Genomic DNA, 56302 nt, shown 5'->3' on the forward strand with positions numbered 1-56302 from the left:
TGAAGAAGCTCGGCCCGAACATGGCAAGCACATGCCACTGGATGCCGAGGGTTGCGAGTTCCGTCGGGAAACCGCAGCCGACGACCATGGCAAGCGGCGCGCCCGTCATCACGAAGGACATCAGCGCATAGGTGCCAATGCCGCAGATCATGCCGGTGGCGAAACGCTGCGTGGTGATGATCTCCCGCAGCGGCCTGGCCGGCTGGCCGGTCGCCGAGGCGGCCGCCGGCTGTGGCAGTCTGAGGAAAACCAGGATGCCGATCGCGGCAAGGCAGAGCGGCACCAGCGCGAGGAAGGTTCCGGCGAAGGTGACCGGCTCGAACACATCCTTCGCCCAGATGGCGAGCTGCGGGCCGATGACCGCAGAAACGATGCCGGCGCCGAGAATCCAGGAGATCGCCTTGGGCTTGTAATGCGAGGGCGAGGCATCGGCGGCGGCAAAGCGGATCTTCTGGGTGAAACCGCCGCTGATGCCGATCAGCATCAGCGACAGCGCGAACAGCCAGAAATCGCCGCGAAACAGCGCGATGGTGGCAAGCGAACCGCCTGTGGCACCGATCAGCGCTCCGGTGATAAAGGCCGCCTGCCGGCCAAGGAAGCGGGAGACAACGGCAATGCCCATGGCGCCGAGCGCGGTGCCGACATTGAAGCCGGTGACCGGGGCGGTGGCCAGCGACTTGTCGGCGGCCAGCAACTGGTAGCCCGCCAGAGAGCCGACCGAAATGGCCATGGGGGCGGCCGAACCGAGGATCGCCTGGGCGGCGGCCAGGAAGGCGACATTGCGTTTGGCGGCCTTCAGCTGCCGTTCAAGTCCGTTGCCGCCCGTGCTGTCCATTGCAAACCGCCTATTTCTTCGCGTCGCCGCGCACCTGCTTGGCAATGCGGTCGAGAACCGCGTTGACGATCTTCGGCTCCTCGCCCTCGAAGAAGGCCTGGGCAATCTCGACATACTCCGTGACGATCACCGGCACGGGCACGTCCTTGCGTTCCAGGATTTCGAAGGTGCCGGCGCGCAGGATGGCGCGCAGCGTCGAATCGAGGCGGGACAGCGGCCAACCTTCCTGCAGGGTGGCGCGCACAAGCGGATCGATCTTCGTCTGGTCGCGCACGACGCCGGAGACGATCGAGCGGAACCAGGACGGATCGGCCTTCAGATAGGTATCGCCGTCAAGCTCCTGGCCGAGGCGATGTTCCTCGTATTCGGCCACCACTTCCAGCACGCCGGTGCCGCCGATATCCATCTGGTAGAGCGCCTGCACGGCGGCGAGACGGGCGGCACCCCGCTGGTTGGCCGGTTTCACCGGCTGCTGCAGATCCTTGGACATGGCTCAGGCACCCAGCTTTTCACGCAGCTCGATCATGGTGAGAGCCGCACGGGCTGCAAAACCGCCCTTGTCCTTGTCGCTCTTCTTCGCACGCGCCCAGGCCTGCTCGTCGTTCTCGACGGTCATGATGCCGTTGCCGATGGCCAGCGATTCCGACACGGCGAGATCCATCAGCGCGCGCGAGGATTCGTTGGCGACGATATCGAAATGGTAGGTTTCGCCACGGATGACCATGCCGAGGGCAACGAAACCGTCGTAATTGACACCGCCCTGTTCGGCCGCGTCGAGCGCCATGGCGATCGCCGGCGGGATTTCAAGCGCGCCCGGCACGGTGATCACGTCATAGGTGGCGCCTGCCTCTTCCAGCGCCGAGGTTGCGCCCTGCAGCAGCGCGTCGGCCATATCGTCGTAAAAACGGGCCTCGACGATGAGGAGATGAGGCTTCAGAGAATCGGTCATGGGTCGTCCTGGTCGCAATTCTGCGATTTGAGATGTTGGGAATTGGGGCGGTCAAACCACGGCGCGCGCGGAATGGCAAGCGATTTTCGCAAAGCTTCGGCTGGGCAAGCCCGCCGGAAGAGGTCAGATTGCCCGCTCGATTGCTGAAAGGGAGTCTCTCCACACATGACGAGCATGCCTGTTCTTGAAACGCAGCGCCTCATTCTGAGGCCGCATGTCACTGCCGATTACGACGATTTCCATGCACTCTGGGCCAATGAAGAGGTCGTGCGCTACATCGGCGGCAAGCCCTCGACCGCCGAGGCCAGCTGGATCCGCCTCCTGAACCGCGTCGGCATGTGGCACCACATGGGCTTCGGCTTCCTCGCCATCGAGGAGCGTGACAGCGGACGTTTCGTCGGCGAGGCGGGCTTTCACGAGGTGCGCCGGGAGATGACCCCTTCCCTCATCGGCACGCTGGAAACCGGCTGGGTTCTTCTGCCGGAATTTCAGGGCCAAGGCTATGCCCGCGAAGCCATGACCGCGATGATGGCCTGGGCGGACGAACGGTTTGCCGACCGGATGATGACGGCGCTCATCGCTCCGGAGAACACCCCGTCGCTCACGCTGGCGGACCGGCTTGGCTTTCGTGAATTCGCCCGCACCGACTATCATGGGGCGGTGGTCGTCCTGCGCCGGGAAGCCGCCTCCGGCGGGGCGGCGAACATGGCCAAGATTTAATCCGCATGACGCGCTGGTGAATTGGCTTTGAGGCTCATCGGCGCGACCATCCTCCCGGTCGGCAGCGGCGTGGCCGTATCCCGACCTCATGAGGAGGAATATTGCAATGAAACGCCTGATTACAGTGTGCATGACCGGCCTTCTGACCGCAGCCGCCCTTGCCGGCACCAGCCAGGCAGCGATGTCGGCGGCGGACCGAGCGCTGGCGGCGGATCACAATCCGCGCTTCCTGCTGATGCGGACCGACGAGATCGAGGACCACGTTACCCTGCAGGACTATCTCAACGGCCTGTCGCCGCAGAGCCCGGAGGTGAAAGCCCTGCAGGTGGCGATCCGCGAGAACCCGGTGCTGACGAAGGAGCTGCGGGCACAGGATGTCGAGATCGGCAACCTCATCTATGCGGATGAAGCCGCCGACGGCAGCTTCGTTCTCTACATGCGCTGATCCGTTGCCGGACCGATCCCGAATTGGCAGTGCGTCCGGCAGCCGGCCGGGCGCTACCGGTCAACCAGCCCTGGCGGCAGCCGGAAACTCCGCCAGGCGCGCCGCATAGCGGGCCATGGTATCCACTTCGAAATTGACGAAATCGCCCGCCTTGCGCTCGCCCCAGGTGGTGACTTCCAGCGTGTGGCGGATGAGCAGGATGTCGAAATCCGTGCCGTCTACTGCATTGACGGTAAGCGAGGTGCCATCCAGCGCCACCGACCCCTTCGGCGCGACGAAGCGCGCGAATTCCGCAGGTGCGCGGAGGCGGATGCGCACCGCCTCGCCTTCCGGCGTCACCGACAGGATTTCCGCCTTGCCATCGACATGGCCGGATACGATGTGACCGCCGAGTTCGTCGCCGATCTTCAGCGCCCGTTCGAGATTGACACGGGTGCCGACGCTCCAGGAGGCGATCGTCGTCAGCCGCAGCGCCTCTTCCCAGGCTTCCACCTCGTACCAGCGCATGTTGCTGTCGGCTTCCGACAGCTTCGTTACCGTGAGGCAGACGCCGGCATGTGAAATCGAGGCGCCGATATCGATCGTGGCCGGGTCGTAATTCGTGGCAATGCGCAGCCGGATGCCTTCATCGAGCGGCACCCGTTCCGACACGGTGCCGACATCCGTCACGATACCCGTAAACATTCGAATTCCCTTTCGTAATCGCAGCAGCTGTCCGCCCCGAAGCGCATGCGCCGGACGGGTTTGTAATCCTTCGGGATATCGTGCGCCGTGAGCGGCGATTCAATGCCGCCCTCGCCGATCATCGTTTCACCCTCGAAGAGCAGGATACGATCGACCAGACCGGCATCCAGGAAGGCGCGGGCGACGGAAGCGCCGCCCTCGACCAGAAGCGAGGAGAGACCGCGAGTGGCAAGCTGCGTCAGGAGATCCGGCAGGTCGGCGGCGTCGAGGATCTCGACACCGGTTGCGGTGAGGGCCTGGCGACGGAGGGCGAGATCTTCATCCGATATGGAAACGCCGGGAGCAAACACCTCGCTTGCATGCGCAGCAGAGAGTGGAGCAACCACCACGACCGGCACATCCCCCGCCGTCCGCACCAGTTTCGAGCTCAGCGGCAGGCGCAGATGGCGGTCGAGGACGATGCGGACCGGCGAGCGGTCTTCGAGACCCGGCAGCCTGACCGTCAGCTCCGGATCATCGGCGATCGCCGTGCCGATGCCGACAAGGATTGCGTCCATTTCGGCGCGCAGTGCATGCACCTGCGCGCGCGAGACCGGGCCGGTGATCGCCACCTGACCGGCATCGACGCGGCCGATCATGCCATCGGCCGAAACGGCAAGCTTCAGCGTGACATGCGGGCGGCCCTTCATCTGGCGCATGAGATAGGCTTCGAGCGCCTGGCGCCCCTCCTCCTCCAGCACGCCGCTGACCACCTCGATGCCGGCATCGCGCAGAATCGTCAGGCCGCGGCCGGAAACGCGCGGATCCGGATCGGTGAGGCAGACGACGACGCGGGCAATGCCGGCCGCGACCAGCGCATTGGCGCAGGGCGGCGTCCTGCCGTAATGCGAGCAGGGTTCAAGCGTGACATAGGCGGTTGCGCCACGGGCGCGCTGGCCGGCAAGTTCCAGCGCCTGTGTCTCGGCATGCGGACGCCCGCCACGCGCCGTCACGGCGGAACCGAGGATCACGCCGTCCCGGACGATGAGGCAACCGACGGAAGGATTGGTGGCTGTGAGCCCGGTGTGACGGCGCGACAGCCGGATGGCGGCCGCCATGAAGCGCCGGTCCTCGGGCGTCACGGCCATGGGCTCAGGACTCCGCCGTCGAATCGCGACCGATCTTCGCGTTGATTTCGGCAATCACCTTCTCGAAATCCTCGGCATGCGAGAAATCGCGGTAGACCGAGGCATAACGGACAAAGGCCACGTCATCGAGGCTCTTCAGCGCTTCCAGCACCTGCAGGCCGATCTGTTCGGAGGAGATCTCGCTCTCGCCGGAGCTTTCGAGCCGTCGCACGATGCCGGATACCGCCCGCTCGATGCGATCGGCATCGACCGGGCGCTTGCGCAGCGCAATCTGGAACGACCGCACCAGTTTGTTGCGGTCGAAGGGCACCTTGCGGCCGGTCTTCTTGGTCACCGTCAGCTCGCGCAGCTGCACGCGCTCGAAGGTGGTGAAGCGCCCGCCGCAATCCGGGCAGATGCGCCGCCGGCGGATGGAGGTGAAATCCTCCGCCGGACGCGAATCCTTGACCTGGGTGTCTTCGGAACCGCAATAGGGGCAGCGCATCAGCCGGAATGCCTCTTACATGTAGGGGTACATCGGGAAACGGTCGGTGAGAGCCACGACCTTTTCGCGCACGGCGGCTTCCACGGCGGCATTGCCCTCATCCGAATTGGCGACCTTCAGGCCGTCGAGAACCTCGACGATCAGGTTGCCGATCTCGGCGAATTCGGCTTCCTTGAAGCCGCGCGTCGTGCCGGCCGGCGTGCCGAGGCGGACACCGGAGGTGACGAAGGGCTTTTCCGGATCGAACGGGATGCCGTTCTTGTTGCAGGTGATGAAGGCGCGGCCGAGGGCTGCTTCCGCCCGCTTGCCGGTTGCATTCTTCTTGCGCAGGTCGACCAGCATCAGGTGGTTGTCGGTACCGCCGGAAACGATGTCGAGATTGTGCTTGATCAGCGTCTCGGCCAGCGTCTTTGCGTTCTTCACCACCTGGGCGGCATAGTCCTTGAATTCCGGCTGCAGCGCCTCGCCGAAGGCAACGGCCTTGGCGGCGATCACATGCATCAGCGGACCACCCTGCAGGCCCGGGAAGACGGCCGAGTTGAACTTCTTCGCCAGATCCTCGTCATTGGTGAGGATCATGCCGCCGCGCGGACCGCGCAGCGACTTGTGCGTGGTGGAGGTCGCCACGTGGCAGTGCGGGAACGGCGACGGGTGCACGCCACCGGCCACCAGACCGGCGATGTGGGCCATGTCGACCATCAGATAGGCGCCGACCGAATCGGCGATCTCGCGGAAGCGCTTCCAGTCCCAGATGCGGGAATAGGCGGTGCCGCCGGCAATGATCAGCTTCGGCTTGTGCTCTTCGGCCTTGCGGGCCACCTCGTCCATGTCGAGCTGGTGATCTTCCTCGCGCACGCCGTAGGAGACGACGTTGAACCACTTGCCGGACATGTTGACCGGCGAACCATGCGTCAGGTGACCGCCCGAGTTCAGGTCGAGACCCATGAAGGTATCGCCCGGCTGCAGCAGCGCCAGGAACACGGCCTGGTTCATCTGGGAACCGGAATTCGGCTGGACGTTGGCGAAATTGACGCCGAACAGCTTCTTGGCGCGCTCGATCGCGAGTTCTTCCGCGATATCGACGAACTGGCAGCCGCCATAATAGCGCTTGCCCGGATAGCCTTCGGCATACTTGTTGGTCATGATCGAGCCCTGCGCTTCCAGCACGGCGCGGGACACGATGTTTTCCGAAGCGATCAGCTCGATCTCGTGACGTTGACGACCGAGTTCCTTCTCGATCGCGCCAAAGATTTCCGGATCGGACTCGGAGAGCGGACGGGAGAAGAATGCATCTCGATGCGACATGTCAGGGCTCCTGCAAGAAACTGATGCGATGGCGTCATATCCCCCCGCCCCGGCAAGGGCAATACGTGCAGCGACATTTGCCGGGGAGGCAGCGACCAAATTGATACGCGGAGCGCTTTCCAGTGGATCTGCGCTGCGGCAGAGGGTCGCGCGCAAGCGGCAAGATGCCGTCAGGCGCGCAGGTAGCCGCAGGCCATCAGCGCCAGGCTGAGGGCGGCCACATGCATCGACTGGCGGATCTCGCCCGTGCGCAGGGCAGCGATGACATCCGCGACCGGCATCAGGTGTACGCTCATCCCCTCCTCGCCCGCCTCCAGCTCGGGCACCCGTTCGAAGGTGACGCCACGCGCCAGGAAGGTGTGGACACGGTTGGTGTTGGTGGCCGGATTGGCATAGAGCGAACAGACCGCCGTGGGCAGTTCTGCCACGCGGTACCCGGTTTCCTCCAGAAGTTCGCGCGCAGCGGCCTGTGCCAGCGACGGATCCTCGGCATCGGCGACGCCACCCGGCAGTTCGGTGACCCACGTGGCGACGGCATGGCGATACTGGCGCACCAGCACCACCTCCTCGGACGCGGTGATCGCCACGATGTTCACCCAGTCGGCATAGCTGAGGACGTAGTAGGGGCTGATCTCGCGGCCGGAGGGCGTTTCACAGGCATCTGCCCGCAGGTCGATCCAGCGGTCCTTCAGCAGGCACTCGGAACGGAGCACTTTCCAGTTCTTTTCCATGGACTTTCCCCTGCCTTGCCCGCCGCTCATGAAAATGGCCGCCCGTCCGGGGCGGCCATTGCAAATGCGAGATCCTTTACCGCGTCACTGCTGCGGCAGCATGTCGTCGTCAATCGGGCCGGCGCTCTGCTCGACGCCGGTCTTGGTCTGCAGCGCAAGCTCGGTTGCGCCGTCACGCTGATAGATGTCATCGCGGAACTGCACGACGCCGTCCTTGGCGGACCAGGCGGTGATGTAGACGAAATAGACCGGCACCTCGACCGCAAGCTTGATCGGGTTGTTCTGGCGCGAGGCAATGACGCGCTCGATTTCCTGGCGCGACCAGCCGGGCGTGTCGCGCAGCAACCAGGTGATCAGGTCGCGCACGTTCTGCACGCGCACGCAGCCAGACGACTCGAAGCGCATCAGCTTGTTGAACAGGCCCTGCTGGGGCGTGTCGTGCATGTATTCGTTGTTCGGGTTGTGGAAGTTGATCTTGGTGGACGCCATGGCATTGTTCTTGCCGGGGTCCTGCCGGAACATCAGGTTCGGTGCCTTGGGGGCGAACCAGTCCACGGTTTCCGGCGCCACTTCCTGGCCGCGGCCGTCGAACAGGCGGATGTTGTTGCGCGACAGATAGGTCGGATCCTTGCGCATCAGCGGCACGATGTCCTTCTCGATGATCGAGCGGGGCGCCGTCCAGTAGGGATTGAGGATGACCTCGTAGATCTTGGAATTGATGATGTGCGTCGGACGATCGATGCGTCCGACGACGGCCGTGTTGCGCAGCACCACGCGACCATTCTCCACCGCCTCGATATAGGCGGCCGGAATGTTCACCATCACGTAGCGTTCGCCCAAATCGCCGGACATGGCCTGGACGCGCACAAGATTGGTTTCCAGCTGGCCAAGGCGGGTCTGGGCCGGAATGTTCATCGCCTTCAGCGTGTAATCGCCGAGCACGCCATCGATCGGCAGGCCATGACGGGCCTGGAAGCGCTTGACGGCGCCATCGACGTAGGAATCGAAGGAATTGGACATGCCCGCCGAGCGCGGCAGATCGCCGGCGATCATCAGGCGCTGGCGAAGCTGCTGCACCACCGGATCGACGGTGCCGATGCGCATGCCGGCCTGGGCAGGCATCACTTCCGGCCAGCCGCCATTGGCGACGATGGTCTGGTAGGTGGAGATCGCCTGCTGGATGTACATAGGCGAGGCCGGGCCGAGCACCGGATTGTTGGACACGACATCCACGGCAGTGCGCGAGGCGGCATTGGCATCGAACTGGTCATCCCAGGTGCCGCGCTGCGGGGCGGAAATGATTTCCTGCAGCGCATCCTGCGCCAGCGCAGGGGCCGCGAGAGCCACCGCCCCCAGGGAAGCAGCCGACCGCAGCACGGTCCGGCGGGACAGAAGTTCGGATTCGCTCTTTTTCGACATCATTCGATCCACGTTATCCGCAAGCACATCACGGGTGCCTACAACGATATGGTTAACAAAGCTTCCTGTGGCGATGTTCCGCGCCGCAATTCGCGGGGCGGCCCGGCCATTTTAGAAAGCCGGAAGATTCCACAACCGGATATGGCGGGTCCCATAGCAATATGGCCATATCTTGTCAGCAGAAAGCCGCTCACGCCTGCGTGTTGCGATGTGAGTTTTGCCGGCTGTTGCACGGGGTCATCGCCCGCGGCGCTGCCAACGCGAAAACCGGATGCGCAGGGGACGCATCCGGTTCCGATCGCGACTGGAGGCTCTGGGTTCAGTCAGCGGCGATGGGGGTCGCAAGGAATGGGTTGAGGAGCCGGAGCGCTGCGGCACGCCCGGATCACAGGCGGTACATGATCGAGTCGTTCCAGAAGCGGTCGAGGCGCTGCAGCAGCTTGTTCATCTGGGCGAACTCGCCCTCGCCGATGCCGCCGACCTTCTCGATGGAGCCGATGTGACGCTCGTAGAGCCTTGCCACGACCTCGGCGATCTCCTGACCCGACTTGGTCAGGCTGATGCGGACCGAGCGGCGGTCGATGCGCGAGCGCTGGTGATTGATGAAGCCAAGATCGACAAGCTTCTTGACGTTATACGAAACGTTAGAGCCGAGGTAGTATCCACGCGAGCGCAGTTCGCCCGCCGTCAGTTCGGAGCTTCCGATATTGAAGAGCAGAAGGGCCTGCACGGCATTGACGTCGTCGCGACCCTGCCGGTCGAACTCGTCCTTGATGACATCGAGCAGTCGCCGATGCAGTCGCTCGACCAGATGCAGCGACTCCATGTAGAGGCTGCGGATGGTTTCATCCTGGGCGTCGGCCACAGACTGCGCCTGCGGCTTGATCTTGGTGTTCAACATGTCTGCCTCACTGTTTCGTTTGGCGGTGTCTGTTTTCCCGCCTTGTGAGAGACACTATCGAATGCGCATAAAATTCGACTTAAAACACAGGGCTAACAAGGGTTTAACCGGTGGAACACCGATGCCCGCCCCTGCTGCGGCCCGCCGGCAGACCCGGCTCGCCCCCTTGTTTTTCAAGCACTTGCCGGAGTTTTTCGCCGCAAGAGAAACCGGAAATCCGTCGAAATCAGGGTAAATCGACCCTTACCCGCTCCTCCTGCTTGCGCCGTTCGTCCAGCCATATGGCCAGCCGGAAGACGGCGTAAAGCAGCGCGACGAGCCCGTGCATCAGCGGAATGATGAGATTGCGGCCGAAGATGTCCGGCCATACCTGATACATCGCGATCTGGATGCCGGCGGCGATTGCCCACAATACCGGGCCCCAGGAGACGGCAAGCCAGAGGCCGAGCGCTGCCACCGGATAAACCACGGCAAGCGACGCAGCGGCTGCGCGCCAGGGAAGATTGAGCAGGTCGAAGCGGGCACGGCCCTCGAAGGAATAGCCGACGAGCATGCCCCAGTACTGCAGGCCGAACCACAGGCAGACCACCGCGATCAACCGGAGGAAGACCACGAACAGGATCTCGGTGAGACTGAGCCTCGGTGTCGCGGGTGAATCAGCGTCCATGGCGCGGAAGATAGACCGGTTCTTTGCCGCCCGCCAGCCAGCAGGGCAGTTTTGGCCGGGAGAGCGCCATGTCCGGCGTCTGGTCCGCCGGCCCTGGCTTGCACCGCCCTCTGCCGCCCCTTACCTGCGGCAGCCTGCCCCTTCGCAAACCGGCCGGCTGCATGTTAAGCCAGCCGCATTGCCTGGAACCGACGAAAGCGAGACCGCCATGAACGACAAGACCCACCTCGTGGACGAGATCACCGGCCACCGTCGCATGCGGCGCAACCGCAAGGCCGACTGGACGCGCCGTCTCGTGCAGGAAAACCGCCTGACGGTGGATGACCTGATCTGGCCGATCTTCATCGTTCCGGGCGAAAACATCGTCGATCCGATTCGCGCCATGCCGGGCGTCAACCGCATGAGCGTCGACAAGGCGGTGGAGGCGATCCGCGAGGCGGCCGATCTTGGCATTCCGGCGGTTGCTCCCTTCCCCGACGTGGAGATGGAGAAGCGCGATCCCACGGGCTCAGAGATCCTCGCGCGCGACAACCTGATCAACCTGTTCACCCGCGCGGTGAAGCAGGCCGTGCCGAACATCGGACTGATCACCGACGTGGCGCTCGATCCGTTCACCAGCCACGGCCATGACGGCATCCTGCGCGACGGGGTCATCGTCAATGACGAGACGGTGGACCAGGTGGCGCGCGCCGCCGTGATGCAGGCCGATGCCGGTGCCGATATCATCGCACCGTCGGAAATGATGGATGGACGCATCGGCGCGATCCGCCGCGCGCTCGACGCGGCCGGCCACCAGGATGTCGGCATCATGTCCTATGCCACCAAGTTCGCCTCCGGCTTCTACGGTCCCTATCGCGAGGCGATCAACACCGGCGGGCTGCTGAAGGGCGACAAGAACAGCTATTACATCAGCCCGGCAAACGGCACCGAGGCGCTGCGCGACGCGGCGATGGATGTGGAGGAAAGCGCCGACATGCTGATGGTCAAGCCGGGCATTGCCTATCTCGACATCTGCTGGCGCATGAAGGAAGCCTTCGGCCTGCCGACCTTCGCCTATCAGGTCTCCGGCGAATACACGCAGATCAAGGCAGCCGCGATGAACGGCTGGATCGACGGCGAGCGGATCATGATGGAGACGCTGCTCTGCTTCAAGCGCGCCGGCTGCGACGGCATCCTCACCTACTTTGCCGTGGATGCGGCGCGCAAACTGAAGGGCGCCTGACGTTTCGGCAACGGGCGAGGATCCCGACGCGATCGGCGCCCGCTCCCTTGTGGAGCGCGCCGCAACACCCCATATCCGGCGGGAACAACGGAGCCCGAAGACCATGTCGCTGGACAATTCCCCCATCATTGCCGCACCGGACGACTGGCGCGCCTATAGCGGTGTGCTGTCCCGACGCGTGCTGGCCTTCATCGTTGATTACGTGATGGTGCTGCTGCTGTGCATTCCGGCCTCGGTGGTGGTGTTCTTCCTCGGCGTCATCACGCTCGGCCTCGGGTGGTTCCTGTATTCGGCACTGTTTGTCATCGTCGCCCTGCTCTATTTCGGCATGACGCTCGGCGGCCGCACGCAGGCCTCTCCCGGCATGCGGATGATGGGGCTCGTGATGCTGCGTCTCGACGGCCGGCGGATCGACTTCCTGACGGCCGTCGTCCACATGGTGCTGTTCTGGATCCTGAACTCGGTGCTGACGCCGCTCATCCTGCTGGCCGGCCTGTTCACCAACCGCTCGCGCCTGGTTCATGACCTGCTGCTCGGCACGGTGATTGCCCGCGCCGACTGAGCCGCCGGCCATCGCCTCCGCGACGCCTGTGCGCGGAGGCCCTTCCGGGAAGGTTGACGTTTTCCCAACTTGCGCCATGCTATTGCCGTGGCGCTCGCAAATCATGTTGCGGAACCCACGGATTTCAGCGGTATTTCTTGCAACGAAGGTCCATTTGCGCGGATGAACACACAGGCGACGCCCTCTCCGCAGTTTTATCTGACAGCCCCGGCAGCATGTCCCTACCTTCCCGGTGAGATGGAACGCAAGGTCTTCACCCATCTGGTCGGCCAGCGGGCGACAGAGATGAACGATCTCCTGACGCAGGGCGGTTTCCGCCGATCGCAGAACATTGCCTATCGTCCCGCCTGCGAGGGCTGCCGCGCCTGTGTTTCCGTGCGCATCCTCGCCAATGAATTCGTGCCCAACCGCACCATGCGCAAGCTGATCGCCGCCAATGCCGATCTCGTCGGCACCATGCTGCCGGCCCAGCCCTCCACCGAGCAGTTCGCCCTGTTCCGCCGTTATCTGGACGACCGCCATCCGCGCGGCGGCATGTCCGACATGTCGGCGCTCGACTACGCGATCATGGTGGAGGACACACATGTGAACACGCGCCTCATCGAATATCGCAAGCGGGTGCCCGGCGCCGGGCTCGGCGACCAGCCGAAGGGCGAACTGGTGGCCGTGGCGCTGACCGACCTGATGAGCGACGGCCTCTCCATGGTCTATTCCTTCTTCAACCCGAAGCTCGACCGCCGCTCGCTCGGCACCTTCATGATCCTCGACCACATTGCCCGCACCCACCAGATGGGCCTGCCGCATGTCTATCTCGGCTACTGGGTGCGCGGCTCGGCCAAGATGCACTACAAGACCCGCTACCAGCCGCAGGAACACCTGACACCGCGCGGCTGGGAACGCTATAGCGAGGCGGACGACAGCGAGGGTTGAGCGATTGAAGAGTACGGCAATCCATGTTATAACACAGTTGCAACATGGAGCAATCTCATGAACGTGACCGTTCGCAAGATAGGCAATTCCGAAGGCATCATCATCCCGAAGGAGGTCCTTGATCGCCTGGGCGTGCGCGCTGGCGACACGCTTGAACTGAAGGAAGAAGCAGGTGCTTTGACCATGCGACCAAGCGACGAGGATTTCCAGCGCCAGTTGGCGGCAGCTGAACTGCTGATGGAAAAGTATAAGGTCGCGTTGAAGAAGCTCGCCGAATGAGCGACGTCCGCTTTCTGTCCAAAGCTCTGATCATCGAACTTCATAAACGACAGATCGCTCGCTTCGGCGGGGCGGACGGACTACGCGACGTCGGCCTTCTGGAATCGGCCTTGGCGCGTCCGGTCGACCGCAATCTTTACGGAAGCGACAATCTGACCGAACTGGCCGCAGCCTATCTGTTCGGCCTTGCGAGGAACCATGCTTTCGTCGATGGCAACAAACGTATCGCCATTGTCGCAGCCGGTGTGTTCCTAATGGAGAACGGTTTGATGATCGAAGTCACGGATGCGGCGATGTTTTCCTTCGTCATGGCAGTCGCGGCAGGCGAAATTGATGAAGAAGGTTGCATGCAGTTCCTGCGTGACCACACGGTACCTTATCCTGCGGCAACGCCATAATGACATGACCAACTGCCCCTCTGCACTCAGCCGCTGAACTTGCCGCTGCGCGGAAAACCCTTCGGCACGGTGCGGCCGGCGGTGGCGCGGTCGGCCAGCCATTCGGCCAGTTCGTCCTTGTTGCGGGTGAAGATGCGGCCGGCGCTGTCTTCCCAGGTCAGGCCGTCGGCCAGCGCGAAACACTTGATGTCGGAAATGCCGCCATCCTTGTAACGCTGCAGGCGCACGCCCTTGCCGCGGGTCATTTCCGGCACCTGCGCCAGGGGGAAGACCAGCAGCTTGCGGTTTTCACCAACCACCGCCACATGGTCGCCGCTGACGGGCACGAGCAGCTTCGTCTCGTCGGGCATCGACACGTTCATGATCTGCTTGCCCTTGCGGGTATTGGCGATCATTTCGCTTTCCGCCACCACGAAGCCGTTGCCGGCGGTGGAGGCGATGATCAGCTTGCGAGCCGGATCATGCACGAAGGCGGTCAGCACATCCTGGTCGTTTTCCATGTCGACCATGATGCGGATCGGCTCTCCATGACCGCGTCCGCCCGGCAGCTTGTCGGCGCCGAGCGTGTAGGCCTTGCCGCCGGTGGTGACGAGCAGCAGCTTGTCGGTGGTCTGGGCCGGGAAGGCGAGCTTCGGTCCGTCGCCTTCCTTGAAGGTGAGGCCGGAGGTATCGGCGATGTGTCCCTTCAGCGCGCGGATCCAGCCCTTCTGCGAGATGACGACGGTGATCGGTTCCTTCTCGATCATCGCCTGCTGGATGGCCTCGACATCGGCATCCGGCGCCTCGGCGAACTGCGTCAGGCGGGCAAACGGCTTGCCACGCCCCTTGGCGAAGGTCTTGCGGACCTCCTTGATCTCGTGCTCGATGACCTTCCACTGCTTGTCGTCGGAGGCGAGCAGCGATTCGATCTCGGCCTTTTCCTTGCTGAGATTGTCGAACTCGGTGCGGATCTCGAATTCTTCCAGCTTGCGCAGATTGCGCAGGCGCATGTTGAGGATCGCGTCCGCCTGCACCTCGGTGAGGTTCCAGCGCGCCATCATCACGCCCTTCGGCTCATCCTCCTCGCGGATGATGCGGATCACCTCGTCGAGGTTGAGATAGGCGACCAGAAGGCCGCCCAGCACTTCAAGGCGCCGGTCGATGGCGGCGAGCCGGAAGCGCGAACGCCGGATCAGCACCTCCTTGCGGTGCTGCAGCCATTCGAGCAGGACCTCGTTCAGCGCCATCACCTTGGGTACGCGCCCCATGGAGAGCACGTTCATGTTGAGCGGGAAGCGGCTTTCCAGCTCGGTGAGGCGGAACAGCGATTCCATCAGCAGCGTCGCATCGACCGTGCGGCTCTTCGGCACCAGAACGATGCGGATATCTTCGGCCGATTCGTCGCGGATGTCTTCCAGCAGCGGCAGCTTGCGGGCCACCAGAAGCTCGGCGATCTTCTCGATCAGCCGCGATTTTTGCACCTGGTAGGGAATTTCGGTGATGACGATCTGGTAGCCGCCGCGACCCAGATCCTCGGTCTCCCACTTGGCGCGCACGCGAAAACCGCCGCGGCCGGTCCGGTAGGCCTCGATAATCTGCTCGCGGCTGTCGATGATGATGCCGCCTGTCGGCATATCGGGGCCGGGAATGAATTCGACCAGTTTCTCGATGGAGGCATCGGGATGGCGGATGAGATGCAGCGCCGCATCGCAGAGTTCATGCGCATTGTGCGGCGGAATGGACGTCGCCATGCCGACGGCGATGCCGGAGGCACCATTTGCCAGCAGGTTCGGGAAGGCGCCCGGCAGAACCGTCGGTTCCTCGTCCTCCTCGTTGTAGGTGGGGCGGAAATCCACCGCATCCTGGTCGACGCCTTCGAGCAGAAGGGCCGCGACCTCGGTCATGCGCGCTTCGGTGTAACGATAGGCTGCGGCGCTGTCGCCGTCGATATTGCCGAAATTGCCCTGCCCGTCGACGACCGGATAACGCTGCGAGAAATCCTGGGCGAGACGCACCAGCGCGTCATAGACCGACTGGTCGCCATGCGGGTGGAACTTACCGATGACATCGCCGACGATACGGGCACACTTCTTGAAGGCCGAGTTGGGGCGAATACCCATCTCGCTCATGGCGTGGATGATGCGGCGATGCACCGGCTTCAAGCCGTCGCGCACGTCGGGCAGCGCCCGGTGCATGATGGTCGACAGCGCATAGGCGAGGTAACGCTCTTCCAGCGCCGCCTTCAGGTCGATCGGCAGGATATGGTCGTCGCCGCCGTCGCCGGGCGGTGGTGTCAGGTTCTGTCCCATGCCGCATTGCTACCGGAAAGGCGAATTGCGGGCAAGAAAAGCCGCCAAACCGCCTGTGGATGAAGGCCTGCGGCGGGCACGCAGGCCGATTTTTTGTGATCCGCAGGCCGTGGACCTTTAACGGAGAGCGCCTATAAGTGTTGAGAAATACAACCAAGGCCAAGCTGAGCCGCCTGGAGGACACCGATGACCCTTTTTCGTTCAACCCGCACCCTGCTAGCCGGCTGCATGCTGGCGCTGGCCGCAGCACCGGCCTGGGCACTGGACGGCACCGACCTTCTGAACAAGATCACCGCAGCCGCCAATCTCGAGCCCGCCAATCTGGCCGTCACCGGCATCGACGTCTCGGGCGAGCGAGTCACGCTGAAGGGCCTGTCGGTCGGCGAAGGCAGTGGCGATCGGCTGACCGTGGGCGATGTGGTGCTGGACGGGGTGACGGAAGAGGCCGACGGCAGCTATGCTATCGAAAAGGTCTCCTTCCCGGACGTGAACATCACCGAGGACACGACGCAGATCACCGCCTCCGACATGTATCTCGCCGACGTGGTCGTTCCGGCCGATGCCAGCGCCGGAACCATCGATTCGATGCTGTTCTACGGCGAGGCCCATATGGGGCCGATGCAGATGACCGCCGCCGGACAGCAGGTGCTGGCGGTCCGCGAGGTCTCGGTGACCATGGACCGGCATCAGGACAAGCCGGGCATCCGCTTTGACGGAACCATCGACGGCGTTGCCGCCAATCTTTCCACCATCGATGACGTGCAGACGCGCGACGCACTGGAAAGTCTCGGCCTGACGAAGATCGACGGCAAGATCACCATGCAGGGCGACTGGGAAGCCGAAAGCGGAACCGTCGAGGTGAGCGAATATGCCTTCGACTTCGCCAATATCGGCCGGCTCGACATCACCGGCAGCCTGTCCGGCTACACGCCCGCCTTCATCAAGGCCGTGCAGGAAACCACCCGCACGCTGCAGGAAAACCCGAACAAGGAAGCCGCCCAGCAGGCGCAGATGTTCGCCATCTTCGGCCTGCTGCAGCAGTTGAGCTTCAACCAGGCACAGATCCGCTTCGACGATTCCGGCATCACGAACCGGGCGCTTGCCTTCAGCGGCAAGAAGCAGGGCGTGTCTGCCGACCAGATGGCGCTGATGGTCAAGGGAGCGGCGCCGCTCGTCGTGGCGCAGTGGAACATTCCGTCCCTGCAGAACAGCCTGTCGAAGGCCATCACCGCCTTCATCGACAATCCGCGCAACTTCACCATTACTGCCGAGCCGAAGGAACCGGTGCCCTTCCCGCTGATCCTCGGCGCAGCCCAGTCGGCACCGAACACGCTGCCGGACATTCTCGGCGTCAGCGTTTCGGCCAACGAATAGCCGCAAGGCGGCCGGGGCCCGCTTCGCCGGGGCGGGCCTCAGGCAACCCCGAGCGCCAGCGTGCGCAGCGCGCCGGCCACCTCGCTCTGGCGCCGCAGCATGGCATCCAGTTCACCGACCGGCATCGGCCGGCCATAGAGAAATCCCTGCAGTTCGTGGCAGCCATGGGCAAAGGCCCAGTCGGCCGCGACCTGTGTCTCGATGCCTTCCGCCACGATCCGCACCTGCATGAAATTGCACATGTCGATGACGAGCCTGAGGATCTGCTCGTTGCGTGGCAGGCCGCCGATCAGGCTGCGATCGATCTTGATGCAGTCGACGGCCATCTCGTTGAGGCGGGCGAGATTGGAATAGCCGGTGCCGAAATCATCGATGGCGATCCGCACGCCGAGCGCACGCACCTGCTCCAGGTTCTCGTGCACCACCGGATTGCTCTCCAGCAGCAGCGTTTCGGTCAGCTCCAGTTCGAGCCGGTCCGGATCGACGCAGTAGCAGGCCAGCAGCCTTCGAACGAGCGCGGCAAATTCCACCTCGCACAGCTGGCGTAGCGAAACATTCACCGATATCGCGAGATCGAATCCCTGCTGTGCCCAGATGCGCTGCTGGCGCAGGGCCTGCTCAAGGATCGATGCGCCGATCTGGGAGATAAGGCCGGCCTTTTCCGCCAGAGGAATGAATTCACAGGGCGAGACAAGCCCGCGCTCCGGATGGTTCCAGCGCGCCAGCGCCTCGACGGCGACGATCCGCCCCGCGCCCGCCGCGCAGCGCGGCTGGTAGTACGGCTCGATCTGTCCGCGCCGCAGCGCCTCGCGCAGGTCCGCCAGAAGCTCCATGCCGTCATCGTTGCGGCTGCGCATGCGCTCGTCATAGATCCGGTACTGGTTGCGCCCGGCGGCCTTCGCCTCGTACATCGCCAGATCCGCCTTCTGCATCAGAAGCTGCGGATCGCTGCCCTGCTCGGGAAAACGGGCAATGCCGATGCTCGGCGTGACCATCAGCCGGCGCCGCTCCGCCTGCACCGGCAATGCCAGCTGCGCCAGGATGCGACCGGCGAGATCCTCGATGCGGCCCGCCTCGTGCGGCTCCTCCGCCGCCAGAAACAGGAATTCGTCGCCGCCGAGCCGCACCACGGCATCATGCCGGCCGCGCAGTTCAAAGAGCCGGCGGGCCACCTCCATCAGCACCGCATCGCCCTGCAGATGGCCGAGCGTGTCGTTGATGGCCTTGAACTGGTCGAGATCGATGAACAGCACGCCGATGCCGGCCCCGGTCTCCTCGGCCCGCTTCACCAGCCCTTCGAACAGCAAGGGCATGGCCAGCCGGTTCGGCAGGCCGGTCAGCGGGTCGTGATGGGCGCGCGAATGGGCCAGCGCCTCGGCCTCCTTCAGCTCGCTGACATCGGTTTCGCTGATGAGAATCGACGGCTGGCCGGACGCCGGATCGTGGCAGGCGCGCGCCGTCAGCTCGTGCCAGCGCACGCCGCGCGAGGTATAGACTTCGGCAATCAGGCTCACCTCGCCGGTTGCGCCGACGCCGGAAAGCAGCGCCTGGCAATCCTCCTCCCGGACGAACCTGCGGGCGAGCTGGTCGTGATTGGCATCGAAACTGGCACGGGCAGCCGGATTGCAGTACAGCGTGCGGCCGCTACGGTCATGCAGGGAGATCATCAGCTGGGTGTGCAGCAGCGCGTCGGCGCTGCGCAGCGCCTCCGGCTGCTGGCCAGCCTCCTCCCGCCCCTCGCAGAGCATGGCCATGCGCCCGTCATCCAGCGCGATCCCGCTGAAGCGCACGCGCAGGGGACGCGGCACGCCGCGTGGATAAAGCGTCCACATTTCGGTGAAGGTCGCATCGCGCTCGACAAAATCGGCCTGGTACTGCTTCAGGCGGCGCTCAACGGCAGGCGACATGCCCTGCTTCAGATCGCGGGCATAAAGCTCTTCCGGCGTTTCGGCCACCCACAGGTCCAGCGCCGCCGCATTGGCCCAGACGACCCGGCCGTGATCGATGTCGAACACCCAGACTGCCGTGCTCAACCGCTCCAGCACCCAGCGGCTCCTGGCGGCAAGACCCGCCGCGAAGCCGGGTGGCGGAGGCGCCGCGCGGGCGATGCCCTCGCTCATGCAGCACATCCGCTCGAAAAGGGCGTGGCGCTGGCGCAGAGCGCGGAGAGCGGCACATGGCCCGGCTGCTGGCGCACACGCTCCATCCAGGTACAGACGGAGGGAAAGGCCTGCAGGTCGATCCCCGCCTCGTCGCCCACATGCACATAACCGTAAAGCGCGATGTCGGTGATGCCGTAGCGATCGCCCAGCATGTAGTCATGACCCGCCAGGTGCGCATCGAGCGTGGCAAGACCGGCGCGGGCCTTGTCCTGCCACGCGGCGATCTCCGCCTCGCGCCCCCGGCCAAGATGCGGCGCGATATGGCCGAGGAAGCGGGCCGGCGAAATGTTCGGCTCAAGCTTCGACTGTTCGAAAAACATCCACTGCAGGCTCCTGGCACGATCGAGCGCGCTGCCCGGCATCAGATGCGAGCCCTCGGCGATCAGCCAGAGCATGGCATTGGACTCCCCGATGCCCACGCCCTCCTCCGTCACGAGATAGGGAACGGCACCGGCCGGATTGATGCGGCGGAACGCTTCGCCGCGGGTCTCCCCCTTCAGCACATCAACCTCAAGTACAGAAAACGCGATATCAAGCTGACACAAAGTCAGGAACGGCTTGAAGCAGTTTCCCGACCCTCTCGTGGCGTAAAGCATGTACATCCGAAAACCCTCTCCTCCGAGAACGTCTTACGTTACGCCGGGCAGGATTGAAAAACCGTTGCGGAAAACCTTCGGGTACGACCGAGCCTTGCCGGCATATCCTCACACCGGCAAAAGATTTTGGCAACTTTTTTCAGAATCCGGCAAAATGCCCTTCCGCGGGCCCCTGCGGGGCGCGGAAGGGCCTCAGGGCTCAGTGAACCGCCGCACCCAGCGCGGCATGCTCCTTGTCGTGCAGCGCATAGCGATCGATCATGCGGCTGCTCGCCTCGTTCAGCCCCCGCACCTCCACCTCGACACCGTGACGACGGAACTTCAGCACCACCTGATCCAGCGCGCCGACGGCGGAAATGTCCCACAGATGCGCCTCGGAAACGTCGATGGTGACCGTTTGAAGGGTTTCGGCGAAATCGAAAGCGGCAATGAAGCCTTCCGTCGAGGCAAAAAAGATCTCGCCATCCACGCGATAGGTCCGGTGGCCGCCATCAAGCGTCGAACGGACGTGGAAGAGGTTCGCCACCTTGCCGGCAAAAAAGATGCCGGAGAGCAGCACGCCGGCCAGAACACCGAGCGAGAGATCGTGGGTCGCGACCACCGTGACGACGGTTGCCAGCATGACGATCGAGGAGGAGAGCGGGTTGCTCTTCAGCTCCGGGATCGAACGCCAGGAAAAGGTGCCGATCGACACCATGATCATGATCGCGACAAGGGCTGCCATCGGGATGATTTTTACGACGTCGTCCAGCACAAGGATCAGAAAGAGCAGGAAGGCGCCCGCCACGAAGGTGGACAGGCGGCCCCTGCCGCCGGACGAGACGTTGATGACCGACTGGCCGATCATCGCACAGCCGCCCATGCCGCCGATCAGGCCGGAGGCAATGTTGCTGGCGCCCTGGCCAATGCATTCCTGGCTCTTGCTGCTCGTCGTGTCCGTCATGTCATCGACGATGCGGGCCGTCAGCAGCGATTCCAGCAGGCCGACGGCGGCCAGTGCCGCGGAATAGGGAAAGATGATCTGCAGCGTTTCCCAGGTCAGCGGCACCTGCGGCAGGGCAAATATCGGCAGGCTGGACGGCAGCTCACCGAGATCGCCGACGGTGCGCAGATCGAGCCCACCATAGAGCGAGACGAGCGTCAGCACGACAATGGCGACGAGCGGCGACGGGATGACCTTCGTGACATAGGGAAACAGGTAGATGATCGCGAGACCGGCGGCGATCATCACATAGGTGGCGACCGGCACACCGATCAGTTCCGGCAGCTGCGCCATGAAGATCAGGATCGCCAGTGCATTGACGAAACCCGTCATCACCGATTTCGACACGAAGCGCATGACGCGGCCGAGCTTGGCAAGGCCGGCCAGAATCTGCAGGAGCCCCATCAGCAGCGTGGCGGCAAACAGATATTGCAGGCCATGCTCCTTGACGAGCGTGACCATCAGGACGGCGGTGGCAGCGGTTGCCGCCGAGATCATGCCGGGACGCCCGCCGGTGAAGGCGGAGACGCAGGCAATCGCAAAGGAAGCGAACAGGCCGACCTTCGGATCGACGCCGGCAATCACGGAAAAACCGATGGCTTCCGGAATGAGCGCCAGCGCGACGACGATACCGGAGAGAATGTCGCCCCGAATGTTGGAAAACCATTCGCGGCGATAGGTGGAAAGAGACATCATTGGGGGTTCAATTCGCAAAAGGTGCGCATCGGCCGGGAGAACATATCCAGGTCAAACGGGCAGATGCTTTGCGTTGTCCGGCGGATCGGCGGCCGGAAGAGCCACCCGGGGATCGCACCCGGGTCCTTGTGATGTCTTGCTCTTAGCCAATAAAATGCTGCGACGCAATGAAAAGGCCGGCAGACGCGGGTGCAACCTCGCCGCCAGCCTCATCCAGTCCGATTAATCCAGAACCTGGATCACCTCGCGCGTCGCGGGGTCCACCACCACCCGACGCTCGTTGACGATGGTATAGGCATAGTCGCCGTTACCGTCGATCACATGCGTCTCCACCTCCTGCGGCAGCACGCGGCCGACCAGAACGTCGCCATTGTAGTTCACCGAGGGAACCTCCTGGCGCATCACGTAGGTGCGCACGTCCGGCGGCAGTTCACGCACGACCACCGTGCCGGATGGCGGCGCCGGCTCGGTGACGATGACGGTCGACTGCGCAAAGGCGGCACTCGACATGAAAACGGCCGCGAACGCGGCCATGAGGGACTTCTGCATGTTTCTCTCCTCGGGCTTTGATGCTGGCGTGACAATGCCCGGCCCCGAAGATGGTTCCGCAAGGCGTGCCGCAGAGACGGCACGCCTTGCGGCGGTCTGATGAGCAGACGTCCGCCCTAGAAGCTGCGCAGCATAAGCGCGGCCGGCACCGTTGCCGCATCATTCTGCGCGCTTGCCTGAATGATGTTACCATTGCGCCCGTTGCCCGGAGCCGTCTCGGACGGTGCGGCCGGAGTTGCCGGGGCAAGGCGCACGGTGCGTGGCGCAGCCGAAGGCCCGTTCGCATCACAGGCGCCCGACGCGGTCTTTTCCACCTTCGGCGCTCCATGGCCGTCGCTCATGTAGCGGATCGCCTGGCTGCAGGTCTTGCCGCCGCTCGTCACCGCGTAGAAGGAGTAGCCCTGCACGCCCGGCGGCAGGTGGCCCATGTCGACATCGAGAAGGCCCGGGCCGGCAGCCGCCAGAGGCGCGGCATGATCGAAGACCTGCATCATGCGGGCCGCCTGCAGATCCATCGCGGCGGAGATCTGCTCGATTTCGGCGAAGGGATCGGCGGCGAAGGCGTCATCGAAAACGGGCACCAGGAGGCGGTCGCCGCGTGTGTCATAGGTCACTTTCGGCGGCTGGTCGCCGACATAGCGGATGTGTTCGATGCTGCCATCCGGCAGGCGAACGGCCATGTCATGCATGGCATCACGGGCAAAGGCTGTGCCGGCCATGACAGCCGCGAGACCGGCGCCGGCGAGAATGAGGGAACGAAATTTACGCATGGCTATCTCCATTGACTTTGCATGAAGAACGTCGCTCTTCCGCGTCCCCCTCAGTTGCGGAAGCGGCGCCCTGCAGCCCCGATGATGGCCTGTTCCCGGGCCATTTTGTGGCAATGCAACAGGGGTGGCTGTCCTGCACGCGAATGTGAAAACGCCGCCGGCGATGCATTCGCCGACGGCGTTTCAGATGATTGCCGGATGAATATCCGTCTCGCGCAGCGGGCGTCGGGCGTCAGTCCTTCTTCTGCGGCGGGATCACGCGCAGCGAAAGCTCCATCAGCTGCTTCGGCATGGCCGGTGCCGGGGCGTTCATCAGAAGATCCTGCGCCTGCTGGTTCATCGGGAACAGCGTGATTTCGCGCAGGTTCTTCGCACCGACGAGCAGCATGACGATACGGTCGATGCCGAAGGCGCAGCCGCCATGCGGAGGCGCACCGTACTGGAAGGCGCGGTACATGCCGCCGAAGCGCTCTTCGACATCCGCCTTGGAGAGGCCCACGAGTTCGAAGGCTTTCACCATCAGTTCCGGCGACTGGTTACGGATCGAACCGGACGCGATCTCGAAGCCGTTGCAGACGGCGTCATACTGGTAGGCCTTGATGGTGAGCGGGTCCTGGCTCTCCAGCGCTTCCAGACCACCCTGCGGCATCGAGAAGGGGTTGTGGGCGAAGTCAACCTTCTTGTCTTCCTCGTTCCATTCGAAGAACGGGAAATCGACGATCCAGCAGAACTCGAAACGGTCGCGGTCGACGAGGTTCAGGTCCTCGCCGACGCGGGTGCGGGCTTCACCGGCAAACTTGTAGAACTTGGCCGGCTCGCCAGCGACGAAGAAGCAGGCATCGCCCGCTTCGAGACCAAGCTGCGTGCGGACGGCTTCGGTACGTTCCTCGCCGATGTTCTTGGCGAGCGGGCCGGAACCGCCGATCTTGCCATCCTCTTCCTTCCAGAAGATGTAGCCGAGGCCGGGCTGACCCTGGCTCTGCGCCCAGGCGTTCATGCGGTCGCAGAAGGCGCGGGAACCGCCGGTCTTGGCCGGGATCGCCCAGACCTGAACCTTCGGGTTCGAGGCGATCATGTTGGCGAAGACCTTGAAGCCGGAACCGTCGAAATGTTCGGTGACGTTCTGCATCTCGATCGGGTTGCGCAGGTCCGGCTTGTCGGAGCCGTATTTGCGGATCGCCTCATCGTAGGGGATGCGCGGCCACTGCTTGGTCACCGGCTTGCCTTCGGCAAACTGCTCGAAGACCTTCGTCATCATCGGCTCCATCGTGCCCCAGACATCTTCCTGGGTGACGAAGCTCATTTCGACGTCGAGCTGGTAGAATTCGCCCGGCAGACGGTCGGCGCGCGGGTCTTCGTCACGGAAGCATGGCGCGATCTGGAAATAGCGGTCGAAGCCGGCGACCATCAGGAGCTGCTTGTACTGCTGCGGTGCCTGCGGCAGCGCGAAGAACTGGCCGGGATGGATGCGGCTCGGCACGAGGAAGTCGCGCGCGCCTTCCGGCGAGGAGGCCGTCAGGATCGGCGTCGAATATTCGGCGAACCCGGCACCGGTCATGCCGGCGCGCATCGAGGCGATGATCTGCGTGCGGCGCACGATGTTCCTGTGCAGGGTCTCGCGGCGCAGGTCGAGGAAGCGGTATTTCAGGCGGACGTCTTCCGGATAGTCCGGCTCGCCGAACACCGGCAGCGGCAGTTCCTTGGCAGCCGACAGAACCTCGATCTCCTTGGCGTAGAGTTCGATCTCACCGGTCGCCATCTGCTTGTTGATGGTGTCGTCGGAGCGGGCCTTCACGACGCCGTCAATGCGGATTACCCATTCGCCGCGCACCGTTTCGGCCATCTTGAAGGCCGGGCTGTCCGGATCGGCCACGACCTGCGTCATGCCGTAATGGTCACGAAGGTCGATGAAGAGCACGCCGCCATGGTCGCGGACGCGGTGAACCCAGCCGGACAGGCGAACGGTTTCGCCCACGTCGGACTTGCGAAGGGCTGCACAGGTGTGGCTGCGGTAACGGTGCATTTTCGAGATCCTGGAATCACTTGTGCCGGCGCACTGCGACGAGGCCGGGCCGGCAGGGGAAAATCGGGCGGAAAAGCGCATGGCACGCCCGCTTTGTCAAGGCGCAACCGGCCGGACGGCGGAAATGCGGACCGCCACCGGCACCGGAACCGCTCAGGCCTTGCCCGCAAACAGGGCCCGCATCGCCTCCTCTTCCTGCCGGATCCGGTTGGCGAGGATGACGAGATAGACGGGCAGGCCGAGCGCCAGCGTCCACAGGGCATGGAAGATCAGCGCGAAGCCGACAAGTTCCGGCAGGATGTTCAGAAAATAGTTCGGATGGCGCACCGTGCGGAACAGCCAGTGCCGGTTGACCGGATGCCCTGGCGCAATCATGACCTTCACCGTCCAGATCGGACCGAGCAGCCGCACGATCCACACCAGCATGGCAATCGCCGCCAGATAGACGACGAGACCGGCCAGCGACAGGCCGTCGAATCGCGCGCCCCGCAGCCACCCCTCGCCGAGGCAGGCGAGATAGAAGAGGACATGCGCCAGCGCCAGAAGCCGGCTGTTCAGCGCGCCGTGCTCCACCGCCCCCGCCCGCCGGAGTGCCGCCTCATGCCGTTTCGAGACAGCAAGACTGGCGAGACGAATGGCCGTGCCAAGCCCGAAAAACATAAGCAGAAGCGGTTGCATGCAGTTCTCCCCGGTGCGGCGCCGGCACAGGCCGGTCCTTCGGCATACTGCCGACACAGCGGAAAGAAGCCGATGGCCCGCGAATGGCGCCAGAAATGCAAAGACAAAGATTCAAGGCACCGTTATGACAGACGCCATGCCTTTCCAGCGCTCGGACCTGTCGATCGATGCGACCGGTGCCGTGCACCATCCAGAGCCGCATCACGATGAGCCAGATACGCCCGCTTGTTCCCCTTCTCGTCACGGCAGGCATCCTCATCGGCGGCAACGGCTTGCAGGGCACCTATATTGCGCTGCGCGGCTCGGCGGAGGGCTTTGCGCCCTCAACCATCGGCCTGATCGGCGCCGGCTACAGCATCGGCTTTGCCGTCGGCTGTCTTTACATCACCCGCATCCTTCGCTCCATCGGCCATATCCGCACCTTCGCGGCAATGGCCGCGATTGCCGCTTCCTGCTCCATTCTGATGCCGCTCGTCATCGCGCCGCTGTTCTGGACACTGATGCGCTTCATCATCGGCATCTGCGTGGCCGGCCTGTTTGCCGTGGTGGAAAGCTGGATCAATGCAAAGGTGACGAACCAGAACCGCGCCCGCACGCTCTCCATCTACCGTCTGGTGGATCTCAGTTCGGTGACGGTGGCGCAATATCTGATCCCCGCCTTCGGCGTGGAGGGACCGATCGTCTTCTCGCTGATCGCGATCGCCATGGCCATGTCGCTGGTGCCGATCTCGGTGGCCGACCGCTCCAGCCCGGTGCCGCCGGAGGCGATCAGCTACGATATCCGCGCCGTCTGGCGCATCTCGCCGCTCTCGGTGGTCGGCGTCATCGCGGTTGGCCTCAGCATGGCAGCCTTCCGCAATATAGGGCCGATCTATGCGCAGGATATCGGCATGGACGTCACCGAGATCGCCACCTTCATGAGCGCCGGCATCATCGGCGGCGTGGTGCTGCAATATCCGCTCGGCCTGTTCTCCGACCGTCTCGACCGCCGCAAGGTGATCATCTGGGCGACCATCGGCACGATCCTGACCGGCGGCTACCTTTCCTTCTTCGCCGGCACCGACGAGACGGCCAACATCATCGGCATCTTCATCTATGGCGCCTTCGCCATGCCGCTCTATTCGCTCTGTTCCGCGCATGGCAATGATTTCGCAAAGCCCGGCGAACATGCGCTGGTCTCGGCCGGCCTCCTGTTCTTCTGGTCGATCGGCGCAACGGTCGGGCCGCTGCTGGCCTCGCTGCTGCTGCAGTTCATCGGCCCGCAGGTGTTCTTCATCTACACCTCGTTCATCTTCATGGGTTTCCTCTGGTATACGGTGGTGCGCACGCGCGCCCGCCCGGCCGTGCCGCCGGAAAGCCGGTCGGGACGCTTTCGCGCGCTGCTGCGCACATCGGCCTATTTCAACCGGCTGGCCGGCGCACCGGACGACGCGCGCCGGGACGACCCGCCGCAGTCGTGACCTGCGGCAAATTCGCGTCTGCGTCTCTATTGATGAACCGCTGGCTCAGCTTTAAGCAGGGTGGACGCGCATTCCAGCCGGAGGCTCCGCCATGGTTCAACTCTCCCGCCGCACCCTTCTGACGGGCACCGCTGCGCTCGGCGCCTATGGAATCGGATTCGGCGGCGCCACTCTCTACCGCAAGGCCGAGGCCGCCGCCCCGGTGACACTGGAAGCGAAAACCGCCGATGCGCTGCTGGACGGGCAGCACCTGACAAAGGGCGTGATGACCTATGGCATCGAGGGCGCCGCCGCCGATCCCATGCAGCAACTCATGCCGCCGACGCTTCGCCTGCACAAGGGCGAACCCTTCGCTGCGAAGCTGATCAACCGGCTGGACGAGCCCACCACCATCCACTGGCACGGGCTGCGCATCGACAACCGCATGGATGGCGTGCCTTTCCTCACCCAGCCCTATGTCTATACCGGCGACAGCTTCGACTACGCCTTCGCGCCGCCGGATGCCGGCACCTTCTGGTATCATCCCCACTGCAACACGCTGACCCAGATGGGGCGCGGCATGACGGGGCTGCTGATCGTCGAAAACCCGGAGGATCCAACCTTCGACGCGGAGATCGCCATCAACCTGCGCGACTGGCGTCTGGGAAGCGACGGCCAGTTCATCGAACAGTTCAAGCCGCGTGACGCCGCCCGCAACGGCACCTTCGGCACCGTGCGCGGCGCCAACTGGCAGGTGGAGCCCGCGTTCGACGCGCCCACCGGCGGGCTGGTGCGCGTGCGGCTTGCGGCAACCGACGTGACCCGCATCTACATCCTGAAGCTTGCCGGCGCAGAAGCCATGATCGTGGCGCTGGACGGCCAGCCGCTGCCTGCGCCACTGCCGCTCGACCAGGTGACCGTCGGCCCCGGCCAGCGTGTCGACCTGGTGCTGCGCATGCCCGATGGCGAAGGGCAGACGGCGTCACTCATCGATGCCCGCCCCTCCTCGGCGAAGACCGTCGCCACCTTCCGCGCCATCGGCAGCTCGCTGAAGCGGCAGATTGGCGCCGTGACCGCCCTGCCCGCCAACCCCTTCACGCCGCCGGACCTGAAGAATGCCGAGGCGGTGCCGCTGGTGCTGAGCGCCACGGCGGAAAATGCCGCGCGCGAATCCTTCTGCGGTTCGCTCGGCTATTCCTTCTGGGCGATCAACAAGGTGCCGTGGCCGGGTGACACCGACGACCCGACCGCGCCGCTGGCCGAGCTGAAGCGCGGGCGCACCTATCTTCTCAACCTGGAGAACCTGACGCCGCACCTGCACCCCATTCATCTGCACGGCATGAACTTTCAGGTGGTGGCCTCCAGCGTCCGCACGGTTGCGCCGCTGATCTCCGACACCTATCTGGTGCTGCCAGACGAAAAGGTGCAGCTGGCGCTGGTCGCCGACAATCCGGGCGACTGGGTGCTGCATTGCCACATCATCGAACACCAGAAGACCGGCATGACGAGCTATGTGCGGGTGGTTTAGCAAAGCGCTCGGGCGGCACACCGACCGGAGCCAAGCATGAGCGAGCTGACCGCCACGCTTCGGGTGCTGGAACCCTTTCCCGGCCTCCTCGCCTTCTATGACGGCCGCATTCCCGGCAAGCGTCTCCATTCGCAGGCCCGCAACTGGATGGATGACGGCGCCTATGGGCTCGGCATTGCCAGCTATGCGCTGCTCTGTGGCGAAAAGGCGCTGGTCTACGATACCCACATCTCGCCGGCGCATGCCGGCCGCATCCGCCGGCATCTGGCGGAGAGGGGCGTGCGGCAGATCGAGGTGGTGCTCAGCCATTGGCATACCGACCACATTGCCGGCATCAGCGCCTTTGCCGACTGCACCATCATCGCCAATCCGCTGACCGCGCTCGCCATGATCGAGAACGAGGCGGCCCTTGCCGCCAAGGACCCGCCGATCCATCCGCTGGTGCCGCCGAACCGGCTGTTCGACAACCGGCTGGAAATGACGGTCGGCAGCCGCACGGTGCATCTCCTGCAGTTCGACATCCACAGCGCCGATGGCACCGTGCTGTGGCTGCCGCAGGAGCGGCTGCTTCTGGCCGGCGACACGCTGGAGGACACGGTCACCTATATATCCGAGCCGGAGGGCATCGCCCGCCACATCGAGGAACTGGGCCGGCTTTCCGTCCTGCCGGTCGATCGCATCCTGCCCAATCACGGCAGCGAGGCGGTGATTGCCGCAGGCGGCTATGGCACCGACCTCATACAGGCCAACCGCGCCTATCTTCGCCGCCTGCAATCCCGGATCGATGACCCGGCGCTGGAGACGGAAAGCCTCGAGGCTTTCGTGGCGCCGGAAATCGCTGCCGGCAGCATCGGCTATTTTGCACCTTACGAGCAGGTGCACCGCGACAATATCCGGACGCTGAGGCACAGCCTTGGCGCCGAAGCGTGACTCTTTCCACCAGGAATAGCGGCCGGACCGGCAAATGCAGAGGGCGAAGCCCAGCCTTCTGTTGACATCCTCTGATGAAAGGGAAAGGAAGATTGACCGTTCCCTTTCTTCAAGCCGCACGACCGATTCTGATGATTGTCACGACCGCCGCCCTCGATGAAGCATGCCGCAAGCTCGCCCAGTCGGAATTCGTTACCGTTGACACGGAATTCCTCCGCGAAACGACCTTCTGGCCGGAACTCTGCCTCATCCAGATGGCAAGCCCCGATCTTGAAGTGCTGGTGGATCCCATGGCCAAGGGGCTGGATCTTGCGCCCTTCTTCGCGCTGATGGCCAATCCGGCCGTGGTCAAGGTGTTCCATGCGGCGCGCCAGGACCTGGAAATCATCTACCACCTCGGCAAGCTGATCCCGCACCCGATCTTCGACACCCAGGTGGCGGCCATGGTCTGCGGCTTCGGTGATTCGATCTCCTACGACCAGCTGGTGCAGCGCACCAAGAACGTGCAGATCGACAAGTCCTCGCGCTTCACCGACTGGAGCCGCCGGCCGCTCTCCGACAAGCAGCTGGATTATGCGCTGGCCGATGTGACGCATCTGCGTGACATCTATCTGAGCCTGCGCAGCCGTCTGGAAAGCGAGGGCCGCACCACCTGGGTGGCCGAGGAAATGGCGATCCTCGAAAACCCCGAAACCTATGACATGCATCCGGACGATGCATGGCTGAGGCTGAAATCGCGCCTGCGCAAGCCGCAGGAACTCGCCGTCCTGAAATTCGTCGCCGCCTGGCGTGAACGGGAAGCCCGCAGCCGCAACGTGCCGCGTTCGCGCGTGCTGAAGGACGACGCGATCTACGAGATCGCCCAGCAGCAGCCGAAGGATGCCGAGGCGCTGGGGCGCCTGCGCACCGTGCCGAAGGGCTGGGAACGCTCCGCCTCCGGCGCAGCCATCGTCGAGGCCGTCAATGCGGCGCTGGCGCTGCCGAAGGCCGAGATGCCGCATGCGCCGAAGCATGTGCACACGCCGGAAGGCGCCCAGTCGGCCGTCGAGCTCCTGAAGGTGCTGCTGCGCATGACATCCGAACAGCATGGCGTTGCCGCCAAGGTGATCGCCAACAGCGAGGATCTCGACAAGATTGCCGTGGATGGCGAGAATGCCGAGGTTCCGGCCCTGACCGGTTGGCGCCGCGACCTGTTCGGCGAACCGGCGCTGAAGCTGATTTCCGGCAAGGTGGCGCTACGCTTCATCGACAAGAAGGTGGAGGCGGTGGAACTGTGAGCGAAGCGCGGCTGACGCCTGAACTGGCCGGCCGCTTCGCCGGGATCGCGCTCGGCCACGTGACGCGCGAATATCCGAATCACATCGTCCACGGCTTTGCTGGCCCCGAAGATCTCGGCGCGCCGCGCGCGCTGCATCCCCTCTTCTACGGCAGCTTCGACTGGCATTCCTGCGTGCATGGCTACTGGCTTCTGGCAAGCCTGCTGCGGCGCTTGCCGGAACTGGAGGATGCCGGCCGCATTCGCGCTCTGTTCGATGCCGCGATCACGGCCGAGGCGGTGGCCGGCGAATGCGCCTATTTCGACCGACCGCTGGCGCGTGGTTACGAGCGCCCCTATGGCTGGGGCTGGCTTTTGAAGCTTGCGGCCGAATTACAGGCGCTGGACGACGGGCGGTGGGCGAAGATCCTCCAGCCGCTGACCGCCGTGATCCGCAACCGCTTCATGGCCTTCCTGCCGCTTGCCACCTATCCGGTGCGCGTCGGAACCCATTTCAACACGGCCTTTGCGCTCCGCCTCTCCGCCGATTATGCGGAGGCGGCCAGCGATGCCGATCTCATGGCGCTCCTCACCGGGACGGCAGAACGCTGGTATGGCGCCGACGAGAACTGCCCGGCCTGGGGCGAGCCTTCCGGCGACGAATTTCTCTCGCCGGCACTGGTCGAGGCCGAATGCCTGCGCCGCCTTCTGCCGCAGGATCGCTTCCTTGCCTGGTTCGGCGGTTTCCTGCCACGCATCGACCGGCAGGAGCCCGCGACGCTGTTTCAGCCCGCCACCGTCTCCGACCGCTCCGATGGCAAGATCGCCCACCTGGACGGGCTGAACCTCAGCCGCGCCTGGTGTTTCCGGGCGCTGGCGGCTTCGCTGCCCGACGGAGATCCGCGCCGCGGCGTGATGCAGGCGGCGGCGGAACGCCATCTGGCAACCGCGCTGCCGCATGTGGCGGGCGATTACATGGGCGAACACTGGCTGGCGAGTTTTGCCCTGCTGGCGCTCCTCGCCTGACGTCACGGAGGCATCCGGGCACCCCTGGCGATGATTTCCACCCGTGTTCCGCCCCCGGTGCCCGACGACGAGACGCCCGGACGCTGGCGCCGCCTGATCTCGCGGGGCTGAAACGTCACCAAAAGTTCATCCACCCGCAATGCGAGCGACATTCAGCTTTCCTAATCATGCCCCGTTCGAATCCATCATCGGGGGATACAAGATGAAGACGATCCTGCTCGCGTCTGCCGCCGTTCTGGCACTTGCCACGGGTGCCATGGCCGAGGAAAAGGCCTTTCCGGCCAAGCTTTCGGCCCAGGCGATCCTGCCGGCCAATACCATCATTGCCGCGCCGGAAGATGCCCCGGAGGCGCTGAAGACCGCTGCCAAGTTCACCGCAGCGAGCCGCAAGCGCGCCGATGGCATCGGCACCGTACCCGGCATGGACGGCGTGCACCCCACCGGCCTTTCCATGCCCTTCAGCGGCCAGGCCATGCAGGGCTTCTCCGGCATAAAGACCATGCCGGATGGTTCGTTCTGGAGCCTTTCCGACAATGGTTTCGGCAGCAAGCTGAACTCCGTCGACGCCATGCTGATGCTGCATCACCTGAAGATGGACTGGGCCAGCAACACGGTGAACCGCATCGAGACGGTCTTCCTCTCCGATCCCAACAAGGTTGCCCCCTTCCCGATCGTGATGGAAGGCACGGAGAAGCGCTATCTCACCGGCTCGGACTTCGACGTCGAATCGATCCAGCCGGTCGCGGACGGCTACTGGATCGGCGAGGAGTTCGGCCCCTATCTCCTCAAGATCAACCTGAAGGGCGAACTGGTTGCCGTCTACGCCACCAGCGTCGAGGGCAAGACGGTAATGTCGCCGGACAATCCGACGCTGACGCTGCCGTCCGATCCGTCGAAGCCGATGCCGGCCTTCAACCTGCGCCGCTCCAACGGCTTCGAGGGCCTTGCCATGTCGCCGGACGGGTCGCGCCTCTATGCGCTGCTGGAAGGCCCGCTTTATCTGGGCGACGGCAAGTTCGAGCAGGCGGACGGCCAGAACGCGCTGCGCGTCATCGAGTTCGACACGGCCGGCAAGGGCTGGACGGGCCGCAGCTGGCTTTATCCGCTCTCGGCCGGCGGCACCAATATCGGCGATTTCAACATGATCGACGCCACCACCGCTCTGGTCCTGGAGCGTGACGGCGGCGAAGGCACCGCCGACAAGGCCTGCGCCGACCCGGCCAAGCCGCAGGTCGATTGCTTCGAAAAGCCCGCCAGGCACAAGCGCGTCTACAAGATCGAGATGAGCGATGCCAATGTCGGCAAGGCCGTGCGCAAGATCGGCTATATCGACCTGATGAACATCGCCGATCCGGACAAGAAGGCCAGGCAGGGCACAAAGGACGGCATCTACACCATGCCCTTCGTCACCATCGAGAATGTCGACGTGGTCGATGCCACGCACATCATCGTCGGCAACGACAATAACCTGCCCTTCTCGATCGGCCGCTTCATCGACAAGGCGGACGACAATGAATTCGTGCTGCTCGACGTGGCGGATTTCCTCGCCGCCCGCTGAGCCGGCTGCCTCGCGAGACGATAGGAACGGGCGCCGCACCTGCGGTGCCCGTTTTTCATTCGTGCCGGCGCGGCCGGCCGCCTTGCCTCGCACTACCGGCTGGCGCTCAGAGAACGCTTCTCGAACACCAGAACGACGATCAGCGACAGGGCGAAGGGAATGATCAGGTAGAGCAGCCGGAAGACGATGAGGGCCGCCAGCACGTCCGGCTTGTCCATTTCCGGCAGGCCGTTGACGAAGACGAGTTCCAGCACGCCGAGCCCGCCCGGCGCCGTCGACAGCAGCGCCGCCGAAAACGACATCAGGAAGATGCCGAGGATCGTGAAGAAGCCGGGATTGCCGACCGTCGGCAGCGCGAAATAGATGATGGCGGCAGCCGCAATCAGTTCCGCCGGGCCGATGATGAGTTGCATCATGACGGTGCGCAGATTCGGATAGGCGATGCGGATCGGGCCGAGCACCAGCGGCCGAAACCCGCGCCAGCTGCCATAGACATAGGCCGCCGCCAGAAGCAGGACGGCAAGGCCCACGCCACGCGCCGCCTCCTGCGACAATCCCTCGATGAAGCGTTCGCCGAGCGACGGCTCGATCACCAGCGTCACGCCGGACAGGAGGATGGTGCCGAAGGCGAAGGTGAAGGAGCAGAAGGCCACCAGCTGGCCGATCTGGATGGCGCTCAGTCCCTTCGAGGAATAGGCGCGGTAGCGGATTACCGATCCGGAGACGACGGAGGCGCCGAGATTGTGGGAAAGGGCGTAGGTGGTGAAGGAGGTCAGCGTGATGAACCACCAGCTGACACGGGCGTGCAGGTAATCGAGCGCGATGGCATCATAGCCGGCCAGCGCCACATAGGCGGCCAATGCAGCAAGAACCGAGAGGCACCAGTGGGAAACCGGAATTGCTGCAAAACTGTTGCCCAGTTCATCGAAGGAAAGTCCCCGCAGCTCCTTGTAGAGAAACCAGGCCGACACCGCCACGACTGCGAGCCCGAGAACCGTCCAACCGTATTTCCTGATAATTGCCCCATCTCCCCATGCTTTGCCGCAGGCGTCGCACCGCCCGCATGTCATTCTGTGGCCGCAATCGCCCCCGGAAGAACTTAAACCATACCCGCAGCCGGTCGGTCCAGTCACGGGCGGTGCCGAAGCCTTATCCGGCTACAACGCTGCAGCTGCCGCAGCGATCCTGCCGCTCCTCCACAAATTGCCGCAGTTGCGCCGCGCCGCAAAGCTCGTATTGTGCGCCGCCGGGGCGGACCGCGGATCGCCCCATCCGATTGCTGCCACGCGTGACCGAGGGATCATGGCCAAGGAGAGAAGCACCATCGTGAGCGCGAGAGCCGTGTTCTCCGGCCTTCGCCTGGCGATGATGGTGAGCTTCATCGCGCTGACCGGCATGCTGTTCATGCTGATCTTCAACGTGGAGGGCGCGCTCTATGTCGGATCGATCTATGCGCTCGCCTGCAGCATGCCGCTGATCGTCTTCGAAAGCGGGCTGCTGATGCCTTCGCTGCTGCAGCGCATCCGGCGCTTTTCGACACCGGCCTTCTTCCTGTCGAGTCTCGGCATCTATTTCGTTCTGTCGGGCATGGGCTTTGCCGCCGCCGGCATCGTGATGAAGACGACCGGGCTGCTGGATGCGCACTGGAAGCAGGTGCTGCTGATCCGGCCGCCCGCCTTCGCCTATACGCTGATCTTCTTCCTCGGCGGGTTGACCATCCTGCGGGTGCGCCAGCTGCTGGGCCGGCAGGTGTTCCGCAGTCTCGTCACCGGTCGCTACCGCACGCCGATCCAGGAGGAACGCATCTTCCTGTTCATCGATCTGGTCGGCTCGACGGCCTATGCCCGCGAATTCGGCGACCTGCGCGCCCAGGAATTCCTCGGCGAGATCTTTGCCGATTTTGCCGGTCACGTGCGCAAGAACATGGGCGAGATCGACGACTATGTCGGCGACTGCGCGATCATCACCTGGCCGATGCAGGAGGGGTTGCAGCAGGCGCGCTGCGTGCGCTGCCTCTACGACATTCTCGACGACATCAACGCCCATGCGGACTGGTGGCAGACGCATTTCGGCCGGGTTCCGCAGCTTTCAGCCGCGCTGCATGGCGGTGCGGTGGTCACCGCCGAAATCGGCGTCTTTCATCACAAGATCACCTACTTCGGCGATGTGGTGAACACGACGGGGCGCATCGAGACCCTGTGCAAGAGCCTTGGGCAGCCGGTGCTGATCTCGGACGATCTGCTGGAACGGCTGAGGCTGCCTGACGGCATCGTCGCCTGCTCGCAAGGGGCACACCTGTTGAAGGGCCGCAACGAACCCCTCGTCGTTCATGCGCTGACGCGCTCGGACAGCGACTGCCGGCCGCCCGCCCTGCCCCGCGCCTCCTGAACGGTCCCGCCCCTATTCGAAGACGAAGGCGATGCGCCGGCCGGTCAGCTTCGCGAGCTGCTGCAGGCGCCCGTCCAGACGTTCGCCGGCAAAGTCGATATATTCATGCGGCACGACCAGATCGAGGTCGAGATCGGGACTCTCGGAGCGTCGGAAATACAGGTGGTCCACCACGCCCGGCATCGAGGCCGAGAACAGATAGACGACGCGCAGCAACCCGCCGAGCAGCTTGGCGAGCGACAGAAGCCTGGGCGTTGCGATCTGCGACAGCGGCCCGGTTGCCCCGTCGTCATGCAGGCCCTCGAAGCGGTAGTAATTGGCAAGCGCCAGATAGGCGCGGCCGGGATGGGTGATACCGACCAGCGAGGAATGGGCGATCAGGTTCAGCGCCTGCAGCCCGCGATAATCCGGATGGGCACGCCAGCTGATATCGGCCAGCAGACAGGCTGCACGACGATAGCGGCCTTCCTCTTCCGTCTCCTCGATGCCGAACATCGGCACCATGCGGCCGGTCCAGTCGGCCAGTTCGCGCGCATGTTCCGGCGAGCGCGCCCGCAGGATAGCCAGCTGATCGGCCGCCAGAAGCAGCGGATCCTTCTGCTGCTCGTCATCGGGAAGCTGCGAGAACAGGAAGCCCTCGCGCACCCCTTGCGCGGAAAACACCACGCGGGCCGGCTTCATGACCGACAGCACCTCCTGCATGGCAACCGCGCCGAAGGGCAGAAGCGCCCGGCGGTTCTTGGAAACCGACTGCCAGGCCGGATCCTTGGAATCCTTCGACAGCACCACCTGGTCGAGGAAATTCTGCATTTCGTTCAGCTGCAGTTCGTAGCCCTGCATCATGTGCAGCGGATAGCGGGTGATTTCCATGTGCAGCTTGGCGATGTTGCGCCAGGTGCCGCCGACGGCGTAGAAGGTGCGCCCCTCGCCCTTGGCAAGGAATTTCGCGTTGCGCACCTCGTTGCGCGCGAGGCTGCGGGCCTTCTGCAGCGAATTGCCGGAGGCTTCGGACAGGCGAAGCCCGCCGAGCGGCAGGGTGATGCCCTTGCCGAAACTGCTGCCCTTGATGTCGATCAGTTCCAGCGATCCGCCGCCGAGATCACCGGCAATGCCATCCACATCGTTGAAGCCGCTGATGACGCCGAGTGCCGAGTAATAGGCCTCCTGCTCGCCGGACAGTACCTGGATCTGCTGGCCGAGGATGCGCTCCGCCTCCTCGATGAAGGCAGGCCCGTTGGAGGCCTCGCGAGCCGCAGCCGTCGCCAGCGCGAAGAGCCGGGTGGCCCGCGCCTGGTCGGAGAGCGCGCGAAAGCGGCGAAGGGCGGCGAGCGCCCGGTTGACCGCTTCCTCGTCCATGCGACCGCTGGAGCCCAGGCCCTTGCCCAGACCGCACAGCACCTTCTCGTTGAACAGGATGGTCGGCGAGCGGGACAGATCCTCATAGATCACCACGCGCACCGAGTTGGAGCCGATATCGACAACGGAAACGGGAGCGCTTCCGGGGAGACGCCCCTGGGCTTCAGATCGTACCATTCGTCACTATTTCTTGCGGCCGGAAATCAATCCAGCGATGAGTTTCGGCGCACTCGACTTCAAGGCTTCCCCGCGCCCCGAAAGGCTCGGATTGGTCATGAAATACTGCTGCGCGTTGAACGGTTCCTCGCCCTGACGGACTTCCATGCGGCGCGACGTACCGTCGGGCAATATCTCGTAGCTCTGCTGGTTGTCAATCAGGTTGCCCAGCATGATCTGCGACAATACCTGCTCGTGCACGGTGGGATTGAGCAGCGGAACCAGCGTCTCGACGCGGCGGTCGAGATTGCGCGGCATCATGTCCGCCGAGCCGATATAGACCAGCGCCTTGTCGGAGGGCAGTCCGTGGCCGTTGCCGAAGCAGAAGATCCGGCTGTGTTCGAGGAAACGTCCGACGATCGACTTGACGCGGATATTGTCGGAAAGGCCGGGCACCTGCGGCCTGAGGCAGCAGATGCCGCGCACCACCAGGTCCACGTCCACGCCCGCCCCGCTTGCCCTGTAGAGCGCGTCGATGATCTCCGGATCGACCAGCGAGTTCATCTTCATCCAGATGCCGGCCGGGCGGCCGGCCTTCGCATGCTCGATCTCCTCGGCGATGTGCTTGAGGATGCGCGGGCGCAGCGTATAGGGCGACACGGCCAGCTTCATGCTCTCTTCCGGCTCGCCATAGCCGGTGATGAAGTTGAACACGTTCGCCATGTCATGGGCGATCTTGGGGTTGCAGGTGAAGAAGGACAGGTCCGTATAGATCTTGGCGGTGACCGGGTGATAGTTGCCCGTGCCGAGGTGGCAGTAGGTACGCAGCTTGCCGTCCTCGCGACGCACCACCATCGACATCTTGGCATGCGTCTTCAACTCGATGAAGCCGAACACCACCTGCACGCCGGCGCGCTCCAAGTCGCGTGCCCAGCGGATGTTGGCCTCCTCGTCGAACCGGGCCTTCAGCTCGACCAGCGCGGTGACCGACTTGCCCATTTCGGCCGCATCGATCAGCGCCCGGACGATCGGGCTGTCGTTCGAGGTGCGGTAGAGCGTCTGCTTGATCGCCAGAACATCCGGATCGCGCGCCGCCTGGAGCAGGAACTGCACCACGACGTCAAAGCTCTCATAGGGGTGGTGAACCACCATGTCCTTTTCGCGGATGGCCGCAAGGCAATCGCCAGCATGTTCGCGAACGCGCTCCGGAAATCGGGCATTGTAAGGCTCGAAACGCAGGTCATCGCGCGGGGCCTTGGTGATTTCCGACAGGGTGTTGAGCGCCAGAAGACCCGGCAGAACCGCGACGCGGTTGTCCGGCACGCCGAGCTCCTGCACCACGAACTGGCGCAGCGAAGCCGGCATTTCGGAATCGGTCTCGATACGGATGACCTTGCCGCGGCGCCGCCGCTTCAGTGCCGTCTCGAAGAAGCGCACCAGATCCTCGGCCTCTTCCTCCACTTCGATATCGCTGTCGCGGATGATGCGGAAGGTGCCGGCGCCCTTGACCTCGTAACCGGGGAAAAGGCGGTCGATGAACATCGACACCACGTCTTCCAGCGTGATGTAGCGGATCGTCTGCCCCTCGTCCGGCAGGCGGATGAAGCGGTCGAGCGTCGGCGGCAGGCGCAGCAGGCCGGTCATCGGCTCGCGACCGCTCTTGCTGTCGAGCTGCAGGCCCATTGAGAAACCGAGATTGGGAATGAAGGGGAATGGATGCGCCGGATCGATGGAAAGCGGCGTCAGGATCGGGAAGAGATTGTCCTCGAAATCGCTGGCGAGCCAGTTGCGGTCCTCCGGCGAAAGCGCCGCCGGCCGCACGATCAGGATGTCTTCCTTGGCGAGATACTGCTGCAGCACGGCAAGCGAGGCCTGCTGCTCCATCTGCAGGTTGTCGATTTCCTTGAGGATGTCGTCGAGCTGCTCGGCCGGCGTCTTGCCGTCGGGGCTGCGCACCACGATGCTCTGGCGCACCTGGCCTTCGAGGCCGGCGACACGCACCATGAAGAATTCGTCGAGATTCGCCGCCGAGATCGACAGGAAGCGCACGCGCTCCAGCAGCGGATGCGCGGTGTTCAGCGTCTCCTCCAGGACACGGCGATTGAACTGGAGCCAGGAGAATTCCCGGTTGATGAAGCGATCCGGGCTTGCCAGCAGGTCGGAGGCTTCCGCCGTCATCTCCGGGAAGGTTTCCCTGCTTTCGGAAATCTGGTCCATGTCGCTTCCTCTGTCCTTGCCTGCCGGTCAGGCGGTGCGCCGACCGCGCTCTCGCCCCTATTCCTTTTCAACGACGCGGCGATGACAGTCAATCAGCGCCGCTCTGGCCGGCGAGGCTTTCCAGCACTTCGGCGGCCAGCGTGCGGGTGATGCGCGTGCCGCGCGCCAGCGCCAGCCGGTCGAGACGATCGACCACGCCCTGCGCCGCCTCCATCGACCGCTCCATGCGGGCAACGATATAGGCGACGATCCGGTCGTCGATATGCAGCTGCCGGTCGGCGAAGAGCTTGATGATCACCTGCCCCAGCAGGTCCTCGTCCGGCTCGCCGATATCCACCACCGTCGCCGCCTTCAGGCGCGAGCGCAGATCGGGCAGGCTGACCGGCCAGGACATCGGCCAGAGCCTGGCCGTGATCAGCAGCGTCGTCTGATGCTGGCGCACGCTGTTGATGACGTGGAACAGCGTGTTCTCGTCAAAGCCGCGCCGGTCCGCATCCTCGAAAAGCACCGGGCCGCGGGTCGCGACCATCGCCGCATCGCTGCCGGAAAGCGGATGGATGTCGGCCGCGCCGGTGCGCTCGCGCCAGATGCTGGCGAGATGCGACTTGCCGCAGCCGGCGGGTCCGGTGAGGATCACCACGGGCGCCGGCCAGTGAGGCCAGGCATCGATCATGGCTACGGCCGCGCTGACGGGCGGCGCGACGAGAAGGTCGTCGCGACCGGTCGCGGCATCATGGGTCAGCGCCAGCGGCAACTGTTCCGCGCGCTGACGCTTCTGTTTGTCGAGCGTCTCAGTCATTGTCGTTCGGAGGCGTTTCAAGGGCCCTGGCTTCCACGCCACTCCTGTCGTCCCAGGGCAGCGCGGCCGAGTGGCCGAAATAGATATCGCTTTGAAGATACCGCGTGAGGGCGAAGCGGACAAGCACGCCGACCACGGCGGCAGCCGGAACCGCGATCAGCAGCCCGACAAAGCCGAACATGGTGCCGAAGGCGAGCAGCGCGAACATCAGCCAGACCGGGTGCAGCCCGACGCTGGAGCCGACGAGCTTCGGCTGCAGGATGTTGCCCTCGATGAACTGCCCGGCAAAGAACACGCACATGACGGCGATGATCCACGGATAGTCCGGCCAGAACTGCATCAGCGCCACCCCGACGGACAGGATGAGCCCGACCAGCGAGCCGATATACGGGATGAAGCTGATCATGCCGGCGACGAAGCCGATCAGCAGCCCGAAGTTCAGCCCCACGACCGAAAGGCCCACCGCATAGAAGATGCCGAGGATGAGGCAGAGCGAACCCTGGCCGCGGATGAAGCCGGAGACCGCCTGATCCATCTCCCGCGCCAGCTGGCGGATGGTCGTGACCTGATCGCGCGGGATCCAGCTGTCGACCTTGGCGACCATGCGGTCCCAGTCGAGCAGGATGTAGAAGGCGACGACCGGGGTGACGATCAGCAGCGAGATGACATCGACGATCGCCTTGCCGGAATTCCAGATCTGGCTGAGCAGGCCGCCCAGGAAACCTGCCCCCTCCGACATCAGGCTGGAGAAGTTCTGCTTGGCGTTCTGGATCTGCGTCACCATCCAGTTCGGCAGGAAGGAGTTCTCCGGGCTGGCGATCACCTGCTGCAGCTGGGTGACATAGCCCGGAACGGTCTTGGCGAAATCGTTGAACTGGCTGACAATCAGCGGGATGACCACCATCAGCGCGATGGCGAACATCAAAACGAAGCCGATGAGGATCATCACGGTCGCCATCAGCCGCGACAGGCCGCGCCGCTCCAGCCAGTCGGCGACCGGATCGAGGAAATAGGCCAGCGCCATGCCGGCCACGAAGGGCAGCAGAATGGTGCGGAAGGCCAGCAGGAAAAGGATGAAGACGAAAAGCGCGCCGAACCAGAACAGCACGTAACGTCTCAGGCTCGCACCACTGATATGATAGGCCATTGCTCACGTCCTCTGGCGCCACTTCCGAGGACATGGGATAGGCTGCCGCCCGTTGCAAGGTCAAGGCTGTCGACGCAATGCACAATCGGCGGCTTGAACAGCTGGGAAAACAGGGCTTGCGGGCGTCTGGCGCTTGCATATCGCGCCGTCTCGTGCAATGGCGACCGTCTCCAGGCAATCCCGTTCCGTTGCCGGTCTTGGCCGGCCTTGCAACCCGGAGCGGGCGGCCTGTTCCTTTTTTATCAGGGCGCAGGTTCCTCTCGCGACGCATGCGACCGCGACACCTGCCGCACACGAGCGGAGACGGGCGATGAGCAACGCAGGCAAGAACGGTCTCACCTACAGCGATGCGGGCGTCGACATCGACGCGGGCAACCTGATGGTGGAGAAGATCAAGCCGGCCGTACGCTCCACCCGCCGCCCCGGCGCCGATGGCGAGATCGGCGGCTTCGGCGGCCTGTTCGATCTCAAGGCCGCCGGCTTCACCGATCCGGTTCTGGTGGCCGCCAATGACGGCGTCGGCACGAAACTCAAGATCGCCATCGACGCCAACCGGCACGACACCGTCGGCATCGACCTTGTCGCCATGTGCGTCAACGATCTCGTGGTGCAGGGCGCCGAGCCCTTGTTCTTCCTCGACTATTTCGCGACCGGCAAGCTTGATCCGGAACAGGGTGCGGCCATCGTGCTCGGCATTGCCGATGGCTGCCGCCAGGCCGGCTGTGCGCTGATCGGCGGCGAGACCGCCGAAATGCCTGGCATGTACCGCGACGGCGACTACGACCTTGCAGGCTTTGCGGTCGGCGCCGCCGAGCGCGGTCAGCTGCTGCCCTCCGGCGACCTGATGGAAGGCGACATCATTCTCGGCCTCGCCTCGTCGGGCGTGCATTCGAACGGCTTCTCGCTGGTGCGCAAGATCGTGTCGCTCTCCGGCCTTGCCTGGGATGCCCCTGCCCCCTTCGCCGATGGCAAGACGCTGGGCGAAGCGCTGCTGACGCCGACGCGCATCTATGTGAAGCCGCTTCTGAAGGCGATCCGCGAGACGGCCGGCATCAAGGCGCTCGCCCACATCACCGGCGGCGGTTTCCCGGACAATATTCCGCGCGTGCTGCCGGACAATCTGGCAGCCGAAATCGATCTCGACAGCATTCCCGTTCCGCCCGTTTTCTCCTGGCTTGCCGCGACCGGCGGCGTGGCGGCCAATGAAATGCTGCGCACCTTCAACTGCGGCGTCGGCATGATTGCCGTGGTCTCGGCGGAGAATGTCGCGGCCGTGACCGAGGTTCTGGCGGCCGAAGGCGAGGTCGTCGTGCCGCTCGGCCGCATTGTCGCGCGCCCCGAGGGCGGCGCCGGCACCGTCTACCAGGGCACGCTCGGTCTATGAACATGGAGAAGAAGCGCGTCGTCGTGCTGATCTCGGGCAGCGGCTCGAACATGGTGGCGCTGGCCGATGCCTGCGCCGCACCGGATTTCCCGGCCGAGATCGTCGGTGTCATCGCGGACAAGGCCTCGGCCGGCGGGCTTGCAAAAGCGCAAGCCCGCGGCATCGCCACCTTCGCCTTCGAGCGCAGGGATTTTTCCAGCAAGGCCGATCACGAGGCGGCGGTTCTGGCGGCACTTGCCGAACTGAAGCCCGATCTCGTCTGCCTCGCGGGCTACATGCGGCTTCTGTCGGCGGCTTTCATCCGCCCCTATGACGGGCGCATCCTCAACATTCATCCCTCGCTGCTGCCGCTGTTTCCCGGCCTGCACACCCACCAGCGCGCGCTGGAGGCCGGCGTGCGGGTGACCGGCTGCACGGTGCATTTCGTCACCGAAGGCATGGATGAAGGCCCCTGCATCGCCCAGTCCGTGGTGCCGGTGATGGCCGACGACACCGCCGATACGCTGGCCGCCCGCGTGCTGACGGTCGAGCATCGCACCTATCCGCTGGCACTTCGCCTCGTGGCGGAGGGCACGGTGCGGATGACGGCCGAAGGCAGGGTGGAGCGCACCGCCAGCACGGTGAGCGCCGAGGCCCGGCTGATCAGCGCCTGAGCTTCAGCCGGCCGGCGACGCGGCTGGCGTTCACGCGGCCATCGCGCCGAGGCTGCGATAGATCACGTAAAAGGCAACGAGGAAGATCACGCCGGCAAAGATGCGGTTCAGGGTGTTCTTCTGCGCCGAGAGCCGCGTGGCGGCAAGCGTGCCGACAATGCCGCCGATGACACCACCGAAGATGAATTCCGCCGCCAGCGCCCAGTCCACCAGTCCGGACAGCGAATAGTTGACGGCAGTGGCAAGCCCGAAGGTGGTGACCGCAAGCAGCGAGGTGCCCACCGCATTGATCATCGGCATTCCGGTGGCGAAGATGAGCGCCGGCACGATCAGAAAGCCGCCGCCGATGCCGAAGAAGCCGGAAGCCCCGCCGGCAATCAGCGCCATCAGGGCGGTCATCGCGCACATGCGGCCATCGACGGGACGGGGCGCAGCCTCAACCACCGGTCGTTTGCGCAGCATCAGCGCGCCGACGGCAATCATCACCAGCCCGAAGAAGAACAGCAGCTTGGAGCCGTCGAGCGCCTTGCCGAGGGTTGAGCCACCGAAGGCGCCGACGACGCCGAGAGCCGCAAACAGCAGACCGCAGCGCCAGCGGACATGGCCTTTCACCGCATGGCCGACGAAATTGGCAAAGGCATTGACGGCAACCGCCAGCGCGCCGGTGCCGATTGCCACATGCGGCTGCGTGACGCCCACGACATAAAGCAGCAGCGGCGTGGCGAGGATGGAGCCGCCGCCACCCAGCAGACCGAGCGTGAAGCCCACCAGCCCGCCCGAGCCGATCGCGGCAGTCAGGTTTGCGGTCATGACACGCGCCCCGCCAGAATGCGGTCATGGACCACCATTCCGGCCACCATGGCGACGACGAACAGCAGCCCGGCACCGAAACCGAGCGGCAAGGCGGAGATGGCGGGACCGGGGCAGAAGCCGCCAAGACCCCAGCCGATGCCGAAGAGGGCGGAACCGAGCACCAGAGGCCGGTCGATGCGGCGATTGGTGGGGATCTGGAACTGATCGGCCAGCACCGGATGCGCCATGCGGCGCACCAGCACCATGCCGGCGATCGCTACCAGCACGGCGCCGCCCAGCACGAAGATCAGGCTGGGATCCCAGGCGCCGAACAGGTCGAGAAAGCCCTGGACCCGGGCAGGATCAAGCATGCCGGACAGGGAGAGGCCGAAGCCGAACAGCGTGCCGCAGCCAAGGGCTGCCAGAACGGGACGAAAGGACGTGGTCATAGGCTTCCCCTCATCAGGGTGACGGTGACGATGCCGGTGATCAGGAAGGTGGCGACGGCCACCATCGAGCGCGGCGAGAAACGGGCAAGGCCAAGCACGCCGTGGCCGCTGGTGCAGCCGGAGCCCATGCGCGAACCGATGCCGACCAGCAGGCCGGCAAGGATGATCACGGGCAGCGAGGCGCTGATCGTCACCGCTGGCCACGCGCCGAAGGCCAGGTGATAGACGAGCGGCCCGAGCAGCAGGCCGATCACGAAGGCGCCGTTGAGCGCGGCATTCGCCCCTTCCGCCAACCGCCCCACAATGCCGCTGATGCCGGCAATGCGACCGGTGAGAATGAGGTAGAGAATGGCGGAGAGGCCAATCAGCAGGCCGCCGGCAAAGGAAGTGAGATACTGGCTCATCGCGGCATGTCCTCCGCGCAATAGATGTCGAACAGCGCGGCGATCAACTGCGCCGTCTTTGCTCCGGTCAGGCGGTAGAAGATCTGCTTGCCCTCACGACGGGTTTCGACGATTTCGGCCTCGCGCAGCACGGTCAGCTGCTGGGAAAGCGTCGGCTGATGCACGTCGAGCTTGTCTTCCAGCTCGCCGACGGAAAACTCGCCCTGCACCAGCGTGCAGACGAGCATCAGGCGCACCGGATGGGCGAGCACCTTCAGGTGCCCGGCCACTTCCGAAGCGCGCGCTTCCATGGCCGTCGGGCTCATGGCCAGCGCGCTCTTCCTGTCGAGAAATTCGGTTACCATGCGGCCCCCTCCAGCGCGTTCAGCGGGATCTTCAGATAGCGGCGGCCATTGTCCTCCGGTTCCGGCAGACGTCCGCCGCGCACATTGACCTGCAGCGCATGCAGGATCAGCTTCGGCATGGGCAGCGTGCGATCGCGTGCCTGACGCAGATCCACGAAGGCGGCCTCGGCAATTCCGGCAAGATGCGGGTTCGTGCGCTTCTGCTCGGCCACCGTGCTTTCCCACCGCGGATGACGCCCGCCGGGCTGATAGTCGTGACCGGTGAACAGCCGCGTCTCCTCCGGCAGGGCGAGGATCGCCTGGATCGACTGCCAGAGCGCCTCAGCGCTGCCGCCCGGAAAATCGGCACGAGCGGTGCCGCTGTCCGGCATGAAGATGGTGTCATGCACGAAGGCCGCATCGCCGATGACATAGGTGATGGAGGCAAGCGTATGGCCCGGCGAGAACATCACCCGCGCATCGATGGAGCCGACCTTGAAGGTATCCCCCTCGGCGAACAGCCGGTCCCATTGCGAGCCGTCGGTCTGCAGTGCCGGCCAGTTGTAGATGCCCTTCCACAGCTTCTGCACATCAACGACATGGTCGCCGATGGCGGTCGGTGCGCCGGTCTTTTCCTTGAGATACTGCGCAGCGGAGAAATGATCCGCATGGGGATGGGTGTCCAGGATCCACTCGACCGTCAGCCCCTTCTCCGCCACATAGGCGAGAATGCGGTCGGCATTTGCGGTGGAGGTCTGGCCGGACTTCTCGTCATAATCCAGAACCGGATCGATGATGGCGCAATGACGCGTCGCCGGATCGGCGACGACATACTGCACGCTCCAGGTGCGCGGGTCGAAGAAGCCCTTGACCTGCGGCCGGCTGTTGTGGCGGCGTTCCAGCCAGGCCACAGCCCCGCTCATGTCCAGCCCGTGCGCGGCACCGAGCGCGGCGACCTCATCCATCGTCATTCGGCCCTCGAGCACTTCGCCGATGGCATGCAGCGCGAGAACGCGGGCGCCGCTGCGGCAATAGGCAAAGACGGGGCCCTTGGCTTCGGCAAGCGCCGCGCGGAAGGCCTCGACATCCGCCTCCGTCAGCGTCTCCATGGTCACGGGGATGAAGCTGTAGGCGAGGCCTGCCTCGCGGGCCGCATCGCGGGAGGCGCGATCGCCGGGCGCGCCGTCCTCGCCGTTCGGACGCAGGTTGACGGCAACGGCAAAACCCTGCTGGCGGGCCTCGGCCAGATCGGCAGCCGTCGGCTGGCCGGCAATGCTGAGACGGTCGTTGATACGAATGCTTTGCATGATGGGCTCCTTCGCCTTTCAATATACACTTAGATATAATGTATATTGAAGGGCCGCAAGGGGCCTGACATGGTTCTGCGGAGTTTTTTCGATGCACGCGGAATCGCGACCGGCTTACCGCAGCGAAGCGCGGTTCAACTGAGCCCACTGCAGCAGCATGATGGTCTTGCCGTCGCAGATTTCGCCGGTCTCGATCATGCCAAGCGCGCTTGCAAGCGGCACTTCCAGCACCTCGATATCCTCGTTCTCCTCGTCCAGCCCGCCGCCTTCGGAAACCCGGTCGCTGGTATCGATGATCGCTGCAAAGAAATGCACGACTTCCGTAACGGCGCCGGGCGACATGAAGCACTTGAACAGGAAGCGGACATCGCGCACCTGATAGCCGGTTTCCTCGATTGCCTCGCGGCGGATCGCTTCCTCCGGATGTTCGCCATCCAGCAGGCCGGCCGGCGTCTCGATCAGCCAGCCGGAATAACCGTTGAGATGGGCGGGAATGCGGAACTGCCGCACCAGCACCACCACGTCGCGGGCGGGATCGTAGAGCAGGATGGTGGCACCATTTCCGCGATCATAGACCTCGCGCTCCAGCCGATGGGTCACGCCATTGGCACCGCTATAGTCGAAGCTGACCTTGTAGAGATGGCACCAGTTGTCCGAGAGAAGCTTCTTCTCGACGATGTGGATCGTCGCGTCCTTGCCGCCGCTCATGCCTCGTCCTTCTTCAGCCAGACCCGGTTGTCATGCACGGCGGCCCCGCCATAGGGCGCCACGGGATCGGCACCGGTCAGAACATTGATGCCCTCGCCATCGAGATGCGCCTTGTTCGGCCAGAGCCCCTCGGCGATCAGGACACCACGCCGCGCACCGGGCGTCACCTTGGCGTGAATGCGCAGGTCGCCGCGTCGATTGCCGATACGCACCACCGCACCATCCTCGATCGCGAGCGCTGCGGCGTCCTCCGGGTGGATCATCACCTCGGGCCGGCCTTCCTTGTCGCGCGAGGTCTTTGTCTCGGCAAAGGTCGAGTTCAGGAAATTGCGCGCCGGCGAGGTCGCCAGCCGGAACGGGTGTTCCTCGTCCGCCAGTTCGATGACATCCACCTGATCCGGGAAGGTCGGCAGTTCCGCGTGCGGTCCCAGCGCGCCGATGCTTGCCGGCGTCTTGTTGGGCGACGGGCCGTTTTCCCAGTCCGGCCGAAAGCGGAATTTCCCATCCGCATAACCGAAACCGTTCAGGTAATGCGCGTCCTCGAAGGCGGGCTGACAGTCGATCCACTTGTCGACGGAGAGCTGATCATAGCCCGGCAGGCCGTTCGGCGTGAGCATGCGGTCGATATGCTCGCGCTCGGAGAGGCCGAAACCCGGATAATGATCGACGCCGAGGCGTTTTGCCAGTTCTTCGATCACGAAGAGATTGGTGCGCACCGTCTCGGGTGGCTCGACCAGTTTCGGACCGAGCAGGATGTGGTTCTGCCCGCCGGCGCGGTAAAGATCATCATGTTCGACGAACATGGTGGCCGGCAGCACGATATCGGCCATTTCGGCCGTATCCGTCATGAACTGCTCATGCACGGCGACAAACAGGTCGTCGCGGGCAAAGCCCTGGCGCACCAGCCGCTGTTCGGGCGCGATGTTCATCGGATTGGTGTTCTGGATCAAAAGCGCCGTCACCGGCCCGCGCTGGCGCAGCGCCACCGCATCCCCCGTCAGGACCCGACCGATCTGAGACTGGTCGAGCATGCGCACGTCCGGATCCATGTAGGCCGTGCCCATCAGCTCGCGCTTGTCGAGCTTGAAGATCTCGCCATTATTGTGGAAGGCGCCGCCGCCTTCATATTGCCAGGAGCCGAGCACCGTGGCGATGGAGAGTGCCGCATGCATGGCGACCGTGCCGTTGCGCTGGCGGGTAAAACCATAGCCCAGACGAAAGAAGGTTTTTTTCGTCGTGCCGACGAGCCGCGCGAAGGTCTCGATCTCCTCGACGGAGAGGCCGGTGATGGCGGAGGCCCATTCCGGCGTCTTCGTTTTGAGATGCGCTTCGAGGCCTGCCGGATCATCGGCGAACGTTGCCATATAGGCGCGGTCGGCATAGCCGTCGCGGAAGGCGATGTGCATGATCGCGCAGGCGAGTGCCGCATCCGTGCCGGGCTTCAGGATGACCTTGATATCGGCCTGCTTCATCGTCGGACTGTCATAGATATCGACGACGACGATCTTCGCGCCCCTTTCCTTGCGCGCCTTCACCGCATGCGTCATCACGTTCACCTGGGTGGCGACCGGATTGGTGCCCCAGATGACGACGCAATCGGATTTCGCCATCTCGCGCGGATCGGGACCACGCAGCGCACCCGTGCCCATCACATAACCGGTCCAGGCCATATTGGTGCAGATGGAGCCGAAAAAGCCGGAATAGCGCTTGGCGTGGCGCAGCCGCTCGATCGAATCGCGTTGCACCTGCCCCATGGTGCCAGCGTAGAAATAGGGCCAGATGGCCTCGGCACCAGATGCGGCTTCGGCTTTCACGAAAGCCTCTGCAATCTCGTCGAGGGCCGCCTCCCAGGAGATCTCCTGCCAGGCGCCCTCGCCCTTTACCCCCTTGCGGCGCTTCGGCGTCAACAGCCGGTCGGGATGGTAGAGACGTTCGGCATAGCGCGCCACCTTGGCGCAGATGACGCCCGCCGTATAGGTGTTGGCATTGGCGCCGCGCACCCGGCCGATGCGCCCCTCGGCGGTCAGATCGACCTCCAGGGCACAGGCGGAGGGACAGTCATGCGGACAGACCGTATGGCCGGTAGTCACGCCGGCGGCACTTTTCGCAGAGATCGGGGTCGCAAGATTCATGCCTTTCCTATAGGACAAGCAGGCCGTCGCAGAAAGCCGCTTTTGCGATGCATCAAATCTATTCAAGAGAGCCAGAAGGCCCCGTCATGAACTATCGGCACATCTACCATGCCGGCAATTTCGCCGATGTCCTGAAACACGCCGTCCTCTGCCTGCTGATCCGCTACATGCAGAAGAAGGACAAGGCGTTTCGGGTGCTGGACACGCATGCCGGCATCGGCCTTTACGATCTCTCCTCCGAAGAGGCGCAGAAGACTGGTGAATGGCGCGACGGCATTGGCCGGCTGATGGAGGCCGAACTGGAGCCGCAGGCGGCCGAGATCCTGAAACCCTATCTGGATGCCGTGCGCGACCTGAACCCGACGGGTGCCATCACCCGTTATCCCGGCTCGCCGAAACTTTCGCGCATGCTGTTTCGCCCGCAGGACAGGCTGGCAGCCATGGAACTGCATCCGGAGGATTATCCGAGACTTGCCCGCCTGTTCGAGGGCGATTTCCAGGTGCGCGTCACCGAACTCGACGGCTGGCTGTCGCTCGGCGCACATCTGCCGCCGAAGGAGAAGCGCGGCATCGTGCTGGTCGATCCGCCCTTCGAGGTGGAAGGCGAATACGAACGGCTGGTGAAGGGTCTCTCGACCGCCTGGCGCCGTTTTCCGGGCGGCACCTATTGCCTGTGGTATCCGCTGAAGAAGGGGGCGCCGATCAAGGAATTCCACGAGGCGCTGCAGGCGCTCGACATTCCGAAGACGCTGTGCACGGAGCTTTCGGTCAAAGGCGACCGCGAGGCCACGGGCCTTTCCGGCTCCGGCCTCATCGTCGTCAACCCGCCCTTCACGCTGAAGGACGAACTGCATCGCCTGCTGCCGGTGCTGAAGGACGTGCTGGCGCAGGACCGGTTTGCCTCAACCCGCACCTTCTGGCTGCGCGGCGAAGAGAAGCGCGAGGAGATCTGACGGACTTGACCACGTGGGGCGGCCTGGGACATGGTTTCGCGCGTGGTGAGGAGGCTTGGATGACCCACCGTTTCGTTCGCACCCTTCTGGCAGCCTGCCTTGCGCTCTGCGGCCTTCCGGCCGCAGCCGACGATGGCAGCGCCCGTTTCGATTTCTACGTGCTCTCGCTTTCCTGGTCGCCCACCTTCTGTGCCTCGCCCCAGGGCAAGGACAGCAAGGAGCAGTGCGGCACGGACAAGACATTCGGCTTCATCGTGCACGGACTGTGGCCACAGAACGAGAGGGGCTATCCCGAATTCTGCGCCAGCATGGAGCCCCGTCGGGTGCCCGAGTCGCTGGGCCGCGACTATCTCGACATCATGCCGTCGATGGGACTGATCGGCCATGAATGGCGCAAGCATGGCAGCTGCTCCGGCCTCGGCCAGAAGGCCTATCTGGACAAGACCCGCGCGGCCTTCAGCAGGATCCGCCTGCCGGCCGACATCGCAACCGTGACGACGGCGCAGACCTTCACCGCCGAGCAGATCGAGCAGAGCTTCATTCGCGACAATCCCGGCCTGCGTCCGGATGCGATCGCTGTCAGCTGCGAGCGCAGCCGGCTGGAAGAGGTGCGCATCTGCCTCTCCAAGGAGCTTTCCTTCCGCCCCTGCGCCGAGGTGGACCGCAAGGGCTGCACCCTCAACCGCATCACCGTGCCGCCGGCACGCTGACCATCCGACAGGATCATGACGATGAAACTTCTCTATTCTCCCGCCTCCCCCTATTCCGCCAAATGCCGCATGGCTGCCCGCCATCTCGGCATCGCCGTCGAAGAGGTCAGGACCGACACCAATGCGGAACCGGCGGAACTGCTGGACAACAATCCGCTGGGCAAGATCCCGGTCCTGATCCGCGATGGCGCCGCCCCGATCTATGACAGCGTTGCCATCATGCATTTCCTCGATCGGGAATCGGAGGGTGCCCTTTATCCGAAGAAACCGGAAAAGCGCACCGATGCGGAAGTGCTCGAAGCCCTGTGCGACGGCATCACCGACTGCCTCATCGCCATCATCTACGAGCGTCGCTTCCGGCCGGAAGAAAAGATCCACCAGGGCTGGATCGACAAGCAGTGGAACAAGGTGGTGCGCGGGCTCGACCATCTGGAAAACAACCTGCCGAAGACCGAGAAGAAGCTGCATGGCGGTCATTTCGCACTGGCCGCGCTGATCGGCTATCTGGACCTGCGCTTTGCCGGCCAGTGGGCGGAAGGCCGCCCCAACCTCGCTGCCTGGCCGGAGAAGTTCTCCGCGCTTTTTCCCGATCACGCCGGCATGAAGCCGGCAGCCTGAGGCGTAGCAGCCACCGGCGCCCCTGATCCTTCACGGTACATATCCCGCAACCTGAAGGCGGCCCCTTGCGGCCGCCTTTTGCTGCCTGCGACCTGCCGCCATCCACGCGCCGGCGGTTGGCAGGAAGCGGATCCTCTTTCGCACTTGCACAATGGAAAACCCCTTAAAACGCCAGGAATTGCAATATTGCACCCGCGAACAACGCTGACCTTAAGCTCACGCAAGAATGAATTGAATATTGTTTTCCAAAGACCTGAAACATTCTGGACTCAACAGAGTCAAACCCGTCGGCATCCGCGCCGAATGACTAGCTGTTTCATTCTGCGATAATCAATATGTGGATATTAAGATTCTATTAGCGAACAGAAACATTTCATATTATATTGAAAGACGAAGGAATTATTGAATGGGATTGTGTTGTGCGTCTGCTCTATTCGCCTGTTTCGCCTTATTCGGCAAAGTGCCGGATGGCAGCCCGTCACCTGGGAATCAACCTGGAGGAAGTGAGTGCAAGCGACGGGCCGGACGCGCCGGACCTGATCGGCAGCAATCCGCTCGGCAGGATCCCCATGCTCATCCGCAACGGCGAAATGCCGCTCTGCGACAGCGTTGCGATCATGCATTTCTTCGACCGTCTGACCGAGGGAAGGCTCTATCCGCGCAGCCCCGACCAGCGCGCCGAGGCGGAGATGCTGGAGGCCTTGTGCGACGGCATCACCGACAGCCTTCTGTCAATCACCTATGAGCGACGCCTGCGTCCGGAAGAGAAGATCTACCAGCCCTGGATCGACCGCCACTGGCTGAAGGTGGCACGCGGACTGGATTATCTGGAAAAGCACACGCCGAAAACGGACAAGGCGCTGAACGGCGGGCATTTTGCTCTGGCCGCGCTGATCGGCTACCTGCATCTGCGCTATGCCGGGCGATGGTCGGTCGGTCGGCCGCAGTTGGCCGCCTGGCCGCGCCAGTTCTCCGCCCTGTTTCGCGAGCAGATGAAAACCGCCGCCTGATCCGCCGCGAGAGCATGGCGGCGATCCGATGGCCATGCACAGTTTCCACGCAAAAGGGCCGGAGGTTTCCCTCCGGCCCTTTGCCGAACCAGAATAGATGGATCAGAACTTGACGCCGATACCAACCTTGACGGACTGATCGTCGAAGCCGCGCGAAACGGTCGTGCCACCCAGGTTGAAATCCTTGTCCTGATAGTCGGTGTAGCGGTATTCGAGGCGAGCCGTGATGTTGGAGGTCACGAAGGCTTCGACACCGGCGCCGACCGTGTAGCCGACGGAGGTCTTGCTGTCGGAACCGGCAGCGCTCGAGACTTCATGGTCGCCGATTGCCAGACCCGCCGTACCGTAGATCAGGAAGGGGTTCATGTCGTAACCCACGCGACCACGGATCGAGCCGTTCAGCTTTTCTTCGCCGGTGATGCCGCCAGAGGTGCCCTTCTGGTCATTGTAGCCGAGATCGGCTTCACCACCGTAGACGATCTGGCCGCTCTGCCAGTTGTAGCCGCCATAGATGCCGCCGCCCCAACCGTCAGCGCTCGGCTCGCTGGAACCGCCCTTCAGCTTGCCCCAGTCGTAGGAACCGGTACCACCGAGGTAGAAGCCGGACCAGGTCGCGGCCGGTGCCGGCGCATCGTAAGCAGCCGGAGCCTGCGGAACCTGCGTGACGGCGTCAGCAGCCTGTGCCGAAACGGCAACAAGGCTTGCAGCAGAAACCATCAGGGTCGCAATGAGAGTACGCATACTTTTCTCCTTTTCAATGCGGGCCGGGAGGCGCCGTTCTTTCGGATGACAACGCCATCGCTCCCTGCTCGTTGAGCTGGAATTTGGTGGGCAATTGAGGAAATGAAAGTACCGAATTGTGAATTGATTGTGGCACACCCATGGCTGAATCTGGATGTTGCTTGCTCGCAACACGGAATTTATTAACCTTACCAAAATGTAAACAGAGATTAAACTTCGATTGTAGCTTTCACGCTGGCGTGAATACGATGTAAAAAAACTGAAGTAAAAAGAATACATCAGATGCGATCCAGGGCCTTGATGCGGGCGTAAAGCACTTGCATTTCACTGCAAGCCCGCAGCCAGCCAACAGGACAAGATCACCCGTGACTTCTTCCCCCACCGTACTTGTCACCGGCGCAGCTCGTCGCCTCGGAAAGGCGATCAGCGAGGATCTGGCGCGTCATGGCTATGGCGTTGCCATTCACGCAGACCGCGCCATCGCGGAGGCCGAATCCCTTGCCGCGAGTCTGAGAGCCGAGGGGCACCGGGTCGTGGCCGTTCAGGCCAACCTTCTGGATGCATCCGCGGCAGATGAACTGATCGATCAGGTGGCCGTGACGCTCGGCCCGCTGACCGGCCTCGTCAACAATGCCTCGATCTTCGAGAAGGATACGGCGGAAGCCTTCGACGCAGAAACCTTCGACCGGCATTTCGGCATCCATGTCCGCGCCCCCTCCATCCTCTCCGCCGCGCTGCTGCGGCAACTGCCTGCAGATCGCCAGGGTCTGATCGTCAACATCATCGACCAGCGCGTCTGGAAGCTGACGCCACACTTCTATTCCTACACGCTGTCGAAGGCAGCACTTTGGACCGCTACACAGACGCTGGCGCAGGCCTATGCACCGCGTATCCGGGTCAATGCGATCGGTCCCGGCCCATCCTTCAAGAGCGAACGGCAGGCGCAGGCGGATTTCGACCGGCAGGTGGCGGCTGTTCCCCTGAAACGCGGCCCCGCCCCTTGCGAATTCGGAAGCACGATCCGATTTCTTTTTGACACTCCATCCATCACGGGCCAAATGATTGCCCTGGATGGAGGCCAGCACCTGGCCTGGGAAACGCCGGATGTGGCGGAGATTATTGAATGAATGGAACGAAACTGCCTGACGGCGGCGTTCTTTATGACGAATCGGACGACGATGACGACGACATCCTCCCGCCGGAGAGCGATGGCGCGCGCGGCGTTGCCGGCATCGAATGGAATCATGGCCTTCGCAACGAAAACGGTCTGAAGGGCGCCGATCTGATCGCCGAGTTCGTCAAGCACCTGCCGAACGCGCCGGGCGTCTACCGCATGTTCAACGAAGCGGGCGACGTGCTCTATGTCGGCAAGGCCCGCAGTCTCAAGAAGCGCGTCTCGAACTATGCGCAGGGCCGTGTCCACTCCAACCGCCTGTCGAAGATGGTGCGGGAGACGGCGCAGATGGAATTCGTCACGACGCGGACGGAAACCGAGGCGCTGCTGCTCGAAGCCAATCTCATCAAGCGGCTGCGCCCACGCTTCAACGTTCTGCTGCGCGACGACAAGAGCTTTCCTTATATCATGGTGACGGGCGATCACCGCGCGCCGGCCATTTACAAACATCGCGGCGCCCGCGCCCGCAAGGGCGACTATTTCGGCCCCTTCGCCTCTGCCGGCGCCGTTGGCCGCACGATCAACTCGCTGCAGCGCGCGTTTCTCTTGCGCACCTGCACCGACAGCGTGTTCGAGGCGCGCACGCGGCCCTGCCTGCTCTACCAGATCAAACGCTGTTCCGGGCCCTGCACGCACGAGATTTCCGATGCGGATTATGCAGGGCTGGTCAAGGAGGCGAAGGATTTCCTGTCCGGTCGCAGCCAGAACGTGAAGGAAGCGATTGCCCGGCAGATGGCGGAGGCCTCCGAGGATCTCGATTTCGAGCGCGCCGCCGTCTACCGCGACCGCCTGTCCGCTCTTTCCCATGTGCAGAGCCACCAGGGCATCAACCCGGCCGGCGTCGAGGAGGCGGATGTGTTCGCCATCCACCATGAGGGCGGGTTGACCTGTATCCAGGTCTTCTTTTTCCGTGCCGGGCAGAACTGGGGCAATCAGGCCTATTTCCCGAAGGCCGATCCGCAGTTGACGGGTTCGGAAGTGCTGAATGCCTTCCTGGCGCAGTTTTATGACGACAAGCCGGTGCCGCGGCAGATCCTCTTGTCGGAAACCGTAGAGGAACAGGAACTGCTCACCCAAGCGCTCTCCGAAAAGGCCGGGCACAAGGTGGCGATCCAGGTGCCGCAGCGGGGCGAAAAGCGCGATCTGGTCGATCACGTGCTCGCCAATGCCCGCGAGGCGCATGGCCGCAAGCTGGCGGAAACCGCCTCGCAGGAGCGCCTGCTGAAGGGTTTTGCCGAGACTTTTGGCCTCGCTTATGTGCCGCGCCGCATCGAGATCTACGACAACTCGCACATCATGGGCACCAATGCCGTGGGCGGCATGGTGGTGGCGGGGCCGGAAGGCTTCGTGAAGGGCCAGTACCGCAAGT

At 63.9% G+C, this 56302-nt stretch carries 55 protein-coding genes and 1 other annotated feature (2 of these 56 running past the window's edge); of the genes, 23 read left to right on the forward strand and 32 right to left on the reverse strand.

Annotation, left to right across the window (positions count from 1 at the left end; genetic code table 11):
• The 3 genes in view from KLP42_RS00590 to ribH are tightly spaced (at most 10 nt apart) and all read right to left on the reverse strand, a layout consistent with a single transcriptional unit that may run on beyond the window.
• Window positions 1-835: the 5' portion of an MFS transporter gene (locus KLP42_RS00590; protein ID WP_215563813.1), read on the reverse strand. The gene continues 392 nt to the left of window position 1, outside the view; the window shows 835 of its 1227 coding nt (coding positions 1-835); it begins with the start codon at window positions 833-835; its stop codon lies off the left edge, out of view.
• A 10-nt stretch (window positions 836-845) separates the two neighbouring features.
• A complete protein-coding gene (gene nusB / locus KLP42_RS00595) occupies window positions 846-1325 on the reverse strand; it encodes a transcription antitermination factor NusB (protein WP_215563814.1) in 480 nt (159 codons plus the stop codon).
• A gap of 3 nt (window positions 1326-1328) precedes the next feature.
• Window positions 1329-1784 carry a 6,7-dimethyl-8-ribityllumazine synthase gene (ribH, locus tag KLP42_RS00600; protein WP_215563816.1) on the reverse strand — a complete coding sequence of 152 codons (456 nt, stop codon included), beginning with the start codon at window positions 1782-1784 and terminating at the stop codon, window positions 1329-1331.
• Window positions 1785-1949: 165 nt separating this feature from the next.
• On the opposite strand from ribH, the gene KLP42_RS00605 reads away from it, so the two are divergent.
• Both KLP42_RS00605 and KLP42_RS00610 read left to right on the forward strand, forming a co-directional pair.
• The gene (locus KLP42_RS00605) at window positions 1950-2504 is read left to right on the forward strand and encodes a GNAT family N-acetyltransferase (RefSeq protein WP_215563818.1); all 555 of its coding nucleotides are present in this window, start codon (window positions 1950-1952) and stop codon (window positions 2502-2504) included.
• Between the two features lie 106 nt (window positions 2505-2610).
• Entirely contained in the window at window positions 2611-2949 is a 339-nt protein-coding gene (locus tag KLP42_RS00610; RefSeq protein ID WP_215563820.1) for a hypothetical protein, read from the forward strand.
• 60 nt (window positions 2950-3009) lie between these two features.
• On the opposite strand, the gene KLP42_RS00615 is transcribed toward KLP42_RS00610, so the two are convergent.
• The 8 genes from KLP42_RS00615 to KLP42_RS00650 form a co-directional block, all read right to left on the reverse strand.
• The gene (locus KLP42_RS00615; RefSeq protein WP_215563822.1) at window positions 3010-3633 is read right to left on the reverse strand and encodes a riboflavin synthase; all 624 of its coding nucleotides are present in this window, start codon (window positions 3631-3633) and stop codon (window positions 3010-3012) included.
• Window positions 3615-4760 (reverse strand): bifunctional diaminohydroxyphosphoribosylaminopyrimidine deaminase/5-amino-6-(5-phosphoribosylamino)uracil reductase RibD, encoded by a 1146-nt coding sequence (gene ribD / locus KLP42_RS00620; protein ID WP_215563824.1) that lies wholly within the window; start codon window positions 4758-4760, stop codon window positions 3615-3617. The genes KLP42_RS00615 and ribD overlap by 19 nt, the downstream gene beginning before the upstream one ends.
• Before the next feature lie 4 nt (window positions 4761-4764).
• The gene (gene nrdR, locus KLP42_RS00625; protein WP_143125518.1) at window positions 4765-5244 is read right to left on the reverse strand and encodes a transcriptional regulator NrdR; all 480 of its coding nucleotides are present in this window, start codon (window positions 5242-5244) and stop codon (window positions 4765-4767) included.
• A 15-nt stretch (window positions 5245-5259) separates the two neighbouring features.
• Window positions 5260-6549 carry a serine hydroxymethyltransferase gene (glyA, locus tag KLP42_RS00630; protein WP_215563826.1) on the reverse strand — a complete coding sequence of 430 codons (1290 nt, stop codon included), beginning with the start codon at window positions 6547-6549 and terminating at the stop codon, window positions 5260-5262.
• Between the two features lie 170 nt (window positions 6550-6719).
• The gene (locus KLP42_RS00635; RefSeq protein ID WP_215563827.1) at window positions 6720-7280 is read right to left on the reverse strand and encodes an NUDIX hydrolase; all 561 of its coding nucleotides are present in this window, start codon (window positions 7278-7280) and stop codon (window positions 6720-6722) included.
• An 84-nt stretch (window positions 7281-7364) separates the two neighbouring features.
• Complete coding sequence (locus KLP42_RS00640) at window positions 7365-8699, reverse strand: L,D-transpeptidase family protein (RefSeq protein WP_215564786.1); 1335 nt, start codon at window positions 8697-8699, stop codon at window positions 7365-7367.
• Window positions 8700-9084: 385 nt separating this feature from the next.
• Window positions 9085-9597, reverse strand: coding sequence for a transcriptional regulator LdtR (gene ldtR, locus KLP42_RS00645; protein WP_215564787.1), 513 nt, complete (start codon window positions 9595-9597; stop codon window positions 9085-9087).
• Between the two features lie 229 nt (window positions 9598-9826).
• Window positions 9827-10267 (reverse strand): DUF6163 family protein, encoded by a 441-nt coding sequence (locus KLP42_RS00650; RefSeq protein ID WP_215563829.1) that lies wholly within the window; start codon window positions 10265-10267, stop codon window positions 9827-9829.
• Between the two features lie 208 nt (window positions 10268-10475).
• Here KLP42_RS00650 and hemB point away from each other — a divergent pair, with 208 nt between their 5' ends.
• The 5 genes from hemB (at window position 10476) to KLP42_RS00675 (ending at window position 13658) form a co-directional block, all read left to right on the forward strand.
• The gene (hemB, locus tag KLP42_RS00655) at window positions 10476-11489 is read left to right on the forward strand and encodes a porphobilinogen synthase (protein ID WP_215563831.1); all 1014 of its coding nucleotides are present in this window, start codon (window positions 10476-10478) and stop codon (window positions 11487-11489) included.
• A 103-nt stretch (window positions 11490-11592) separates the two neighbouring features.
• Complete coding sequence (locus tag KLP42_RS00660; protein ID WP_215563833.1) at window positions 11593-12051, forward strand: RDD family protein; 459 nt, start codon at window positions 11593-11595, stop codon at window positions 12049-12051.
• Between the two features lie 162 nt (window positions 12052-12213).
• Window positions 12214-12981 carry an arginyltransferase gene (locus tag KLP42_RS00665; RefSeq protein ID WP_215563835.1) on the forward strand — a complete coding sequence of 256 codons (768 nt, stop codon included), beginning with the start codon at window positions 12214-12216 and terminating at the stop codon, window positions 12979-12981.
• A 57-nt stretch (window positions 12982-13038) separates the two neighbouring features.
• Complete coding sequence (locus KLP42_RS00670) at window positions 13039-13260, forward strand: AbrB/MazE/SpoVT family DNA-binding domain-containing protein (protein ID WP_215563837.1); 222 nt, start codon at window positions 13039-13041, stop codon at window positions 13258-13260.
• A complete protein-coding gene (locus KLP42_RS00675; RefSeq protein ID WP_215563839.1) occupies window positions 13257-13658 on the forward strand; it encodes a type II toxin-antitoxin system death-on-curing family toxin in 402 nt (133 codons plus the stop codon). Before KLP42_RS00670 ends, KLP42_RS00675 begins: the two co-directional genes overlap by 4 nt.
• Before the next feature lie 26 nt (window positions 13659-13684).
• Here KLP42_RS00675 and parC read toward each other — a convergent pair whose 3' ends face one another.
• On the reverse strand, window positions 13685-15946 hold the full coding sequence (gene parC, locus KLP42_RS00680) for a DNA topoisomerase IV subunit A (RefSeq protein ID WP_215563841.1): 2262 nt from the start codon (window positions 15944-15946) through the stop codon (window positions 13685-13687).
• 186 nt (window positions 15947-16132) lie between these two features.
• Here parC and KLP42_RS00685 point away from each other — a divergent pair, with 186 nt between their 5' ends.
• The gene (locus KLP42_RS00685) at window positions 16133-17320 is read left to right on the forward strand and encodes an aq_1923 C-terminal domain (protein ID WP_215563843.1); all 1188 of its coding nucleotides are present in this window, start codon (window positions 16133-16135) and stop codon (window positions 17318-17320) included.
• Window positions 17321-17358: 38 nt separating this feature from the next.
• Here KLP42_RS00685 and KLP42_RS00690 read toward each other — a convergent pair whose 3' ends face one another.
• From KLP42_RS00690 to KLP42_RS00720, 7 genes are all read right to left on the reverse strand, one after another.
• Window positions 17359-19440 (reverse strand): putative bifunctional diguanylate cyclase/phosphodiesterase, encoded by a 2082-nt coding sequence (locus tag KLP42_RS00690; protein ID WP_215563845.1) that lies wholly within the window; start codon window positions 19438-19440, stop codon window positions 17359-17361.
• The gene (locus tag KLP42_RS00695) at window positions 19437-20084 is read right to left on the reverse strand and encodes a glutathione S-transferase family protein (RefSeq protein WP_215563847.1); all 648 of its coding nucleotides are present in this window, start codon (window positions 20082-20084) and stop codon (window positions 19437-19439) included. The genes KLP42_RS00690 and KLP42_RS00695 overlap by 4 nt, the downstream gene beginning before the upstream one ends.
• 193 nt (window positions 20085-20277) lie before the next feature.
• Window positions 20278-21756, reverse strand: coding sequence for a SulP family inorganic anion transporter (locus KLP42_RS00700; RefSeq protein ID WP_215563849.1), 1479 nt, complete (start codon window positions 21754-21756; stop codon window positions 20278-20280).
• 71 nt (window positions 21757-21827) lie between these two features.
• Window positions 21828-21885, reverse strand: a sequence feature (sul1 is cis-regulatory element that is thought to sense ions involved in sulfur or methionine metabolism; They are found in Alphaproteobacteria).
• A gap of 93 nt (window positions 21886-21978) precedes the next feature.
• Window positions 21979-22305, reverse strand: a complete 327-nt coding sequence (locus KLP42_RS00705; protein WP_215563851.1) for a DUF1236 domain-containing protein — start codon at window positions 22303-22305, stop codon at window positions 21979-21981.
• Window positions 22306-22421: 116 nt separating this feature from the next.
• Window positions 22422-23075: a hypothetical protein gene (locus KLP42_RS00710; RefSeq protein ID WP_215563852.1), complete on the reverse strand. Its 654-nt coding sequence runs from the start codon at window positions 23073-23075 to the stop codon at window positions 22422-22424.
• Between the two features lie 232 nt (window positions 23076-23307).
• Window positions 23308-25098 carry an aspartate--tRNA ligase gene (aspS, locus tag KLP42_RS00715; RefSeq protein WP_215563854.1) on the reverse strand — a complete coding sequence of 597 codons (1791 nt, stop codon included), beginning with the start codon at window positions 25096-25098 and terminating at the stop codon, window positions 23308-23310.
• A gap of 153 nt (window positions 25099-25251) precedes the next feature.
• Window positions 25252-25776 (reverse strand): isoprenylcysteine carboxyl methyltransferase family protein, encoded by a 525-nt coding sequence (locus KLP42_RS00720; protein ID WP_215563856.1) that lies wholly within the window; start codon window positions 25774-25776, stop codon window positions 25252-25254.
• 206 nt (window positions 25777-25982) lie between these two features.
• On the opposite strand from KLP42_RS00720, the gene KLP42_RS00725 reads away from it, so the two are divergent.
• The 6 genes from KLP42_RS00725 (at window position 25983) to KLP42_RS00750 (ending at window position 33512) form a co-directional block, all read left to right on the forward strand.
• Entirely contained in the window at window positions 25983-27236 is a 1254-nt protein-coding gene (locus KLP42_RS00725) for an MFS transporter (RefSeq protein ID WP_215563858.1), read from the forward strand.
• 91 nt (window positions 27237-27327) lie between these two features.
• Window positions 27328-28743, forward strand: coding sequence for a multicopper oxidase family protein (locus KLP42_RS00730; RefSeq protein WP_215563860.1), 1416 nt, complete (start codon window positions 27328-27330; stop codon window positions 28741-28743).
• 36 nt (window positions 28744-28779) lie between these two features.
• Window positions 28780-29673, forward strand: coding sequence for an MBL fold metallo-hydrolase (locus KLP42_RS00735; RefSeq protein ID WP_215563862.1), 894 nt, complete (start codon window positions 28780-28782; stop codon window positions 29671-29673).
• 131 nt (window positions 29674-29804) lie between these two features.
• Window positions 29805-30950 (forward strand): ribonuclease D, encoded by a 1146-nt coding sequence (gene rnd, locus KLP42_RS00740; RefSeq protein WP_215563864.1) that lies wholly within the window; start codon window positions 29805-29807, stop codon window positions 30948-30950.
• On the forward strand, window positions 30947-31954 hold the full coding sequence (locus KLP42_RS00745) for a DUF2891 domain-containing protein (protein WP_215563866.1): 1008 nt from the start codon (window positions 30947-30949) through the stop codon (window positions 31952-31954). Before rnd ends, KLP42_RS00745 begins: the two co-directional genes overlap by 4 nt.
• Window positions 31955-32156: 202 nt before the next feature.
• A complete protein-coding gene (locus KLP42_RS00750; protein ID WP_215563867.1) occupies window positions 32157-33512 on the forward strand; it encodes an esterase-like activity of phytase family protein in 1356 nt (451 codons plus the stop codon).
• Between the two features lie 92 nt (window positions 33513-33604).
• Here KLP42_RS00750 and KLP42_RS00755 read toward each other — a convergent pair whose 3' ends face one another.
• Window positions 33605-34582: a lysylphosphatidylglycerol synthase transmembrane domain-containing protein gene (locus KLP42_RS00755; RefSeq protein ID WP_215563869.1), complete on the reverse strand. Its 978-nt coding sequence runs from the start codon at window positions 34580-34582 to the stop codon at window positions 33605-33607.
• A gap of 256 nt (window positions 34583-34838) precedes the next feature.
• Between KLP42_RS00755 and KLP42_RS00760 the strand changes: the two genes are divergently transcribed.
• Entirely contained in the window at window positions 34839-35900 is a 1062-nt protein-coding gene (locus tag KLP42_RS00760) for an adenylate/guanylate cyclase domain-containing protein (protein WP_353844776.1), read from the forward strand.
• 12 nt (window positions 35901-35912) lie between these two features.
• On the opposite strand, the gene ppx is transcribed toward KLP42_RS00760, so the two are convergent.
• The 4 genes from ppx to KLP42_RS00780 all read right to left on the reverse strand — a co-directional run bounded on the left by ppx (window position 35913) and on the right by KLP42_RS00780 (window position 41575).
• Window positions 35913-37433, reverse strand: coding sequence for an exopolyphosphatase (gene ppx / locus KLP42_RS00765; RefSeq protein ID WP_215563871.1), 1521 nt, complete (start codon window positions 37431-37433; stop codon window positions 35913-35915).
• Between the two features lie 6 nt (window positions 37434-37439).
• On the reverse strand, window positions 37440-39629 hold the full coding sequence (locus tag KLP42_RS00770; protein WP_215563873.1) for an RNA degradosome polyphosphate kinase: 2190 nt from the start codon (window positions 39627-39629) through the stop codon (window positions 37440-37442).
• 88 nt (window positions 39630-39717) lie between these two features.
• Window positions 39718-40428 carry a DnaA regulatory inactivator HdaA gene (gene hdaA / locus KLP42_RS00775; RefSeq protein WP_215563875.1) on the reverse strand — a complete coding sequence of 237 codons (711 nt, stop codon included), beginning with the start codon at window positions 40426-40428 and terminating at the stop codon, window positions 39718-39720.
• Window positions 40421-41575: an AI-2E family transporter gene (locus KLP42_RS00780; RefSeq protein WP_215563877.1), complete on the reverse strand. Its 1155-nt coding sequence runs from the start codon at window positions 41573-41575 to the stop codon at window positions 40421-40423. The genes hdaA and KLP42_RS00780 overlap by 8 nt, the downstream gene beginning before the upstream one ends.
• Window positions 41576-41885: 310 nt before the next feature.
• Here KLP42_RS00780 and purM point away from each other — a divergent pair, with 310 nt between their 5' ends.
• Both purM and purN read left to right on the forward strand, forming a co-directional pair.
• Window positions 41886-42959, forward strand: a complete 1074-nt coding sequence (purM, locus tag KLP42_RS00785; protein WP_215563878.1) for a phosphoribosylformylglycinamidine cyclo-ligase — start codon at window positions 41886-41888, stop codon at window positions 42957-42959.
• The gene (gene purN / locus KLP42_RS00790) at window positions 42956-43612 is read left to right on the forward strand and encodes a phosphoribosylglycinamide formyltransferase (protein ID WP_215563880.1); all 657 of its coding nucleotides are present in this window, start codon (window positions 42956-42958) and stop codon (window positions 43610-43612) included. Before purM ends, purN begins: the two co-directional genes overlap by 4 nt.
• 30 nt (window positions 43613-43642) lie before the next feature.
• On the opposite strand, the gene KLP42_RS00795 is transcribed toward purN, so the two are convergent.
• The 7 genes from KLP42_RS00795 to KLP42_RS00825 form a co-directional block, all read right to left on the reverse strand.
• Complete coding sequence (locus tag KLP42_RS00795) at window positions 43643-44422, reverse strand: sulfite exporter TauE/SafE family protein (protein WP_215563881.1); 780 nt, start codon at window positions 44420-44422, stop codon at window positions 43643-43645.
• Window positions 44419-44853, reverse strand: a complete 435-nt coding sequence (locus KLP42_RS00800; protein ID WP_215563883.1) for a YeeE/YedE family protein — start codon at window positions 44851-44853, stop codon at window positions 44419-44421. The genes KLP42_RS00795 and KLP42_RS00800 overlap by 4 nt, the downstream gene beginning before the upstream one ends.
• On the reverse strand, window positions 44850-45257 hold the full coding sequence (locus KLP42_RS00805) for a YeeE/YedE family protein (RefSeq protein WP_215563885.1): 408 nt from the start codon (window positions 45255-45257) through the stop codon (window positions 44850-44852). Before KLP42_RS00805 ends, KLP42_RS00800 begins: the two co-directional genes overlap by 4 nt.
• Window positions 45254-45601, reverse strand: coding sequence for a sulfite-sensing transcriptional repressor BigR (gene bigR / locus KLP42_RS00810; protein ID WP_215563887.1), 348 nt, complete (start codon window positions 45599-45601; stop codon window positions 45254-45256). Before bigR ends, KLP42_RS00805 begins: the two co-directional genes overlap by 4 nt.
• A complete protein-coding gene (gene blh, locus KLP42_RS00815) occupies window positions 45595-46887 on the reverse strand; it encodes a bifunctional sulfur transferase/dioxygenase Blh (protein ID WP_215563902.1) in 1293 nt (430 codons plus the stop codon). The genes bigR and blh overlap by 7 nt, the downstream gene beginning before the upstream one ends.
• Window positions 46888-47001: 114 nt before the next feature.
• Entirely contained in the window at window positions 47002-47595 is a 594-nt protein-coding gene (locus KLP42_RS00820; RefSeq protein WP_215563904.1) for an NUDIX domain-containing protein, read from the reverse strand.
• The gene (locus tag KLP42_RS00825; protein ID WP_215563906.1) at window positions 47592-49727 is read right to left on the reverse strand and encodes a molybdopterin-containing oxidoreductase family protein; all 2136 of its coding nucleotides are present in this window, start codon (window positions 49725-49727) and stop codon (window positions 47592-47594) included. Before KLP42_RS00825 ends, KLP42_RS00820 begins: the two co-directional genes overlap by 4 nt.
• Before the next feature lie 86 nt (window positions 49728-49813).
• Between KLP42_RS00825 and KLP42_RS00830 the strand changes: the two genes are divergently transcribed.
• The 4 genes from KLP42_RS00830 to KLP42_RS00845 all read left to right on the forward strand — a co-directional run bounded on the left by KLP42_RS00830 (window position 49814) and on the right by KLP42_RS00845 (window position 53018).
• A complete protein-coding gene (locus KLP42_RS00830) occupies window positions 49814-50680 on the forward strand; it encodes a 23S rRNA (adenine(2030)-N(6))-methyltransferase RlmJ (RefSeq protein ID WP_215563908.1) in 867 nt (288 codons plus the stop codon).
• 59 nt (window positions 50681-50739) lie between these two features.
• Entirely contained in the window at window positions 50740-51390 is a 651-nt protein-coding gene (locus tag KLP42_RS00835) for a ribonuclease T2 family protein (protein ID WP_215563910.1), read from the forward strand.
• Window positions 51391-51411: 21 nt separating this feature from the next.
• Complete coding sequence (locus tag KLP42_RS00840) at window positions 51412-52008, forward strand: glutathione S-transferase (protein WP_215563912.1); 597 nt, start codon at window positions 51412-51414, stop codon at window positions 52006-52008.
• A gap of 419 nt (window positions 52009-52427) precedes the next feature.
• Window positions 52428-53018 (forward strand): glutathione S-transferase family protein, encoded by a 591-nt coding sequence (locus KLP42_RS00845; RefSeq protein ID WP_215563913.1) that lies wholly within the window; start codon window positions 52428-52430, stop codon window positions 53016-53018.
• 102 nt (window positions 53019-53120) lie between these two features.
• On the opposite strand, the gene KLP42_RS00850 is transcribed toward KLP42_RS00845, so the two are convergent.
• A complete protein-coding gene (locus tag KLP42_RS00850) occupies window positions 53121-53759 on the reverse strand; it encodes an outer membrane protein (RefSeq protein WP_215563915.1) in 639 nt (212 codons plus the stop codon).
• A gap of 365 nt (window positions 53760-54124) precedes the next feature.
• On the opposite strand from KLP42_RS00850, the gene KLP42_RS00855 reads away from it, so the two are divergent.
• Window positions 54125-54886: an SDR family oxidoreductase gene (locus tag KLP42_RS00855; protein ID WP_215563917.1), complete on the forward strand. Its 762-nt coding sequence runs from the start codon at window positions 54125-54127 to the stop codon at window positions 54884-54886.
• Window positions 54883-56302 carry the 5' portion of an excinuclease ABC subunit UvrC gene (uvrC, locus tag KLP42_RS00860; RefSeq protein ID WP_215563919.1) on the forward strand. It continues 629 nt past the right edge of the window, so 1420 of the gene's 2049 nt are visible here — the first part of the coding sequence; it begins with the start codon at window positions 54883-54885; its stop codon lies beyond the right edge, outside the window. The genes KLP42_RS00855 and uvrC overlap by 4 nt, the downstream gene beginning before the upstream one ends.

The organism is Rhizobium sp. CSW-27, assembly GCF_018760785.1.
Lineage (GTDB): Bacteria > Pseudomonadota > Alphaproteobacteria > Rhizobiales > Rhizobiaceae > Neorhizobium.

Bases quoted from the DNA above. Each gene is read 5' to 3' on its own strand.
- nusB (WP_215563814.1), bottom strand. From the start codon at position 1,325: ATGTCCAAGGATCTGCAGCAGCCGGTGAAACCGGCCAACCAGCGGGGT.
- ribH (WP_215563816.1), bottom strand. From the start codon at position 1,784: ATGACCGATTCTCTGAAGCCTCATCTCCTCATCGTCGAGGCCCGTTTT.
- KLP42_RS00605 (WP_215563818.1), top strand. From the start codon at position 1,950: ATGACGAGCATGCCTGTTCTTGAAACGCAGCGCCTCATTCTGAGGCCG.
- KLP42_RS00610 (WP_215563820.1), top strand. From the start codon at position 2,611: ATGAAACGCCTGATTACAGTGTGCATGACCGGCCTTCTGACCGCAGCC.
- KLP42_RS00615 (WP_215563822.1), bottom strand. From the start codon at position 3,633: ATGTTTACGGGTATCGTGACGGATGTCGGCACCGTGTCGGAACGGGTG.
- ribD (WP_215563824.1), bottom strand. From the start codon at position 4,760: ATGGCCGTGACGCCCGAGGACCGGCGCTTCATGGCGGCCGCCATCCGG.
- nrdR (WP_143125518.1), bottom strand. From the start codon at position 5,244: ATGCGCTGCCCCTATTGCGGTTCCGAAGACACCCAGGTCAAGGATTCG.
- glyA (WP_215563826.1), bottom strand. From the start codon at position 6,549: ATGTCGCATCGAGATGCATTCTTCTCCCGTCCGCTCTCCGAGTCCGAT.
- KLP42_RS00635 (WP_215563827.1), bottom strand. From the start codon at position 7,280: ATGGAAAAGAACTGGAAAGTGCTCCGTTCCGAGTGCCTGCTGAAGGAC.
- KLP42_RS00640 (WP_215564786.1), bottom strand. From the start codon at position 8,699: ATGTCGAAAAAGAGCGAATCCGAACTTCTGTCCCGCCGGACCGTGCTG.
- KLP42_RS00650 (WP_215563829.1), bottom strand. From the start codon at position 10,267: ATGGACGCTGATTCACCCGCGACACCGAGGCTCAGTCTCACCGAGATC.
- hemB (WP_215563831.1), top strand. From the start codon at position 10,476: ATGAACGACAAGACCCACCTCGTGGACGAGATCACCGGCCACCGTCGC.
- KLP42_RS00660 (WP_215563833.1), top strand. From the start codon at position 11,593: ATGTCGCTGGACAATTCCCCCATCATTGCCGCACCGGACGACTGGCGC.
- KLP42_RS00665 (WP_215563835.1), top strand. From the start codon at position 12,214: ATGAACACACAGGCGACGCCCTCTCCGCAGTTTTATCTGACAGCCCCG.
- KLP42_RS00670 (WP_215563837.1), top strand. From the start codon at position 13,039: ATGAACGTGACCGTTCGCAAGATAGGCAATTCCGAAGGCATCATCATC.
- KLP42_RS00675 (WP_215563839.1), top strand. From the start codon at position 13,257: ATGAGCGACGTCCGCTTTCTGTCCAAAGCTCTGATCATCGAACTTCAT.
- parC (WP_215563841.1), bottom strand. From the start codon at position 15,946: ATGGGACAGAACCTGACACCACCGCCCGGCGACGGCGGCGACGACCAT.
- KLP42_RS00685 (WP_215563843.1), top strand. From the start codon at position 16,133: ATGACCCTTTTTCGTTCAACCCGCACCCTGCTAGCCGGCTGCATGCTG.
- KLP42_RS00690 (WP_215563845.1), bottom strand. From the start codon at position 19,440: ATGAGCGAGGGCATCGCCCGCGCGGCGCCTCCGCCACCCGGCTTCGCG.
- KLP42_RS00695 (WP_215563847.1), bottom strand. From the start codon at position 20,084: ATGTACATGCTTTACGCCACGAGAGGGTCGGGAAACTGCTTCAAGCCG.
- KLP42_RS00700 (WP_215563849.1), bottom strand. From the start codon at position 21,756: ATGATGTCTCTTTCCACCTATCGCCGCGAATGGTTTTCCAACATTCGG.
- KLP42_RS00705 (WP_215563851.1), bottom strand. From the start codon at position 22,305: ATGCAGAAGTCCCTCATGGCCGCGTTCGCGGCCGTTTTCATGTCGAGT.
- KLP42_RS00710 (WP_215563852.1), bottom strand. From the start codon at position 23,075: ATGCGTAAATTTCGTTCCCTCATTCTCGCCGGCGCCGGTCTCGCGGCT.
- aspS (WP_215563854.1), bottom strand. From the start codon at position 25,098: ATGCACCGTTACCGCAGCCACACCTGTGCAGCCCTTCGCAAGTCCGAC.
- KLP42_RS00720 (WP_215563856.1), bottom strand. From the start codon at position 25,776: ATGCAACCGCTTCTGCTTATGTTTTTCGGGCTTGGCACGGCCATTCGT.
- KLP42_RS00725 (WP_215563858.1), top strand. From the start codon at position 25,983: ATGAGCCAGATACGCCCGCTTGTTCCCCTTCTCGTCACGGCAGGCATC.
- KLP42_RS00730 (WP_215563860.1), top strand. From the start codon at position 27,328: ATGGTTCAACTCTCCCGCCGCACCCTTCTGACGGGCACCGCTGCGCTC.
- KLP42_RS00735 (WP_215563862.1), top strand. From the start codon at position 28,780: ATGAGCGAGCTGACCGCCACGCTTCGGGTGCTGGAACCCTTTCCCGGC.
- rnd (WP_215563864.1), top strand. From the start codon at position 29,805: ATGATTGTCACGACCGCCGCCCTCGATGAAGCATGCCGCAAGCTCGCC.
- KLP42_RS00750 (WP_215563867.1), top strand. From the start codon at position 32,157: ATGAAGACGATCCTGCTCGCGTCTGCCGCCGTTCTGGCACTTGCCACG.
- KLP42_RS00755 (WP_215563869.1), bottom strand. From the start codon at position 34,582: ATGACATGCGGGCGGTGCGACGCCTGCGGCAAAGCATGGGGAGATGGG.
- ppx (WP_215563871.1), bottom strand. From the start codon at position 37,433: ATGGTACGATCTGAAGCCCAGGGGCGTCTCCCCGGAAGCGCTCCCGTT.
- KLP42_RS00770 (WP_215563873.1), bottom strand. From the start codon at position 39,629: ATGGACCAGATTTCCGAAAGCAGGGAAACCTTCCCGGAGATGACGGCG.
- hdaA (WP_215563875.1), bottom strand. From the start codon at position 40,428: ATGACTGAGACGCTCGACAAACAGAAGCGTCAGCGCGCGGAACAGTTG.
- KLP42_RS00780 (WP_215563877.1), bottom strand. From the start codon at position 41,575: ATGGCCTATCATATCAGTGGTGCGAGCCTGAGACGTTACGTGCTGTTC.
- purM (WP_215563878.1), top strand. From the start codon at position 41,886: ATGAGCAACGCAGGCAAGAACGGTCTCACCTACAGCGATGCGGGCGTC.
- purN (WP_215563880.1), top strand. From the start codon at position 42,956: ATGAACATGGAGAAGAAGCGCGTCGTCGTGCTGATCTCGGGCAGCGGC.
- KLP42_RS00795 (WP_215563881.1), bottom strand. From the start codon at position 44,422: ATGACCGCAAACCTGACTGCCGCGATCGGCTCGGGCGGGCTGGTGGGC.
- KLP42_RS00800 (WP_215563883.1), bottom strand. From the start codon at position 44,853: ATGACCACGTCCTTTCGTCCCGTTCTGGCAGCCCTTGGCTGCGGCACG.
- KLP42_RS00805 (WP_215563885.1), bottom strand. From the start codon at position 45,257: ATGAGCCAGTATCTCACTTCCTTTGCCGGCGGCCTGCTGATTGGCCTC.
- bigR (WP_215563887.1), bottom strand. From the start codon at position 45,601: ATGGTAACCGAATTTCTCGACAGGAAGAGCGCGCTGGCCATGAGCCCG.
- blh (WP_215563902.1), bottom strand. From the start codon at position 46,887: ATGCAAAGCATTCGTATCAACGACCGTCTCAGCATTGCCGGCCAGCCG.
- KLP42_RS00820 (WP_215563904.1), bottom strand. From the start codon at position 47,595: ATGAGCGGCGGCAAGGACGCGACGATCCACATCGTCGAGAAGAAGCTT.
- KLP42_RS00825 (WP_215563906.1), bottom strand. From the start codon at position 49,727: ATGAATCTTGCGACCCCGATCTCTGCGAAAAGTGCCGCCGGCGTGACT.
- KLP42_RS00830 (WP_215563908.1), top strand. From the start codon at position 49,814: ATGAACTATCGGCACATCTACCATGCCGGCAATTTCGCCGATGTCCTG.
- KLP42_RS00835 (WP_215563910.1), top strand. From the start codon at position 50,740: ATGACCCACCGTTTCGTTCGCACCCTTCTGGCAGCCTGCCTTGCGCTC.
- KLP42_RS00840 (WP_215563912.1), top strand. From the start codon at position 51,412: ATGAAACTTCTCTATTCTCCCGCCTCCCCCTATTCCGCCAAATGCCGC.
- KLP42_RS00850 (WP_215563915.1), bottom strand. From the start codon at position 53,759: ATGCGTACTCTCATTGCGACCCTGATGGTTTCTGCTGCAAGCCTTGTT.